The sequence below is a fragment of the Lactococcus lactis genome (assembly GCF_029023865.1).
Classification (GTDB): Bacteria; Bacillota; Bacilli; order Lactobacillales; family Streptococcaceae; genus Lactococcus; species Lactococcus lactis.
In genome coordinates this window covers 1,324,645-1,382,315 of the sequence record NZ_CP118969.1, presented here as the reverse complement: position 1 = coordinate 1,382,315, position 57,671 = coordinate 1,324,645, and the positions used below count along the sequence as shown (strand labels likewise).

Annotated in this window: 46 protein-coding genes and 2 pseudogenes (2 of these 48 only partly in view); 47 read left to right on the top strand and 1 reads right to left on the bottom strand. The window is 39.1% G+C overall.

Annotation, left to right across the window (positions count from 1 at the left end; translation table 11 throughout):
• The 27 genes and pseudogenes from PYW37_RS06880 to PYW37_RS06750 form a co-directional block, all read left to right on the top strand.
• Positions 1–191, top strand: the 3' portion of a protein-coding gene (locus PYW37_RS06880) for a hypothetical protein (protein WP_044009665.1). 37 nt of this gene lie to the left of the window's left edge; only the last 191 of its 228 coding nucleotides appear in the window; the start codon falls outside the window, past its left edge; its stop codon occupies positions 189–191.
• A 9-nt stretch (positions 192–200) separates the two neighbouring features.
• On the top strand, positions 201–983 hold the full coding sequence (locus PYW37_RS06875; RefSeq protein WP_025016802.1) for a hypothetical protein: 783 nt from the start codon (positions 201–203) through the stop codon (positions 981–983).
• Positions 983–1,363, top strand: coding sequence for a hypothetical protein (locus tag PYW37_RS06870; protein WP_044009666.1), 381 nt, complete (start codon positions 983–985; stop codon positions 1,361–1,363). Before PYW37_RS06875 ends, PYW37_RS06870 begins: the two co-directional genes overlap by 1 nt.
• Positions 1,287–3,662, top strand: a complete 2,376-nt coding sequence (locus PYW37_RS06865; RefSeq protein WP_025016801.1) for a VirB4-like conjugal transfer ATPase, CD1110 family — start codon at positions 1,287–1,289, stop codon at positions 3,660–3,662. The genes PYW37_RS06870 and PYW37_RS06865 overlap by 77 nt, the downstream gene beginning before the upstream one ends.
• A 717-nt stretch (positions 3,663–4,379) precedes the next feature.
• Entirely contained in the window at positions 4,380–6,266 is a 1,887-nt protein-coding gene (locus tag PYW37_RS06860; protein ID WP_160321462.1) for a phage tail tip lysozyme, read from the top strand.
• A gap of 17 nt (positions 6,267–6,283) precedes the next feature.
• Entirely contained in the window at positions 6,284–6,973 is a 690-nt protein-coding gene (locus PYW37_RS06855) for a hypothetical protein (RefSeq protein WP_025016799.1), read from the top strand.
• Positions 6,973–7,272 carry a hypothetical protein gene (locus PYW37_RS06850; RefSeq protein WP_025016798.1) on the top strand — a complete coding sequence of 100 codons (300 nt, stop codon included), beginning with the start codon at positions 6,973–6,975 and terminating at the stop codon, positions 7,270–7,272. Before PYW37_RS06855 ends, PYW37_RS06850 begins: the two co-directional genes overlap by 1 nt.
• Entirely contained in the window at positions 7,259–8,287 is a 1,029-nt protein-coding gene (locus PYW37_RS06845) for a hypothetical protein (protein ID WP_025016797.1), read from the top strand. The genes PYW37_RS06850 and PYW37_RS06845 overlap by 14 nt, the downstream gene beginning before the upstream one ends.
• A gap of 68 nt (positions 8,288–8,355) precedes the next feature.
• Positions 8,356–8,937, top strand: a complete 582-nt coding sequence (locus PYW37_RS06840; protein WP_025016796.1) for a type IV toxin-antitoxin system AbiEi family antitoxin domain-containing protein — start codon at positions 8,356–8,358, stop codon at positions 8,935–8,937.
• Complete coding sequence (locus tag PYW37_RS06835) at positions 8,930–9,928, top strand: nucleotidyl transferase AbiEii/AbiGii toxin family protein (protein ID WP_025016795.1); 999 nt, start codon at positions 8,930–8,932, stop codon at positions 9,926–9,928. Before PYW37_RS06840 ends, PYW37_RS06835 begins: the two co-directional genes overlap by 8 nt.
• The gene (locus PYW37_RS06830; RefSeq protein WP_025016794.1) at positions 9,918–10,736 is read left to right on the top strand and encodes a Fic family protein; all 819 of its coding nucleotides are present in this window, start codon (positions 9,918–9,920) and stop codon (positions 10,734–10,736) included. The genes PYW37_RS06835 and PYW37_RS06830 overlap by 11 nt, the downstream gene beginning before the upstream one ends.
• 53 nt (positions 10,737–10,789) lie before the next feature.
• A complete protein-coding gene (locus PYW37_RS06825; protein ID WP_025016793.1) occupies positions 10,790–12,508 on the top strand; it encodes an ATP-dependent nuclease in 1,719 nt (572 codons plus the stop codon).
• Positions 12,499–14,004 carry a UvrD-helicase domain-containing protein gene (locus PYW37_RS06820; RefSeq protein ID WP_025016792.1) on the top strand — a complete coding sequence of 502 codons (1,506 nt, stop codon included), beginning with the start codon at positions 12,499–12,501 and terminating at the stop codon, positions 14,002–14,004. Before PYW37_RS06825 ends, PYW37_RS06820 begins: the two co-directional genes overlap by 10 nt.
• A 196-nt stretch (positions 14,005–14,200) precedes the next feature.
• Positions 14,201–14,722, top strand: coding sequence for a DUF3801 domain-containing protein (locus PYW37_RS06815; RefSeq protein ID WP_025016791.1), 522 nt, complete (start codon positions 14,201–14,203; stop codon positions 14,720–14,722).
• A gap of 5 nt (positions 14,723–14,727) precedes the next feature.
• Positions 14,728–16,536: a VirD4-like conjugal transfer protein, CD1115 family gene (locus PYW37_RS06810; RefSeq protein WP_025016790.1), complete on the top strand. Its 1,809-nt coding sequence runs from the start codon at positions 14,728–14,730 to the stop codon at positions 16,534–16,536.
• A 1-nt stretch (position 16,537) separates the two neighbouring features.
• Positions 16,538–17,508, top strand: a pseudogene (locus tag PYW37_RS06805) (DNA-methyltransferase).
• Positions 17,501–19,678: a toprim domain-containing protein gene (locus PYW37_RS06800; RefSeq protein WP_025016789.1), complete on the top strand. Its 2,178-nt coding sequence runs from the start codon at positions 17,501–17,503 to the stop codon at positions 19,676–19,678. The pseudogene PYW37_RS06805 and the gene PYW37_RS06800 overlap by 8 nt, the downstream one beginning before the upstream one ends.
• 224 nt (positions 19,679–19,902) lie before the next feature.
• Positions 19,903–20,127, top strand: a complete 225-nt coding sequence (locus tag PYW37_RS06795; protein WP_025016788.1) for a hypothetical protein — start codon at positions 19,903–19,905, stop codon at positions 20,125–20,127.
• An 81-nt stretch (positions 20,128–20,208) separates the two neighbouring features.
• On the top strand, positions 20,209–22,452 hold the full coding sequence (locus PYW37_RS06790) for a hypothetical protein (protein WP_025016787.1): 2,244 nt from the start codon (positions 20,209–20,211) through the stop codon (positions 22,450–22,452).
• A 213-nt stretch (positions 22,453–22,665) separates the two neighbouring features.
• The gene (locus tag PYW37_RS06785) at positions 22,666–22,950 is read left to right on the top strand and encodes a hypothetical protein (RefSeq protein WP_074453811.1); all 285 of its coding nucleotides are present in this window, start codon (positions 22,666–22,668) and stop codon (positions 22,948–22,950) included.
• 577 nt (positions 22,951–23,527) lie between these two features.
• On the top strand, positions 23,528–24,091 hold the full coding sequence (locus PYW37_RS06780) for a PBECR4 domain-containing protein (RefSeq protein WP_025016785.1): 564 nt from the start codon (positions 23,528–23,530) through the stop codon (positions 24,089–24,091).
• 360 nt (positions 24,092–24,451) lie between these two features.
• Positions 24,452–33,958 (top strand): helicase-related protein, encoded by a 9,507-nt coding sequence (locus PYW37_RS06775; protein ID WP_025016784.1) that lies wholly within the window; start codon positions 24,452–24,454, stop codon positions 33,956–33,958.
• 21 nt (positions 33,959–33,979) lie between these two features.
• Entirely contained in the window at positions 33,980–34,999 is a 1,020-nt protein-coding gene (locus tag PYW37_RS06770; protein ID WP_025016783.1) for an ArdC-like ssDNA-binding domain-containing protein, read from the top strand.
• The gene (locus tag PYW37_RS06765) at positions 34,989–35,258 is read left to right on the top strand and encodes a hypothetical protein (protein WP_025016782.1); all 270 of its coding nucleotides are present in this window, start codon (positions 34,989–34,991) and stop codon (positions 35,256–35,258) included. The genes PYW37_RS06770 and PYW37_RS06765 overlap by 11 nt, the downstream gene beginning before the upstream one ends.
• Complete coding sequence (locus tag PYW37_RS06760) at positions 35,245–35,493, top strand: hypothetical protein (protein ID WP_025016781.1); 249 nt, start codon at positions 35,245–35,247, stop codon at positions 35,491–35,493. The genes PYW37_RS06765 and PYW37_RS06760 overlap by 14 nt, the downstream gene beginning before the upstream one ends.
• 8 nt (positions 35,494–35,501) lie before the next feature.
• Positions 35,502–35,867 (top strand): plasmid mobilization relaxosome protein MobC, encoded by a 366-nt coding sequence (mobC, locus tag PYW37_RS06755; RefSeq protein WP_025016780.1) that lies wholly within the window; start codon positions 35,502–35,504, stop codon positions 35,865–35,867.
• Positions 35,868–35,870: 3 nt separating this feature from the next.
• Positions 35,871–37,547 carry a relaxase/mobilization nuclease domain-containing protein gene (locus PYW37_RS06750; RefSeq protein ID WP_044009669.1) on the top strand — a complete coding sequence of 559 codons (1,677 nt, stop codon included), beginning with the start codon at positions 35,871–35,873 and terminating at the stop codon, positions 37,545–37,547.
• A 12-nt stretch (positions 37,548–37,559) separates the two neighbouring features.
• Here the strand turns inward: PYW37_RS06750 and PYW37_RS06745 are convergent, their stop codons facing one another.
• Positions 37,560–38,456, bottom strand: a complete 897-nt coding sequence (locus PYW37_RS06745) for a helix-turn-helix domain-containing protein (protein ID WP_025016779.1) — start codon at positions 38,454–38,456, stop codon at positions 37,560–37,562.
• Between the two features lie 513 nt (positions 38,457–38,969).
• On the opposite strand from PYW37_RS06745, the gene PYW37_RS06740 reads away from it, so the two are divergent.
• The 20 genes and pseudogenes from PYW37_RS06740 to recA form a co-directional block, all read left to right on the top strand.
• On the top strand, positions 38,970–39,431 hold the full coding sequence (locus PYW37_RS06740) for a nucleoside 2-deoxyribosyltransferase (protein ID WP_025016778.1): 462 nt from the start codon (positions 38,970–38,972) through the stop codon (positions 39,429–39,431).
• 24 nt (positions 39,432–39,455) lie between these two features.
• Positions 39,456–40,541: a hypothetical protein gene (locus tag PYW37_RS06735; protein ID WP_025016777.1), complete on the top strand. Its 1,086-nt coding sequence runs from the start codon at positions 39,456–39,458 to the stop codon at positions 40,539–40,541.
• Complete coding sequence (locus tag PYW37_RS06730; protein ID WP_025016776.1) at positions 40,538–41,503, top strand: radical SAM protein; 966 nt, start codon at positions 40,538–40,540, stop codon at positions 41,501–41,503. The genes PYW37_RS06735 and PYW37_RS06730 overlap by 4 nt, the downstream gene beginning before the upstream one ends.
• Before the next feature lie 84 nt (positions 41,504–41,587).
• Positions 41,588–43,396, top strand: coding sequence for a hypothetical protein (locus PYW37_RS06725; RefSeq protein WP_025016775.1), 1,809 nt, complete (start codon positions 41,588–41,590; stop codon positions 43,394–43,396).
• Positions 43,393–44,595 (top strand): MFS transporter, encoded by a 1,203-nt coding sequence (locus PYW37_RS06720; protein ID WP_044009670.1) that lies wholly within the window; start codon positions 43,393–43,395, stop codon positions 44,593–44,595. The genes PYW37_RS06725 and PYW37_RS06720 overlap by 4 nt, the downstream gene beginning before the upstream one ends.
• The gene (locus PYW37_RS06715; protein ID WP_044009671.1) at positions 44,567–45,769 is read left to right on the top strand and encodes a DegT/DnrJ/EryC1/StrS family aminotransferase; all 1,203 of its coding nucleotides are present in this window, start codon (positions 44,567–44,569) and stop codon (positions 45,767–45,769) included. The genes PYW37_RS06720 and PYW37_RS06715 overlap by 29 nt, the downstream gene beginning before the upstream one ends.
• A gap of 2 nt (positions 45,770–45,771) precedes the next feature.
• Positions 45,772–46,209 (top strand): hypothetical protein, encoded by a 438-nt coding sequence (locus PYW37_RS06710; protein WP_025016773.1) that lies wholly within the window; start codon positions 45,772–45,774, stop codon positions 46,207–46,209.
• Entirely contained in the window at positions 46,193–46,855 is a 663-nt protein-coding gene (locus PYW37_RS06705; protein ID WP_025016772.1) for a hypothetical protein, read from the top strand. Before PYW37_RS06710 ends, PYW37_RS06705 begins: the two co-directional genes overlap by 17 nt.
• Positions 46,839–47,762 (top strand): hypothetical protein, encoded by a 924-nt coding sequence (locus PYW37_RS06700; protein WP_025016771.1) that lies wholly within the window; start codon positions 46,839–46,841, stop codon positions 47,760–47,762. The genes PYW37_RS06705 and PYW37_RS06700 overlap by 17 nt, the downstream gene beginning before the upstream one ends.
• Positions 47,749–48,903, top strand: a complete 1,155-nt coding sequence (locus PYW37_RS06695; protein ID WP_052484074.1) for an aminotransferase class I/II-fold pyridoxal phosphate-dependent enzyme — start codon at positions 47,749–47,751, stop codon at positions 48,901–48,903. The genes PYW37_RS06700 and PYW37_RS06695 overlap by 14 nt, the downstream gene beginning before the upstream one ends.
• Positions 48,904–48,968: 65 nt before the next feature.
• Positions 48,969–49,778, top strand: coding sequence for a fructosamine kinase family protein (locus PYW37_RS06690; RefSeq protein WP_025016770.1), 810 nt, complete (start codon positions 48,969–48,971; stop codon positions 49,776–49,778).
• Between the two features lie 15 nt (positions 49,779–49,793).
• Entirely contained in the window at positions 49,794–50,471 is a 678-nt protein-coding gene (locus tag PYW37_RS06685) for a 4'-phosphopantetheinyl transferase family protein (protein ID WP_025016769.1), read from the top strand.
• 215 nt (positions 50,472–50,686) lie between these two features.
• Entirely contained in the window at positions 50,687–52,276 is a 1,590-nt protein-coding gene (abc-f, locus tag PYW37_RS06680; RefSeq protein ID WP_025016768.1) for a ribosomal protection-like ABC-F family protein, read from the top strand.
• A 70-nt stretch (positions 52,277–52,346) separates the two neighbouring features.
• Positions 52,347–53,126 (top strand): DNA-methyltransferase, encoded by a 780-nt coding sequence (locus tag PYW37_RS06675; RefSeq protein ID WP_032943383.1) that lies wholly within the window; start codon positions 52,347–52,349, stop codon positions 53,124–53,126.
• Positions 53,126–54,292, top strand: a complete 1,167-nt coding sequence (locus tag PYW37_RS06670) for a nucleotide sugar dehydrogenase (RefSeq protein ID WP_044009673.1) — start codon at positions 53,126–53,128, stop codon at positions 54,290–54,292. Before PYW37_RS06675 ends, PYW37_RS06670 begins: the two co-directional genes overlap by 1 nt.
• A 310-nt stretch (positions 54,293–54,602) precedes the next feature.
• Positions 54,603–55,379 (top strand): helix-turn-helix domain-containing protein, encoded by a 777-nt coding sequence (locus PYW37_RS06665; RefSeq protein WP_025016766.1) that lies wholly within the window; start codon positions 54,603–54,605, stop codon positions 55,377–55,379.
• A 12-nt stretch (positions 55,380–55,391) separates the two neighbouring features.
• Positions 55,392–56,841, top strand: a pseudogene (locus PYW37_RS06660) (Y-family DNA polymerase).
• On the top strand, positions 56,838–56,981 hold the full coding sequence (locus PYW37_RS06655) for a hypothetical protein (RefSeq protein WP_155384501.1): 144 nt from the start codon (positions 56,838–56,840) through the stop codon (positions 56,979–56,981). Before PYW37_RS06660 ends, PYW37_RS06655 begins: the two are co-directional and overlap by 4 nt.
• Positions 56,982–57,011: 30 nt before the next feature.
• Positions 57,012–57,239: a hypothetical protein gene (locus PYW37_RS06650; RefSeq protein ID WP_025016765.1), complete on the top strand. Its 228-nt coding sequence runs from the start codon at positions 57,012–57,014 to the stop codon at positions 57,237–57,239.
• A 16-nt stretch (positions 57,240–57,255) separates the two neighbouring features.
• Positions 57,256–57,671 carry the start of a recombinase RecA gene (gene recA / locus PYW37_RS06645; protein ID WP_096824290.1) on the top strand. 535 nt of this gene lie beyond the right edge of the window, so the window shows 416 of its 951 coding nt (coding positions 1–416); the start codon lies at positions 57,256–57,258; its stop codon lies off the right edge, out of view.

The following is a 57,671-nucleotide window of genomic DNA, read 5'->3' as shown; positions in this document are numbered from 1 at the left end:
CCATTATCACAGTAGTGGGGCTCATCTCAATCTTGATTAACTTTAACACCATGCGAAAGGGCTTGTCCTATGACCGCCCTGAAGAAGTCGATAAAGGCGTCTCAGGTATGTTAATGGGCGGCATTATCGCAGGAGGAGCCGCAGCGATTGCGGCAGCCGCTGTGGCTGCCCTTTCCCTCATTCAATTTTAAGGAGACATCATGAATGTTACAACCGATACGGTCAAGCAGATATTTAAGAACCTGCATGACTATAATCCCGTTGTGAGTGGTGTGATTGATAAAGTCACAAAAGTCTTGATTCCCATTTCTCTTGCTCTCTTGGCGATCCTGTTCATGGTCGAGTGGTTGGAGTTTAGAAAGCAACTCATCAAAGAGGGCGGAACGCCCACCATGGAGTTGCTTGCGAACCTGGCCATAAGATATCTCATGGCCTACGCTTTGATTATGCTTTCGCCCTATATTGTGGATGCGCTCATTTGGCTGGGCATTCAGATTTCCGAATGGATTAATTCGGTCATGCCCTCTCAAAATCTCAAAACCACCATTCCAACCATCAAAGGCTCGATTGCATGGTATGAGAAGCCCTTTCTTTATGTCTTGATGGCGATTGCCCAAGTGGTCGATTGGTTAGGCTCATGGATTACGAGTATTATTGTTTATCTGCGTGCCTTAACCCTCTTCTTTTATAAAGGTCTAGCGCCTCTTATGGTCGTCTTCTTTATGAATGATGAATTGAGAAGTATCTCGCTGGGTTTTCTCAAACAGCTAGGGGCGCTTGTGATTCAAGGGAGCTTGCTGATTCTCATTATCGGGATTTATCCCGCGATTGTGAGCAGTGATTTCTTGACCGTTAGTGCAAGTGGCGACTTTTTAAGTAATGTCGGGGCATTCTTTACCGTCATCGGAAAAGCCGTTATTTTCATCTTACTCATTATCGGCTCGCAACGCTTGGCTAATAAATTGATGGGGGTACTTGGCTAATGGCACAATCAGAATTTTATAAAGACTTATCGAAAATCGAAAAGAAATATCATGGGGTTTCACTCAAAAAAATCAAGATTGGGTTTCAATTCTTTGGGATTACGCTTGTCGCCCTTGCGGAATCGTTCTTGGTTCCTGATTGGGCTTTTTATTTGGTGACACTCCCCACGGCACTTCTTTTGGGAACTATTCCAGCGTTGGATTATATGGAAAAATGGAAAAAAGTAAGACGAAAGCTCGAACTCTTTTTTGTTTATGAAGACAATTTTTACACCACAGGTCAGATCAGGAGGTATGAGGCCAATGAATTTATTGAAAAAAGCACCATTCGCGAAACAGGAGACTTCCTCCTTAGCGAAGCGACGAACCGCACGTTCTAAGAAAAAAGCCAATCCAAACAGCATGCACCGTATCAAATACACCAGTCAATTTGAAAATGGACTCATGCACATTGTGGGACAAGAAAGCTCAAAGATGTATCGCTTGGGCGAATTAAATTATGAAATCTCTGATGGCGGGACGCAAGATAATACCGTGATTTCTTATGTGGAAGCTCTCAATACGCTCAATCAAAACTCTCGCTATCAGCTCTATATTACGAACCGCAGGGTCAAGGCAAGCAGCTTAGAACACGTTTTGCAGGACTATCAAGGCGATGAAAATGACAGTTTACGTTTAGAGATGAATACGGTCATTCAAAGCCAACAAAAAACAGACCCGAAGAATTTTACAGCGACAAAATATGCGATTTTTACCACCAAGGCAAGAACGCTTGCCATCGCCAACCACGAACTGGATAAATTAAACACCAATTTCATCAATCGCTTTGACGCAAAAGACGTGAAGCTCACAAGTCAGCCACTGACGGGAATTGATCGCTTAGAGGTCATGAATGACCTGTTGAGACCCAATCATCCTTTTACCGCCAGCTATCAAGACATCGCCCTCTCAAACCTCCCCAGCAAGGCTTTTATTGTCCCAAGCCATTTGAAATTCCCCAATGGCGCAGATTTCTTTCGGGTAGGTAAACGCTACGCCCGTGTCTTCTACGTCCGCGAATTTCCAAAATACTTAGAGGACAAGCTGATTAAAGAGCTTTGTGGAGCAGGCATGGAGTTAGACATTAGCCTGCATGCGCAAACCTACGATATGGTCAAAGCGAGAAAAGACATTAACACCAAAAAGACCCTCAACCGTTCCGAGATTCGCAAACAACAACGGAAAAACTTCAAACGCGGGTTCTCAGATGATGACATTTCTGGTGAAGAAAGTGAGATTCAGTATGCGGCTGAGGGACAGTTGAATGCCTTCAAAGAAGAAGGTCAAAAGCTCTTTTCAGGCATTTTTGCGGTCTATCAGGCAGCGGACACCAAAGAAGAACTGGATAAAAACACGGAAACCATTCTAGGAATTGGGCAGACTTATGATGTGGAATTTGAAGCGGTGGAGCAGTATAACGAAGAAGCCTTGAATACCATTCTTCCGATTGGTAAACCTTATCTGGATGTGGAGATGAACTACATGCGGGATATGACTTCTTTGAATGTGGCGACACAAATTCCGTGGTCAAATATCAATCTCCTAAGTCGTGATGGCCTTTTCTATGGACGTAACCAACTGACCCATAACATGATTAGTGTCAACCGCCTCAAAGATTTGATTACGCCAAGTGGTCTCTATCTTGGTTCATCAGGTTCAGGAAAAGGCATGACGGTCAAATGGGAAATGCTCAATGTCTTGTTAAAATGGCGCAAGCACCGTTTGATTATTGTGGACCCTGAAAGTGAATACCTCAAAATTGCCAAGCGTTTCGGCGCAGAGATTTTGGATATTTCTACAGGCACCCCGCACCACTTAAATATCCTAGATTTGGTGGATAAGAACCTTTTAAAAGATGAAGACCGTAATGTGGACTTGATTAAAGAGAAAACCAATCTCCTGTGTAGTCTGTTTGACAGCCTCTTAAAATCCTTTAGTGATGCGGAAGAAACCATGGTCGATCGCGTGACGCGTTTGACCTATGACCGCTATCAAGAGCCAACGCTGGTCGAGTGGCATAAAGTCCTTTTGGAACAACCCGAGGAATTGGCTCAGCACTTTGCGACAAAAATTGAACGCTTTACGATTGGCTCACAGGATATTTTTGCGCATAAAACCAATATTGACTTGAACGCCCGCTTTGTCGTCTTTAATATCAAGCAACTAGACCCACGACTCAAACCGTTTGCCATGAAAGTTATTTTAGACCAGATTTGGAAACAGGTCGTTTCAGGTCAAGGCAAAGTCACGACGCACTTGTACTTTGATGAATTGCAGCTGATGTTTAATGACGAGGCCACCGCGCAATGGTTCTCAGGCCTTTGGTCGCGTGTCCGTAAATATGGTACGGTCACAAATGGCATTACGCAAAAGATTGGGACGCTCTTAAACTCCGAAGCAGGGCGCGCCATGATTACCAACAGTGAGTTTATTGTCTTGCTCCGCCAAAAGATTGATGACATCAATCGCTTGCGGGAGGTCATGACCTTAAGTCCACAACTGGTTAAATATGTCCAAGAAACCGCGCCGCAAGGAACAGGTTTGATTTATGCGGGCGGCACGATTGTACCCTTTGAAAATCCGATTCCAAAAGATACGGCGCTCTTTGAATTGATGAACACAGACGCGAATGCCGCCTAGGTGGGAGGAATAATGGACGAGAAACAAAAGCACCAGCTAAAAAAATCCATTCAAGTCAAACAGCGAGCGAATGAACTCCTTAAAGAAACGGTCAAGCAAAAACCCCGTCAAATGCGTCTTACGGCCTCAAAAAATGTTCATCTTGCACGGAAGATGTTGCGCCTCAAACGTAAAAGCGCTCAAAAGCTGACGTTGAAGGAAAACCAGAGTGTGGTCGCGCTCCACTCTCAAAAGGGAAATGAAATCTCGCAGGCCGCCCAAGAAGAAGTGAGTGAAGCCAAGCGAGAGCTTGCGGCAAGAAAACTCTTACTCAAAAAAATGCAAAAGCAAGACCCGTCTTATCTCCCGACGCAGCTTAAACTCAATGGTCAAGCAGCGGTGAAAGAAAATCTCATGAGCTCACCTGCGAGTGTCTTAGAAAGTGATGAGACGGTTTCTGATGGGGTGGAAAAAGTCCAAAAGACCATGCGGCAGGTTAGCCTTACAAAGCAGCACATCGAGTTAACCAAATCTGGGGGACGTGTCGCCTTGGGACTGACTAAACGGACGTATGGGCTGACGAATCGAACGTTCAATTGGGTTCAAGGCAAAGGCTTTACCCGAACACCTGATGACTTAAAACTCCATAAGCAGCTAAAGCGCCGCTATCAACGCTTTATCCAACAAAAGAAATTGAGAAAAGAAGCCAAACAAGCAAAGGAATCAACGTCCCTTGTGATGAACCTGCTTCGCGGGAAGATTTCGCCTAAAGAAGCCCTCAAAGGCTTAGCGCACAATCCTGTCGTCTGGCTGGCAAGTCTGATTTTGTTTCTGGTTCTGATGATTGTAGCGGCAGCCGCAGATGTTCCCAATCCCTCAATCAAGCAAAACGACTTTGAACTCACGGACGCATGGGTGGAGATGACAAAACTAGATGCCGACCATTCCAAAGACGGCAATCAGTTTTACACGAATTTTGATGGCGTGATGTTTTATATGAATGAGAAGTTTGACGATTATGAGGTCAATGGGGTGCTGTCTAATGGACAACCCGCAAAAACCTACCTTTCAGATTTATGGACAGCCCTTAATGGGAAAGCACCGAATTATGAAGTAACGACAATGGACGACTTAGAGAAAAAGGGGACTTATGCGCTCAGTTCAGACGATAACTCCACCATGAATGAAATGATTCGAGAAATGGGTTATCAGGTGCTTGACGGTCAACTGGCTTTTCCTTATGCGACAGATAATCTCATCATCAATCGGCGCTTTGGCTATGAGGGCGCTGACCTCCACCAAAGCATTGAGGTCACAACTTCTGAAAATCAACCGATTGTCGCGCCACTCTCAGGTAAAGTAACGGTCAATTCCAACCAGCAAGTCACGATTGAAAATACCAACCAAGAAGAAAAAGTCAGCCTCCAAAAGATAGATACGAGCCGACTCACCAATGGTCAAAATATCACTTCTAGCGCTTTGATTGGAAAAAGTTTAGCCAGTACCCTTGAAATTACCCTTCAAAAATACGATGACGAAACGAAAAGTTGGAAGCGGGTCAATCCTGCTTTTTATTTTCCAAAAGTCACTTATACGCAAATGACACAGCTTGCGGCGAATGATTACAACCCTGACAGTAGTCAGTTAGCCTCTGCCCAAGCCATTTACAATTATGCCATGGCACACGGTAGAACTTTGAACGGAATTTGTGCGGTGCTTGGAAATTATCAAGTAGAGGGAAATCTTGACCCGACGGCGGTTGAAACCATTTACGACGAACCTTTTAAAATGGGACCGAAAAAACAGGCAGCACAAGCGGCAGGTTTTGCGATTGAAAAGATGGATGCGGCTTATGCTGCTAGATACCCCGCCATTAAAGAGGCAGGCATTGGCTTAGGGCAGTGGACGAACGAACGCGACATTGCGCTCCAAGCCTTTGCCAAAGCCCAAAAGAAACCGTGGTATGACGGCAGCTTACAAATCCAGTTTGCGACCACAGGGGATTCGCCCGGTGCGATTACTGCTTTGAATAATACCCTGCAAGGAAAAGTAGGTAAAGACTTGCCCACCCTAACCAATTATTTCTTGACCTATTGGGAGGGAAATCCTGGGGATAAAATTTCAGAACGTATCCAAGCCGCTCAAAATTGGCAGGCCTACTTCACACGTGCGTCAAGTGGGAGCTCAGGAAAGTCGGACGTGTCTGTTCCACCAGAATATGCAGGTAAACTGACTGAACCAGCCCCAAATGAACAGGATGTAACGGGCTATCCAGGCAATAATTATGCCCTCAATAACTGTACATGGTATGTCTATAACCGAGAATACCAGTTAGGAAATCACATTCCAGCAAATCTTGGCAATGGTGGTCAATGGGGAATTAGCGCTAAAGCAGCGGGTTATGCGACGTCTTCCACGCCAAAAGTAGGCGATATGGCCTCCTTTAGTCCAGGGACAGATGGGAGTTCGTCCATTTATGGGCACGTTGCTTTTGTGGAGGTCGTCAATCCAGACGGAAGCTTTCTCGTGAGTGAGATGAATGTGGTTGACCCTGGCTCTGGCAAGATTAGCTATCGCGTGATTTCATCAAACGCTGGGATTACATTTATTGACCCCACAAAATAAGGAAATAGAGGTAAAAATTGATTAACGAACAAAAATTACAACTGGTCAAACGGCTAGGCATTGCTGCAGCGGTGGTCTTGCTTTTGTTAACAGGTTTATTGGTGGGGCTGCGACTCGGAAAACCTGCCAAAGTGTCTCAAAAGCAGGTTCCCGCGAAGGTTATTTCCACATCTAGCCTTTCAACGAACAATGTCACGCATTTTCTGACTGAATACTACACGAAAAAAGAATTATCGGAAAATCGGAATCGTTATAAAAATCTGATGACTGATGAAATGTACCGTGAGGCCGTCGCGACAGAAAATCAGCCTGTCAATCAGGCTTATAAAGGCTATATTATCAATCAGGTCTATCAAAAAGCCACGATTTACCTAGATGAAACAGATTTGACGGCGCTTTGTGTGGTGCATTACACCAATACCCAGCGCTCCAGTCTTCAATCAAGCGTCGGCGAATTGAAAGACCAAGAAAACACGGATACGATTCTATTGAGTTACACCAAACAAGGAAAAAAGCTCCTTGTCAATAATATTCAAAATGTAGCTTTTTCAGAACCCTTAGACGCAGAAAATCAAAACGCCTATCCAGAAAGTACGACTGCTAGTTCCTCCTCCAATACGCTAGGCACTAAGCCGAATGACAAGGTAGAAATTACAGGAAGTGGTGTGACATCATCAAGTGCAACAGAAAAAGGAGGAAATCAGTAATGGTAAGACAAACCAAACTTAGTGATTTAGAAAATCGGCGACTTCGCCAAGAAAAAGAACTGGCAGACTTAGAACAAAAGCAAAAAGACCTTGAAGAAAGAATAACACGTAAAAAAGAAGAATTAGAAGCGACTAACTCCAATGTCATCGCGGAAATCTTGGTTTCTCATCAGTTGACCATGTCGGAGTTCTTAAAACAAATGCCGCAAATGGTAGAACAAGCCAAAAGTCCAAGCAAACGGGAAAAACCGCTGCTTCCAGTAGCACATCCAGAGGAGGAAAGTCATGAATCCATTTAAAAAGACTGCTTTTCGCTATGAGATGACGGAGTGTATCAATTTTAGAGTAACAGAGGTGTCAGATGCTTATGAACTCATCAACTGGGTGATTGCGGAAAATCTGCGCTTGCAGGAATTAAAAGTGAATGGCTCAGTCACTTTGACAAAATACAAAACCACAGCAAAAAGCGAGCAGGAAATTTATTCCGCCGCTCTTCAACTTCCTGTTTTGATTGCGGAGGAAGAGGACTATGACGACTGGTTAGAATTTTTCTATGCCGCACAACCCGTTAAAGAAAAAGACCGCTTAGAAAAAGAAAAAAGTTTTCCTAAAGTGATGACCTTTGACCGTCCTAAAGCAGGTGAACAAGAAGTTCCTGATGTCAAGGATTATGCGCCAGCGCCTGATTTATCCGTCATGGATGAAGAGACAGAAGAAAGCGAAGATGAAGAAAATGAACGGCTTTCCCTGCAGGTCAAGTCGCAAAAAGCTGAAATTGAGGCTTTGAAGCAACAACTCAAACAAGCTGAAAGTAAAAAAGAACCAGAAGATGAGCCAGCAATTGTTGAGTCTCCAAAGTCTGCCCCACTCCCCAAAATTTTATCTGCTTCAAAAAAGTCACTCAATACAGAGGTAGAGGAACTGTTACCAATACTGGATAGAGAACCTCTTCCTGAGTCCGTCTTAAAGTCTCTGGGCTTGCTAGACAAGACCGAGATTACCAAACAAGTTGAGGAGAGTTTTCAAGTTCTCTACCAGCAAGAACTGGAAAAAGAGAGAGCCAAAATTGAAGCGACCAAGGCGGCTGAACTAAAAATTGTCAAACAAGAATTTGACGAGAAAGAGCGGGCGGCTAAGCTAGAAGCTCAAAAAAACCGTCTTACCACAGAGCAAGAGCTGAAAGAAAAATATGAACTTCTGATTTTTGAGGAAAGTCAAAAACGCTTAGAGGAACAGCGTGAAAAAGCGCAAGCCTTATCTGAACAAGTGCTTTCCACATTGCTTAGGGTCATCGGATTAGAGGGGAAGACTTGAAAGATAAAAGTGACAATTCCGCTTTTATACGAAAATGTGGTATAATAGAGGATAAGGAGGGAAAGACCATGTTAAGTGATAAAGTCATGCAAGTTTTTGAACAATACAATGGCACTTTGCCTGTCAAAGTGGCACAAGCGCACGGCATTGATAAAGATACGCTTAGAAAAGCATTTGACCGTGGGGATATTGAACGTCCTCGGCGTGGTGTTTATGTCTTACCTGATGCCTTAGAAGATGAGTATTTTAGCTTGCAATCTATTTATACCAAGGGGATTTTTTCAAGCCTCTCTGCTTTTGAATTGCAAAATTTGAGTACCGTCCTATCCTCTTACTTCTACATCACTTTCCCTCAAGGCTACAATAAAAATTTCAATCAGACAGACATTCTGGCAAAAATTGCGCCAAAAGACGAGTATCTGTTGGGTGTTGAAACGGTTAGGACGCCAGAGGGGAATCCTGTGAAAACCTATAATAAAGAGCGTATTATCGTAGATATTTTAAGAAAAACAACTCCTCCAACTTATGAGGAAAAAGAGGCTTTGTATGATTACTTTAGTGCTCCTGAAGATTTGGAAAGGCTCTATGATTATGCAAAATTCTTCGGAATTGAAAATCAGGTCAAACAAATGGAGGTAAGGTATGCTTAGCCAACAAAAAATGAATAACCTCATTAAGCAAAAAGCGACAGAAACCAAAGCTCCGTTAAAGAACGTTTCTAAGCTGTTTGGATTAGAGCAACTTCTTAAAAAGATTAGTGCCTCAGATTACCGAGACAAATTCATTCTAAAAGGGGGATATTTACTAACCGCAACTTATGGCTTGGAACATCGGAGCACCAAAGATTTAGACGCGACCATTCAAAATCTAGCATGGACAAGAGAACAAGCGGAAAAATTCGTGGCAACTCTTGAAAGTCCTGATGAATTGGGACATCACTATTTTGAGAGGATTTCGATTAGACCCACACGTCAGGATATGGATGGCTTTAGCGGATTTAATATTAGAATCAACTTTATCAATGGCAAATCTCGCTATCCACTTGATCTGGATTTAACATCAGGCGAGATTTTATTGCCCCCTAATAAAGACACCTTGGTTCCTTTGATGTTTGAGGAAGGGGCGATTATCCTGAATACCTATTCTTTTGAGCAGATCTTGACCGATAAAATTCAAGCGACGATTTCTTTTGGTAAGGGGGAAAAAGCTGAGGGTTATGATGATACAAATTCGAGAGCCAAAGACCTCTATGATATTTATTTCTTGACCAAGCTGAACCCAAAGATTGATTATCCAACCATTCTTGCGGCGCTCCAAAAAACACTAAAACAAAGAAGTCGGGAGATTAAGCCAGAGGAATACTTGAAAATTCTCGACTTCTTAGAGCAGTCAGATTTGCAGCAATATCATTGGCGGCGTTATCAAGAGGAGCATGATTTTGCAAAAGCTATTTCCTTTTCAGAGGTTATGGCCTCAGTCAAAGCCTTTACTTCCAAACTTTTGGAAGTTCAACCTCATAAAAAGAAATTTTATGAGCGTCTTGAAAAAGCGGAAGAGGCACAAGATAATGCAGTCAAAAATTCCAAGGTTCAAAATGGAGAAAGTGAAAAAACACAAAAGGGGGTAAAAAATGGCCTTTGATGAAGAACGTCCTTATCAGGTTGAAAAGACCGAATATAGCAGCCGTTATAAGTTAGACCTTTGGGAAACAGCTTTTGGCCTTCAAAAAACAGATGGTTTAGAGCCGTCGGAGTACATGGTGCAACAAGCCCAAGCCCACATTGACGGGAAAGCCAGCTATCAGGAAGTTGAGCAAAATGTCAAAAGTTATTATGCGGAGAACCAAACAGAAGATGACAAACGCTATGAAGAAGCTGATATTTCGTCTCTTCGGATTTCCCAGATTTTAGCAGAAGAAGGTTTTAGCCTAAGTCCCGTGACTTTACTCAACTATCACAAACGCCTATTTCAAGGCATTGAGAGCTTCCGCTACCCTGTCGGACGTTATCGAACAGAAAACATTACCAAAACAGAGCCTGTCTTGAATGGCAAAAGTGTTGAATATGCCAGTGCTGCTATGATTGCGGATAATCTTGCTTACGATTTTGAAATGGAGAAAAATCGGGATTATTCTACGATGACAAGACACGAGATTGCGGATCAAGTGATGAAATTTGTTTCTGGGATTTGGCAAACGCACCCTTTTCGTGAGGGGAATACCAGAACGTCTGCCGTCTTTTTAATCAAGTATTTGCGCCACATGGGCTTTGAAGTGAATAATGAACCGTTCAAGAAAAATTCTAAGTTCTTCAGAGATGCCCTTGTCCTAGCCAATGCGGCTACAACTTCTCGCTATCGCACGGATCAATACCTCAAATGGTTCACAGATAACTTATTGTTTGGCGGTATGCATGAGCTTGTTGATTGCTCCTTTCAAAAGTTAGTTTGATTTTCAAAAACAATTCGGAATTTAAGGATAAAAATTTAAGGATAAAATAGATTATGGAATTTAAGTCGCTACAGGTTAAAAACTTCAGAAGTTTTGAAGATATAAGCATTGACCTATCAAATAAGAATGTATTTTTCGGGCTTAATGATGTCGGAAAAACAAATCTTCTGACAGCTTTACGATTTGTTTTTGATAGAGATATTCGTAGAAATGATTTTATGGACTCAGACTATTTTGAGAAGAAAACGGAAATACCAATTGAAATTTTGGTTACCGTTGATATTAGTGATAACAATGAGGACAGCTCTAAACTGCGTGCGAGGCTTAGAGGGGCAATTTTATCAGGGCAAGACTTAATATACATACGATTAATTTCGAAATATGATAACTCTGAAATGGTTGGAGTTGCTGAATTATTTTGGGGTGGAGATAAAGAAAATCTTCAGGAAATCAAACCTAGAGGGACCCGTTTTGATATTGATGACGTATTTAATGTCTTTTATATAGATTCTTATGTTGATATGGATGTTCTTTTTAAACGGAATATCAAGAAGTTTATCCAAAGTGATACAGAGGACGACAAGGTTATCAATGATTCTATAAAATCTATTGTTAGTGAACTGAACGAAAAGATTTCAAGCCTTTCAGGAGTTTCGGATTTTGAGTCGAGGATAACTCCTGCATACCAAAAATTCAATGATGAAAACATCTCAATTTCAATTAAATCTGAAATTGCAGTGAAGGGACTCTATTCTAATATTGTCCCTTACATGAAGAAAAAAGGCGATGATAACATTTATCCAACGGCAGGGGAGGGTAGAAAAAAGCTGGTTGTGTACTCTTTATTTACACTTTTAGCGGAGCAAGAAGCAGATAAAAGAATAAATTTATTTCTAGTAGAGGAGCCTGAAAACAATCTTCATAAATCTTTGCAGATAGAGCTTTCTCAGATTCTATTTGGTAATTCAGAGAGCTATCCATATTTATTTGTTTCTACCCATTCTCCTTATATTTTGTATGAAATGAACAAAGTCACTTTGGTGCGAATTTTTGCTGAGAGGAGAGTGACAAGTAAGAGCGCTTTTTATAATGTACCTTCTGACTTTCAAGATAATAAGAAAATGCTTAACCGCTTGCTTGCGGAGGCAATTTTTGCGAATAAGGTTTTGTTAGTAGAAGGACCGTCTGAGCAGCTTTTATTTGATAAAGTTCTTTCAGTGATTAAACCATATTATGAAGTTAACGGAATGTATATTCTTTCAGTTAATGGCATAGGATTCAAGAACTACCAACCTATTTTGAAAGATTTAGGAATTCATTACGTTATTAAAACGGATAATGATATTCAATGGCGGGAAAATAAAGGGTGCTATGCTCTGGGATTTTCCAGAATCAATGGGGTGACTAATGGAACACTTGTGACAGACTGGCCAATGAGAGATTTTCATGAAAGTAAGGAGGAATTTACAAAAAATTCTATCGGATATCGAAAACAGCTTTATGAACTTGAACAGAATCTTCCAACACTGAATCGGATAAGAGAATACTATCATGTTTATTTATCAAAAGTTGATTTAGAAAATGACCTAGATGAAGTTCTCCACGATAATCTTGTTGAATATTTTGAGGTAAAAGATCCAGTTACTTATCTTCAAGCAGCTAAAAATAATCACATGGTTGAGCTTATTGAGAAATTAACTGATGAAGATTGTAGAGAAGTATATGAACATTATAATTTTGCTTGTCTAAAGGATTTGGTAGAATGGAATTAACAGATACTCAGAAAAAAATTGTTGACACAGCAGGCAACTTGATTGTTAGAGCAAGTGCAGGCACTGGGAAAACGCATACAATGGTCGCAAAAATTGCGAAAGAAATAGACGAGAATAAGGATCATCGTGTTATTGCAGCAATCACTTTTACAATTAAAGCCGCGCGAGAAATAAAAGAAAGACTATCTGTAGATATTACAGGATATTTTATTGGTACTAATAATAGTTTTGCAATCGAAGAAGTTATCAAACCGTTTATGAAAGATGCCTACGGTGTACAATTTGATTGTGAGATGACGACTGACTATAGTCTAAAATTTGATAATTACGAAGAAGGGTTGAATTTCATTTCTGAAAACTGCACTTTAGGAAGCTATGAGGATAATAATAAGAATTTTATTTTCGAACTAGCTCTAAAAATACTTAGAAAGTCAGAAGTAGCACGACTGTACCTGCAAGCTAAATATTTCAAAATTTATGTTGACGAATATCAGGATTGTGATACAGCAATGAATGAATTTTTTATGTATTTGACAGATTCATTGACCATTGACTTATTTATTGTTGGTGATGACAAGCAATCCTTATATACATGGAGAGGTGCTAATCCTGAAGCATTCAAGAGTATTATTGGCAAAAGAAATTTCGAAAAATTTTTTATGGTTGATAACTTCCGTTCAAATAAACAGATTCAAAACTACTCAAATCTGCTTTTTGAAGAGACTTCCAGTCTCTATGATCAACAAACCAGCATAGAGAATATTATTTTGTTAAATTGTACGGAACAAGATTGGATTGAAAAAATCAAATGTTTTTGGGATGCAGACAAATCTTCTGCTTTGTTGAGATTTTCTAATTCAAATGCGAAAAGTGCTGCTGATATTTTGTGTGCGAATGATATGGATTTCAAATTTATTCCCAAAGCTCCAATTGAAGATATTTCAAATGATGCAGGATGGCTCTATTATGCAATAGCACAATATTTACTAGTTGATACCTATTCGGTTTTTGATTTTATCTATGATATCCCTTCAGGGACGGAGGAAGACTCGAAGATTAAAAGCAAGTTGGAGAGATTCCTACAGGGGTTAAAGACAAACGTTGTTGATGAAAATCAATTTAAGGAAAAAGTTTCAGAGCTTGCTACATTTCTAGGATATGAAGCTCAGCCTAAAGATTTATCAGCTCTTTATGAAACTATTTCTACAGACAGATATATTGAAGCGTTCAAATCAGATAACATCAACCATAGGGCGATGACATTTCATTCTTCAAAAGGGTTGCAATTTGATCAAGTTATCCTGTTTGTTGAGGATTATAATTTGCGAGATGAGGTAAGTTTCTATAACCATTATGTGGCAACTACAAGGGCAAAAAGCAAACTAATTTTTATTAGTATCAAAGAAAACTATGGAACAAGGCTGTTCTATCAAAATATTGCTAAAAGGTTAGGAGCAAGTGGATTGACATTGGATAAATTGGTTACTATCTATTAGCAGAGAAATCGAATTAATTCTTTGTTAGGACCTTTTTAAATTTTACTGTACGTGAAATCATAGAAATTAGACTAATGAGAAAAAATCTTAGGACTTTGGCTTGATATTTTGAAAGATTCAAAAGAGCATTGAAAAAATAATTAATCAGGAAATCAATCTTAAAAGAGGTTGATTTTTTTTGTAGAAAAGGAGGAACATGGATCAAGAACAAGTCATTGACAAATTTGTCGTCAATGGAACCAATACGCTACGCACCCTTCTCAAAATCCTAGAGAATTTGTCCAGTGATGGCCTTCATACGTGGCTAGAGCGACAAGACACCCCGACGACGGGACAAAATAAACTGCATCGTTTGCTGAATGCGACAGACCCTGTAACCTCACAATTTCTACGGCAAGAGGTGGATTTGAAAAAAGTCAAACATTATTTTGAAGAACAAGGTCTCCCGTTTGCATTTAAGAAAGTCGAGCAGGGCACGAATATCTTTTTCAAAGTGAAAGACGAAGCCTTAGCTAAAAAGGCTTTAGAGGGAATTTTGTCAGAATTGACAACCCGCCCTGCCGAGGTCGCAAGTCAACTAGTTAAAAACCCAAATGTACAAACTTTTGAAGAAAAACTTGAAGCGGGCAAAGCCCAAGAAATTGAGCGGCTCTCCCGTGTGGCGAGACGACAGTCCAAAGCTTCGGAAGTCGCACCCAAGATGGGAGGGCTAAGATGAGTGATATGACACGCCCCTATCAAAAGAATTTGAAGCACTACCTGATTTTATCGGGAGTGCTTTTTATTTTGGGCTTTTGGTCAGGAAATTTTTTGACAGGTTTACCAGGGCAAACGCTGGGAGACCAGTTCAATAGCCTCTTTGATCATGGCTTATTAGAACTCTTAACAGAGCAAAACTTACAATTTCTTTATGTGCCGACTTTGGTCGGCTTTTTATTTGCCCTCATTGGCGGTTTTTCGGGACTGATTGCTTATGTCCGTAATAATGACCACGGCGTTTACCGTAATAATGAAGAACATGGTTCAGCACGGCTTGCGCGTCCAGAAGAAATCAGCCATTTTGCGGACTTAAGACCTGAGAATAATATTATCTACACACAAAAAGCACGTATGGGGCTGATTAACCAAGCGATTGATTATCGCTACCAAAAAAATAAAAATATCGTGGTGTTGGGCGGCCCTGGCTCAGGGAAAACCTATACCTTTGTCAAGCCCAATCTTATGCAACTGCTGGGGAGCTATATCGTAACTGACCCGAAAGGCCTACTGATCCGAGAATGTGGCAAGATGCTAGTGGAAAATGGCTACCAAGTTAAAATCTTTGATTTAGTCACTTTCTTGAACAGCGACCGTTTTAATATTTTCCATTATTTAGAAGATGAAATGGACGTGGATCGAATCTTTGGGGCGATTTCAGAGGCCACGAAAAAAGGGGATAATCAAAGCGAAGACTTTTGGCAACGTGCCGAGGGCTTACTTGCCCGTGCCATGATTACCTTTTTGTGGATTGATGGTCAAGATAACGATTATACGCCAGACCTTGGCATGGTCTCAGAACTTTTTCGTCATATTGAGCGCAAAGAAGCAAAAGTTCCAAGTGTGGTGGAGGAGTGGATGGAAGAACAAAACGCTCGCCACCCGAATAATTATGCCTATAAGCAATGGACACTCTTTAATGACCTTTTCAAAGCAGAAACACGGTCAAGCGCTCTAGCGATTGCGGCGACCCGCTTTTCTGTCTTTGACCATGAGAAAGTCGTCAATCTGATTGCGGAAGACACGATGGATATTGATTCATGGAATGAAGAAAAGACGGCAGTCTTTTTGGCTATTCCAGAAACAGACGACAGCTATAACTTCATTGCGGCTATGTTCTTATCAACCGTCATGGAGCGCTTGCGTAAAAAGGCAGATGAAGTCATGCAGGGAATCAGAACCCTACCAGAGGGTAAATCGCTATTGCATGTGCGCTTCATCTTAGATGAGTTTGCGAACATTGGGCGGATACCAAATATTGATAAAGCTTTGGCAACCTTTAGAAGTCGAGAAATGTCGATTGTGATTATCTTACAAGCCTTAGCACAGCTCAAAGCCATGTATAAAAATGGGTGGGAAACCTTGCTCAATAGTTGTGACAGCCTGCTCTTTTTGGGTGGAGATGAGAAAGAAACTACAGCCTATCTCTCCCAACGTGCAGGGAAGCAGACCATTTCCATTCGCAATCGAACGCAAAATCATGGACGAGGTGGTGGCTCAACGAGTTATCAAAAGCAAGCGCGTGATCTCTTTACACCTGATGAAATTGGACGCTTGAATAACAATTCGGCTTTGCTTTTCATCTCAGGACAGTATGTCTTTAAGGACAAAAAATACACGGTGGGTGACCACCCGAATGCCGCATTGTTGGCTCAAAATCCCCAAGACCCAAATTGGTATTACTATAAACGCTATATGGACGAGGAGGAAGAATTTTTGGATCAGGCCACACAAATCATTGACCATGGAGTTATTACCCACGAGGAGGCCGCCTAAGATGAAACCAAAATCTCCTAAAAACAAAACGCTTGATTGGCGGCTTAAAGATATTCCTAAAGCACAACTAGTATATTATCAAAAGACGATACTTTAGAAGAACTTGAAACCATCGTCAATCATTCCATTTGTGGCGAGTCGTTTGAGCTAATGAACCGTCTTCCTAAGCAATTTGTGGATTTAGCCATTGTGGACCCGCCCTATAATTTGGATAAAACTTATGAGGACAAGCCTTTCAAGAAGATGAGCGCTGCTGATTACCAAGCCTATACAGTGGCTTGGATTGAACGGCTAAAACCATTGCTCAAAGAAAATGCGACGATCTATGTTTTTGCGGACTGGAAAACAAGCTTAGAAATTGCACCCCTCCTTGCCCAATATTTCTTGATTCAAAACCGAATCACTTGGCAACGGGAGAAGGGACGAGGAAGCTTAATTAACTGGAAAAATGGCATGGAGGATGTTTGGTTTTTAACCAATACCAAGGACTATACCTTTAATCTAGCCAAAGTCAAAATGCGCCATAAGGTGCTCGCTCCCTATAAGGAAAACGGACAGCCTAAAGATTGGCAAGAAACCCTAGAGGGGAAATTCAGAGATACCATGCCCTCTAACTTTTGGTCGGATATTTCAGTCCCGTATTGGTCAATGCCAGAAAATACGGCACACCCTACCCAAAAGCCTGAAAAATTACTGGCAAAGTTAATTCTGGCTAGTTCTAATCGGGGCGATCTTGTCTTTGATCCATTCTCTGGGTCAGGGTCAAGCCTTGTCGTTGCCAAAAAGTTAGGGCGACGCTACGTCGGGATTGAACAAAGTTTGCGTTATACGGCTTGGGGCGAAGTGAGGTTGAAGCGGGCAGAGCGAGATTCTACCATTCAAGGTTATGCGGCAGGTGTTTTCTGGGAAAGAAATACTTGGCTAGAGCAGAAAAAGAGTGCGAAAAACGAGAAAGGGGGTAAAGATGGTTGAAATTCAAACGCATGAAAAACGGAAACAACTTTTAGACCAAGCGCAATCGGCGAATATCTTTCAAGTTGCCCAGCAACTGGGCTTAAAAGCGCTTGGTTCGAATATGTATGAGTGGGAGGGGCATCAAAGTATCTGGCTCAACCCCAGAAAGAATCGCTTTAATTGGTTCGCAGAAAATTTGTGGGGCGGACCTATTGATTTAGTCAGCTTGGTTCTTTTTAATGCCCGAACTTTTGAAGAGCGTCGGGCGCACTTCAAAGAAGCAGTAGCTTACCTGACGCAGACGGGCTGGCAAACGTTTGATGCTCAAAAAGTTCCAAAAGCACAACCTTTTCATTACTACTTGAGAGACCAAGCCAAAAATCAACTTGCGGAGAAGTACCTCGGTGAAGAACGGGGACTGTCCCAAGCAACGATTCAGTTTTTTGAAGAAAAGGGCTTGATTGCTCAATCTCAGTGGCGTAATACCTTAGAAGATGGTCGTCATTTTTATGAACCGATTGTGGTCTTTAAACATTTTGATAAGCCCAACCACATGGTAGGAGCCAGCGTACAAGGCATTCAGGCGTATCCCGAATTACACAAGGATCACGCTAGTGGACATTTGAAACGGGTCTTGAAAAATTCAGGATCTTATGGAGGCATGGTGCTTGATATTGGTCAGTCTGAGCGACTGATTGTTTTTGAAGCCCCGATTGACTTAATGAGTTATTATGAACTTCATCAGTCAGAACTCAAAAACGTCAAACTGCTTTCAAGTGACGGTTATAAACCCCAAGTAATTTCCCATTATATTGCGGAGATTTATGGTCGTGAGGAGCTGACACTTGATGAAAAGGAGAAGTTTTTAGAGACCTTTGACCGCTTGGCGGGGAATATTGAGGGTTTACCTGAGCAGCTGATTACCTTTGCCTACGACCATGATGAAGCGGGGAAAACCTTTGTGAAACGGTTTAATGACCAGTACCCTAATGCTCCAAAATATGCACGGACAGATTTCCCGCCACTTCATGACGGACAAGCAAAAAATGATTGGAATGATGAACTTAAAAGACAGAAAGGATGGATAACGATGAAAAATGAATCCAGTGAAAAGTCAAAAAAAAGGGAGAGCTTTCTAAAGCTACCCGAAGCGGCACAAGCTTATCTCGTGCAGAAAGCTCGTGTGGACGAGGAGAAAAAGACACCGAATCAAACGACGGCTGCTCAGCACCTCCGTGAGTTACAATGGAATTTCAAAAAGGAGGATCAAGCTCGCTTAGATGGCCTTTATGAGCAGTTAATTGATAAGGACTTTTCTCCGCTCGACCTGCTTGCTTTAGAGCAAACGCAGGACGAAGTGGTTCAAACGCTCCTTAAAGAAACCCAGCAATTTGACGATGAAATGACAAATCTCTTTACACAAACCCCACCCGTCCCTCAACCTCAAAATGAAGCGACAACAAATCCAGTCGTTGAGCAGCCGCAACCATCACAAACCACTTCACCTGTTGAAGCAAGGAAGTCTCCAAAAAAGGTAGAAACGATTAAGGAGGTTCCTAGCGAGGTCAAAAGTCCCCTTACGAAAGAAGAGCTAGAAGCTCTACTCTCGGCGCATTTTTCAAAAATTGAGGGACTGGTCAATCAATTTAAAAAGGATGTCTTGGAAAATAAGACTATGTCCAACGAGGAAACTCAAACAGAAGTCAAAGGGCTTTTAACACAGATTCATGAGCACTTATTGGAGCTTGTGGATCAAGTAAAAGTTGCAATTCTCAATAAAAGAAATCAAATGGGAACGGCGCTCCAAGCCACAAGAATTTCTGTGACCAATACCCTGAAATCACCTTTTTTGAAATTGAGTCAAGAACTCCAAGCCATAAGTCAAAACTTAACGCAGCGTTTTGCATTGGAGGAGATGCCAAAGCCCCCTGAAAAAGTCAAAAGTAGAAAAGCATTGGCTGAGGAACTGTCAGAGAAAGCAAAAATGATTGAGGACTTGAAAGTCAAACTGGCGACGCAAGGTCAAAAACAGACAGAAGCTGAAAAGCCAAAGACGGCTAAAAAACGCTCAAAATCTAAAAAGAACTTTGACACGCGACTCCAACAGGCTAAAGAAGCGGAACAAGAAAAAATAAAAGCCGTTGCCGCTCAAGGAAATCTACCCGTCGCTAAAGGAATTTCAGTCTAAAAAAGAAAAAATCACGTTTTTAAGGAGTAAATTAGGCTCATTTATCACGTTTTCGAGGTGTATAAATAGTGATTTTTCACGTTTTCTCAAGTTTATTTTGCGAATAGTTCACGTTTTTGGAGGTTTACAAGCAAGAAAGTTCCCTTTTAAAAAATCTTTTTGTAAAAAATTGGACTTTCTGATAAAATAGATGAAGAAAATGCCTGAAAAAGAATGGATTAATCGTGCTAGAAAAAGAACAAAATGTTAAGGGCGCAAAAGCAAGAACGTGGTGGAATGAGTTGCCTTTAGAGCAACAGAAGAAAATCCTATCAAGTGCTTGGTGCCCATCGTGCTATGGGCATGTGGATATGGACTTCCGTGATGTAAAGTTAAATGAAAAAGGCTTGATGATTGAGGGAATTTGTACTCAATGCCAAAGCAAGCTGACGGTTTTCGGTCAAGAATAGTAAAGATGAAGTAAAGCAGCGAAAGCACCTGATAAAAAAATCAGGTGCTTTTGTTTTGCTCAAAAATGAAATGAGGAATGAATGGAAAATGAACAAATAAACACATTAGTTTGGAACTATTATGAGCACTATCAAAGTGTGATTGCCTTGATAGAGGGCGCTTTTGACCCGTTTGGTTATGATGAGGCAATCAGTGAAGGGCTTACGGTAGAGGAACTTTTGGAGGATGAAAACTACGAAAACTTGGACCCAGAAGTGTACATAGCTTTAACAAGGGCTTCTGAAAATATGGTTACGCAAGGTCTAAGTAGTGACTATAAGGTGTACAGCGAACAAATCAAAATTTTGTCAATGAACAACGACTTCACGTATGTTCTTGTCAATTCTGATCGCCAAGTTGTGAGAATGTCAGACTCATTGGTGAAATTGGTAGAGGCTCCCGAATTCTTAGAGGAAGTAAAAAGGACCGACTCAGAATTTGCGCAAGAACGGGTAAAGGGACTTTTAGCCATTGTAAAAGAAGCCTTGTCTGAAACGCAAACGTTTATTGAAGATGAATGGGAAGTGGGACATGAACCGTATCATTATGTTGCGTCCGCAGAAGCATTGTTATTAGAAAATAGTTTGGAGGAGGATAAAAAATATTATGCCGTATATGATATCCAATCCAATGATTTTAGGACATTGGGCATTTTTGAAGCACCTGAAAAAGCTATGGAGGCAGGGGCGGATTATTTTGTGAATGTGCTTGACCCAGAAAACTATACGGAAATGGGAGGAGAAGCTCACTTTCATCATTCCACACCCCAAGAAGATGGAGAGCTGCTTGGTTTCACAGCAGTAGAAATCAGTGCTAAAGAAGCAACGTGGCTCAATCAAGCCAGTCAAACCCAGTCTTCTATCTACTATCACGACAGCCATATTGGACGAGGCGATACTTATAAGAAATTCCCTATCTTTTCTCTCAATCGACCCGACATTTATGGTCGTGATTTAAGAACAGGGGAAAAAGTTGTCTCCGTTTCCACTCAGTATGATTCCACTTCGTCTGTCTTGGCGAGGGAATTTCTAGTTCTCGCCTTAGATTATTTACGACATAACGGGGAGTTGTCTGTCGAGGAACGTCAAGAAGCTGAACGTCTAGGGACGCCCGTTACACCACGGACGGACCAAGAACTTCATTTGATTTTACAAAATGATTGGTTTGACGACTTGTACGATGTCTTTGACGATGAATTGAGTTATTTTAATACTGTAAATGATACAGAACTGACTAAGCTGGACATTGAAAATGAGATTTCAAACTATTTAGCGGAGCACCCTTTTCATTTAGATTTACCTACCCTTTACTCATTAGCCCAAAAGGGTGGAAACATGAGTTTTGTTGCACTAGATAATAGTGCGGTAAATGGGAATATGGTTTACACCGATGAGGTAAAAGTAAAAATAATCTATGATAAATTGGTTGATGAACTCGAATTGAGGAATGAATTAGAAAAACTTGAGATATTAAACATTCCCCAATTTCAGAAAATCTTGCTTACGACTCAAAAAGAAAAGCAAGAAGCACAACAAGTAGAAACAATGCTTACCCACCTTAGCATGATTAAAGAAATAAAAAATTTGAAAACATTGGCTTCTGGAAAAAATGAAGTGTTATCAGTTGGTGGTGGGCTGCTTGATAAAGATTTGTTGCTTCAGATTGTGAGAGACTATCAAAAAAAGTATCCTGAAATCGTGGAACTTGAGGATGATACTGCAAAATCAGGCTTTTCAAAAGTCAATGCTCATCAAAGTTCAGATTTTATTCTTTCTAATTTCAACCGACCTCAATCAGTCCTCTATGTAGGCGATAGTTCTGAAGCGCTGCTTAATGTTATTCAAAAAAATATTCCTGGGGTTATTCCTGAAATCAGACAAGAATGGTCGCAACGTCTTCATGAAATCTTTGACTTTGATCAAGAACAATTAAATCAAGTGCAAGATTGGATGATGGATCACCTTAAATTTACGGAACACTTTGAGGAGTCTGTGGATGTACCGATTGAGTTTGAGGGAGGCGTAAGCAGAGGGCTATTAGAAGATGAAGCATTGCGCTCCCCGATTGAAGAAACGACGAATCACTGGGTAGAATATCAGAATAAGGAAAAAGAAATTGCTTATGACGCCTTTGAAATCATGGCTTTAGAGGATCATCAGCTCACCTTTGAAGGGATTCAAGAAATTCTGGAGGCCGTTGGTTTAACCATTGATGAGGTTGTTCAAAAAATAAGTACAGAAAAGAAAATGGCAATGTTCCAACAGGAGATTTTTAAAGGAAACTAAGAAAATGAAACGCTGAGTTATGTTCAAAAGCTTGTTGATTCAACAGTTCATGCGATAGGAATCATTGAGAGGGTTAACATCAATGATTTAGATTATTGGCAAGAGAACGTCTTCAGTCAATTTAATCTGTCAGCCCTGACAGAAAAGGAGCCTGTAGCTCTGTCGCTTAATCTCATTCATCAAATCTATAAAACAACTCAGTATATTAACGAAATGAAAAACGATGATTCTGAACGACAGGATTATATGAACGATTATGAGAATGAGCAAGGGAGCTATGATTTATTAGTTCAGGAATGGAACGTGCGTGGGGTGAATGTCCCACTAAGAGCTGCTGCTTTTGATGCCAACGAGACAGAAGTGAGCGAACCTTTAACTCACTACTTTGAGGAGCTGTTATCTGATTATTTAGTCAAAGGGGGAATCAACCTCAAAAGTAAACTTCAAGAAGAGCGCCCTGTGGCCAAAAAAGAAAGTCAGTCCTCCCCCCATTTATAGTGATCCATTTCCGAGAATAATTAACAATAAAGGGGGGATTTTGTTAATTGAAAATGGCTAGAAATGTTGCTATGACAGCAATGTTTGAGAAGCAACGTTTGCAACCGTGAAAATTGACTGAAGCAGTATAATGGGGAGGACAAGAAAGGAAAAGTAGCTATAATTCCTTTCTAGGAAATCTTATCAATCCTTACTATTTACACTTTTACGGAGAATCAACGATTGATATAAACGCTTGGAAAAGTTCTCCATTTTGTCCCCCTGTCACTCGGCGTAAAAGCTGAATTTGTCAAAGAAAGAGAGCTGTTTAGAACTCGTTAGTGGAAAAATCATCCGATTGACTTATGGAAAGTGATTTGATATAATATAAGAGAAGTAAGGGAGACCTTACAGAAGTGGTTAGGCACTGTAACCTGAAATTACTGTCCGTATTTAGACGGAACAACGTGGCGGGCACGATAACGAAACCCGAAATTACTGTCCGTATTTAGACGGAACAACGTGGCAGGCACGATAACTAAACCTAACATTGGGCTCTGCTCCTTATCGAGCAGGGCTTTTTTTGAGGAGAAAGTTGATGAGTTTTAGGAAAATGAACCGTACAGAGGAGCGATCCTTTGAGCGACAACTGAGTTTTATTTACGAGATTGCGGAGTACGTTGCCAAGCATTTTATCGGAAAGAAAATCTTTGTCGTCACTGAGCATGAAACCTTACAGCTCAATTTTAAGCGGGGAAATTTGCCACATTTGCTTGGCATTAAGTATGTCGGTAGTCAGCAACAATTTTGGCAAAATATTAAAACTCATAGTTTGAATCCGAGGTCAGTAGAAATTCAAGATTACACCTTTGAGAAACTTCAAGCCATGCACGGTTTTCAAGATTTATTTGAGGGAGAAGCAATGTTAACAGATAAGCTTGAACTATGTCATATTGTGATAGATAAGGCCTTGAAAACGAAAAAGATGGTGCTTGCGATAGGTTTAGATAAAGACGAAAGTAGGCAATTTTATTTTCCGCGGACTGCCATCAATTTGAAAAATTATCGGAATGATTTATCTAAGGGGAGAATTGTTTTAGAAGTTTATACGATTAATCGAGAAACAGGAAATAAAGCAATTCTGAAACAAAGAGAAGATTAAAGCTCTGTAGGCAGGAAATACCTGTTTTAATAAAATAAAGGCAACTAGTCCCCCTAAGAAAACTCAATACAGTACTTGCTTTGACAAGTAGGGGAAGCAGCCCAATAAAAAACATAGAAAAAGGCATCCGAGTGGTGTCTTTTTTGGTATTTACAAGTAAGCGGTTAGTGGTCGTAAAGATCACTCGCCGTTTTTTTATGCCTTCATGGTAGCTTTTTTGTTGGCGTGGAGGTTTGATAAAAGAAAATCATTGATATAAGCAGGATAAAATGGGGAAAGTCTTGCTTATTTTAGAAAGCACATCACAAATTTGTGGTGTGCTTTTTTCGTTCCCCGAAAAATAGTAGGAGGAATTACCGCATGGAAAAAGATACAATAAAAAATTATTCACCCACTCAATTCATAAAGCATTTTATGATTGCACCACCCATTGAAGTTTTAGACTTTGTTGCGTTCAATAGTCACCATTTTGAAGAACCGAGCATCCGTACCATTATTGAGAGCTATCCACAAAGATCCTTTCAAATGGAAAATCAGGATTCTGTTAACGTTAGCGATAAAGACTTGTTAAATCAAATGTGCGAGGTAGCTCATTTATCAAGTTCTACCTTTCAAGCTTCTCCTGATGATATGATTGAGGAGGGGCAAAAAGCCATGAACTCTTTTTTGAGTCCCAATTTTTCAAGCCTCCAACAATTTACAGCAACTGAAAAGGAAATTGCCACAAAGGTTGCGCTTTATAACCTTTATGCGCATTACGGACTTTACGAAGCTCATTCAGCCCTAAAGATTGAATTAGAAGATGACCTCATGCGAGAATTTATCAACATTCCAAATAGGGAAAGAATTTTTCATGTGCTCAATCTCGCCAATAGCTTTACACGAGGCTTTGAGCAACAACTTCTTAAACATCAAAGAGCTTTAGCGGCTAAAGCCCCGAAAGTTACAGCCCTTGACATTTCAAGGCAGTTTCCTGAGGAACAGATTGAGCGAGTCGAGCAGGAAAGTTTGAAAATCTATCAAGAATCAAGACTTGACCTCCCTAATCGGGCTTATTTTGAAGTGCTATATCAAGTCAAACAGGACCTGCTTCATGATGCCAAATTGTCTGCTTCCGCACGAGTAAATACCCTTGAAGATTTCCGATTTACTTTTGTGGGGGCTGTCAATGAAATACTGGTTGCGCATTACTCAGAAAATCAAGTCCTCTATGGGGCTCTGCTTGAAAAAGATGCCGCCAAGTCATGGCTTGCGGATCTCTTTTTGCAGGACATCTATCGAGAATTTTCAGAAATAAAGGAAAGGTCCAACGAAAAAGAAACTTTTCCAGAGCAAGAGAGCTCCCAACCTAACACGGCGCTCACGGATTCAACCGAAGCGGATCAGAAGGTCCTACATGAAAGCCAGTCAGAGGAAACTTTTCAAGAAAAAGAAAAGGGCTCCACTTCGTCTTTGGAAACTCAGAGTGAACCTCTAATCACCCAAAAACAACTGGTCTCTAGCTCAGAAATGTACCATCGAGAGATGATAGCGGCCTATAAAAGGCTCTATGATTCTTATATGCACCAACAAGACCTCAAAGCACAGGGACATAATGTGTCGGGGGCTTATGATACTTATGCGATTGAAACCACCCAAGGAGCGGTTCAGTTTTATTACACCTATCTAGGACGAACGCTTAGAACCAATGATGATTGTCGGGTTATTTTTGGTGTTTCTACGGAACAGGGGGATTTTCAAACGGATTCGATGAGTACCCCGATTCGCTCCCGTGTCTTTGACGTTTTTGAAAAGGGACTTACCTCACTTCAACTAGATGAAGCACCCGAAAAAGTCGAGCATTCTGATGAAACGGCGCTCCAAGAACTCCACGATGCTTTTATTCAAGACTGGACAGCTTATCGTCAAGCTGTGGCAAATTTTGAGGCTTGGAAAAGCGAATATTCCGAAGCAGAATTGACAGACTATCAAGACTTTGACAGCTTTCAAATCGCCAAAGGGAAAGCTCAATATTATGAGGAAGTGCTGAGTGACCTCATTTATCGAGATTATCCAGAGGGCGGGCGAGAGGTTGAACTCTTTCCCGCCTCAAGGGAGCTTTCCCGCACGCAAAAAGAAGCAATTGAGGCGCTTGTCGCTGCGGTCTATCCACACTTTGATTCCTCAACACTTCACGGAAATTTTCATCAATGGAAAAAGGAGTCTCAAAGCTCACTTGATTCTGTTCAAGCCCTCTTTGAGCAACTTAAAACCGATGATGTGGCCTATTTATTCTATGTGTCTAATGTCGCAACCCTTGCCCCACAGGAACAGTACCACGAAAAGAGCCCGATTGAAAAACTTTTTTTGGACCATGTTTCAGAGCTGCGGAGCTTGACTGATGAAAAACTCAAAGCCGTGTGGCAGTCAGAAAAAGACAAAACGCCCAATGCTTATTATGACCTCTGGCAGGAAGTTAGAAAAAATATTCGTCCAGCCCTAGAATGGGCAGGTTACCGCGAACTTTTAATTTCCGCACTCCAAGTGAACCAAATGCTAGAGGGCACGCGTTTTGCAAAAGAAGATCTCTCTTGGCAAAGGCAATATGCCGCAGCGCGTAATTTCTTGTTTCAATTTTTGCCTGATAAATCCAAAAGCGCTGATTCAGAAAATATCGAAGATGAAAAACCCTCCGAAAAAGCGTTAGAAGTTCTTCATGAAGAAACGCTACGCCAAGAAATAACCCAACAACACAGTCATCGTAAATTTCGGATTTATGAATTTTTTGAAGAAGCATCTCGTGCGACTGACCGCGTGAAATTTATAAAAAATGAGTATGGGTTAAGTGGACATAGTGGGTTTGGAGACAGTCCTTATTTTGTCAATTATGACGGAAAAGGAGTAGAATTTGTACAATTTAATTCTCAGGAACATTCGGACCGTTTTCGACTCACTTGGGCTCAATTTAATGCAACGCTGGCAAAACTGATAAAAGAGGAAGCTTTTTTGACTTCTTCTGAAAAATTGGAATATCAAGAGTGGTTTGCTTTAAGGCATACGCTTGATAAGACGGAGCCAATTAAAAATTCGGGAGAGAAAGAAAAAACAGGACTTCGTCCAAGAGAAGTTTTAGCACAGGTCAAAACAGCCCTCCTTCCAGAAGAAGAGTTTGTGATTTTGAAAGAAGGTGAAAATCTAACCCTTGTTAAAACCAGCTTTGATGGGCTTTTGAATGAGGTGGTAATTGAAGCTGATTCGGAGCATTACGAGGTCTCAGATTTAGCGGATCAAATCACTGGGATTGTTCATTTTAAGGAACAATTTGAAGCATTGCTCGGCCAAATCCAGTCTGTCAATCCCAAAGAATTACCAGAAGAAAAAACTGCTGGGGAAGCAGAACAAGCAGAACGTTTTTTTGCGACGCCGTTGCCTGATTTGTGGTTTCAGATTGATAGCAGTTATGCCACTTTAGAAGTTCGCTTCTTTAATAACGCTCATGAGCGCTTAGGACAAACCTTTCTCAAAGGAACAGGTGCCCTTGATTCAGAACGACAGGCTGCGATAACGCACTATAGCCACTCTAGTGAAGCCCTTTTTGAAGCTTTAGACTTAAAAAACTTGCGGACATTTATTCAAAATAGCCGTGGCGGGTCGCTCAGTGAATTTGTACTGGACAGAACAGGGATTCATTCTTGGCAAGACCTTTATGACCAGCTGATTACTTCTCAACAAGTTTCGATTGAAAATAATCCAGGCTTTTTATCTACGGCTACGCAAGAGCAGCCGAAAAGTGAAATTTCTCTCTTTGACTTCATAGACGAGCCGAAAACTAAGGAAACTGAAAAAAGTGGCCAGTCGGTTCAAGGCGATTCCTCCCCAGAAAGTCGCAGTCCATTGCCTCCGCAAAATGCCCTTGAAAGGCTGAAAACGGCTTATCTCGGAGAATTAGCTGACCTGAAAGACTTGCGAACGCGCCAAGTAGGCGGAACACTTTTTCTTATTCATAAAGAGCGCACAGATTTTTACGAGTATTATGCCACTTCTTTGTTACAACAAGACAATGAAGTCCGTCAAGAGGCTCATGTATTTGAGTGGATTAACGAAGACGATAAGCAACCGATTCGGGAAGCGGTTGAGGCAGCCTATCATGAATTTGGCGATTTGGCTTTAATCTTTGGGGCTTGGCAAGAGGAATTTGAGCAAGGCTATTTAGCCGAACTGATGCCTATGTCAAAAGAAATGGTTCTGGACGAGAACCAGCTTGAAACCGAAACTGAGCCGATACAAGTTCCACCGCTCTTAGATTATCATTTTCCTGAGACGGGGTTTGTTTATCCAAAGTCTATCCGTGAAAAGATTGAATCCAATCTTGCGGCGATTCGATTGGTCAAAGCGCTTGAATCGGAACACCGCATGGCGATGGTAGAAGAACAAGCGGTTTTAGCCAAATATGTGGGCTGGGGAAATGGCGAGATTGTCAATACGCTTTTTGATGAGGAGAATCCGCGCTATGAAGATTACCGTGAAGAACTCAAGGAACTCCTCTCAGAGGAAGAATATAAGGCCGCTCGTGCGTCTAGCTTGACGGCTTTTTATACGTCTCCTGAAATTATTCAAGCCATTTACCAAGGCCTTTCTGACTTAGGCTTTGAGAATGGACGAATTTTGGAGCCTTCCATGGGAACGGGGAATTTCTTTCACGGGATGCCTGAGTCTATGAAGTCGTCTTCTGACCTCTTTGGGGTTGAAATTGACCCGCTGACCGCAAGCATTGCTAAGCAGCTCCAACAGACCGTCAATATCCAAGCTAAAGGCTTTGAAGCCACGCACTTTGCGGAGAATGCGATGGATTTGGTGGTTACCAACGTGCCTTTTTCGGATCGAATTCATTTGACACACCCAAGCTATGATCGTCCCTATGTGATCCATGATTATTTTATCAAGCGCGCACTTGATTTAGTCCATGAGGGCGGTTTAGTGGCCGTCATTACCTCCACGGGGACAATGGATAAGCGCGATTCCCGTTTTCGCACCGAGTTATCCAAAAAGGCGCGGCTGCTCAAAGCGATTCGCTTGCCTGACCGTGCTTTTGCGCAAATTGCGGGGACGGAGACGCCTTCAGACATTTTGATTTTCCAAAAGGACAGTCATCTGGTGGATTTTGAAGCAATCCCTGAATGGATTGAAACCACTTCTAAAACAGACGATAAAGGCAACCAAATTTTCTATAATCGCTATTTTGAAGCACACCCTGAACAAGTTTTAGGAGACCTCACCATTAAAACGTTTAATGGGGGCAGACTAGCGGTCAAAGCGAATTTTTCAGATGAGAAATTGCCCGAAAAACTCCAAGCTGCTTTTAGGTTTGAAGAAGGGGAACAGTATGTCAAATCTGACACCCCTGCTGCCCTTTATGAAATCGAGGAAGCATCCGTCCTTGACCTACCAGAGGAAGTAACTTCTGAGATTGAACCGTACACGCTGATGGTTTTTAATCGAAAACCTTATTATCATAATGGTGAAGCCATTACCCTTTTTCAAAAGTCGTCGAGTGTTACCCTCAACGTTCATGAAACCCGCAAAAATCAGTTGACCCGTTATGCTAGGAATAAAGCACAAATCTACGATGAAACACCTAATTTCCAATTCAAACAGCTCAAAGTTGATGTGATTGAGGGAGAGATTTACTCTGATGATGGGGCTTTTGAGGTTTTGGGATTAAGCGATGCAGAACGAGCAACCTTAGTGCAGGAGGGGACGCTTAATCAAGGGGAGGCTCAGTATGAGTTGGGACAAACCAATGCGCAGTGGTTCTTGACCCAAAAAGTCAAAGAAAGTACAACCTATACTTATCATGTCAACTATTCCGCTAAGGAAGTGCAAGCGATGAGTGCCATGATTGAACTTAGAAAAACGCTCCAAGCACTGCTTGCGATTCAACATGAAGAAGATTATGACGTGGCTGCTTATGAGGAATTACGTCAGTCTTTGAATACGCAATATGACAGCTTTGTCAAAAAGTACGGCCATGTTAGTAGTCGAGCCAATTCGCTGCTCATGCGGCAAGATGACTACTATCAACTGCTGGCCTCAATTGAGGTGGATGTCGAGGACGAAAAAACCAAGCGCTTAATGAAAGTCAAAGGAACGGTCTTTTTTGAGCCTACCATTCAATCCCAACCAAAGAAAATCGAAGTCAAAACGGCTGAAGATGCCCTCCTTGCCTCGCTTAATCATAAAGGAAGACTTGATTTTGACTATATGGCAGCCGTCTATTCACAAAGTAAGGCAGACATCATTAAAGAGCTTGGCTACAAGCTTTTTTATGTTGGCGAGGGACGTTATGCCACACGAGAAGATTATCTCTCAGGAGATGTTAAAACGAAGCTCGCCGAGGCCAAAACGAAACAAGAGTTTGGCGTTGAAGACCGCGATTGGAGTGCGAACATTGTCGCACTTGAAGCTGTCATTCCTACAGATATTACCATTAGTGAACTCAATTATAAGTTTGGGACGCGCTTTATTCCGATGGCCTTGTATGCGGCTTTTTTGGAAAATGCATTAGGTCAAAAGCCTGACAGAGTGACGATTGAATACGACAAGCTCACAGATAGCTATGCGGTTCATGTTGCCAATCAAGGGACAGACGCCAATGAGCACCAATACGGCGTGGGAAGATATGATGGTGAGCAGCTGGCGCAAAGTTTGCTTAATCAACGCCCGCTAGAAATTAAAAAATTGGATCCCAATAATCCGCCACAAGCTAAGCCCAAGTATATTGTGGACGAAGTCGCGACAGCGGAATTACAAGCGAAAGGCGAACAGTTTGAGGCGGCTTTCAAGGAATGGGTGCTTAAAAATCCAGATAGGCAAGAAGAGATTGTCTCGATTTATAACGAAAAGATGAATCGGGTGGTCCCTAAAAAGTATGACGGCAGTCACTTAACTGTTCAAGGGCTTGCCAAACAATTTACCCTGCGTCCGCACCAGAAAAATGCCATGATGCGTATTATTCAAGAGCAACGGGCAGGCCTGTTTCATGAAGTCGGGTCAGGAAAAACCTTGACCATGCTGGCGGCCAATCTTAAACTCAAAGAGTTAGGGGTGATTCAAAAGCCGCTTTTTGTGATTCCAAAACCCTTGATTGACCAATTCGGTCGTGAAATTTATCGGTATTTTCCTGAAAGTAAGGTCTTAATTGCCCACTCGGAAGACTTTTCCAAAGATAATCGCAAGCGGTTCATTAGTCGTATTGCGACAGGTAACTATGATTTTATCGTGGTGGCCGATTCTCAGTTTGGCAAGATTGGGATGTCTATAGCCTATCAAGAACGCTATATTGAAGACGAGATTGACAAGGCAGAGCGTCAAATGCGCCTCGCTAAACTGAGCGGCCAGCGCCATACTGTCAAAAAGGTTGAACAGTATCGAAAAAGTTGCCAAGAACGGCTCGAAAAACTGCAAAAACGGGACATTGATACCTTTATTGATTTCGAGGAATTGGGAATTGATATGCTCAACGTGGACGAGGCGCAAGGATATAAAAATTTAGCCCCAGAAACGCAACTGGGACAAGTCAAAGGGATTTCGGATGCACGGAGCCAGAAAGCCATGGACATGGATCAGAAGACCCAATATCTTCACGCTCAGTACGATAATAAACGCGTACTCTTTTCAACAGGAACGCCGATTTCTAACTCTGTGGTGGAACTTTATACTATGATGAAATACCTTGCGCCTGACGTGCTCCAGCAATACGACGTCTGGAGCTTTGACAGTTGGGTTTCAACTTTTGGGATCATTGAAGATGTCTTTGAGTTGAATGTCGCAGGCAATTATAAAACCAAGCGGCGCTTTACCAAGTTTGGGAATATGCCAGAACTGCGGAATATGTTTCTGGAAGTCGCGGATATTCAGACCTCAGAAGACCTTGATTTACCCGTCCCTAAAGCTAAAACTGTGGTTCATGAGTCCCACACCACTCCTGAGCAAGTCAAGTATATTGAGGGCTTGGTGGCTAGAGCGGAAGCGATTGAAGCTCGTCTTGTCAAGCCGTTTGAGGATAACATGCTCAAAATTTTGGGTGAAAATAAAAAGCTCACGATGGATATGCGGATGCTGGATAGCCACCGCTACACGGAGGAGGATTCTGAGAAAATCACTCAGGTTGTGGACAGCATCTATGAAATTTGGGCAGCTACGAAAGAGGAACGCTCGACCCAGATGATTTTTTCGGATACGGGGGTGCCACTGAAGTACAGGAATAACGCCTCTTACAATCTTGACCGCTCTGTCAATTCCTTTTCAGCGTATGACGAAATCAAGCATCTGCTTGTCTTACGAGGCGTTCCAGAGGAAGAAATTCGCTTTATTCACGAAGCGACTGACGCGACGAAAGAGCAGATGATGCGAGATATGCGCACAGGGAAAATTCGAATCTTAATGGCCAGCACGAGTAAAGGAGGGACAGGACTTAACGTTCAAGATAAACTTCTTGCCGTCCACCACTTAGATGTGCCGTGGAAACCAAGTGACAGCACCCAGCGAAATGGTCGGATTATCCGTCAAGGCAATGAAAATGACGAAGTTCAAATTCATATCTATATTACCAAAGGGTCAATGGATTCTTTCATGTGGCAAACTCAGGAAAATAAGAAAAGAGTAGTGGATCAGTTGATGCGTGGGAAATCTAATGTTCGTGAGATTGATGAAATGGACAATGAATTTGGCCCGTCAGTCTATAAGGCGATTGCGACCGATGACCCTGTCAAAGCGGAGTATATGCAATTAGAAATGCAAGTTGAAAATTTGGAGCAGGCTCGAAATCGTTACTATGAGAGTAAAGTGTCTGAAAGTAAACGTGTTGAGCGGGAGCAAGCCAAACTTCCTGTTTTAGAGGAACGTGCGGTGCTTGTAAAGCAAGATGTGTCCGAATTAGAACAGTCGAAAGACGCTCCTTTTGAGATGACCTTATTTTATGAGGGGAAAGAAAAACGTTTCGGAAGTGACGATAAAAAAGCTGCCGCCGAACTTTTTCATCAGCTTATCACGCAACACGTAACCGAAACGCCGCAGCAAGCTAAGCTTGCGGTCTTTCGAGGGTTCGAAATTTATCACATCAGTCATGGCTTGACCCCAGAGGGGCAGCTCTTTGAAAGTGAAAATGAAACTTTTCTCTTTCGAGGACAGACCGATTATCATGTGCAGTTGAGCATCACCAGTATGTTGGGGACGCTCGTTAAAATCAATAACAAGTTAGACAAACTCTTCTGGGATTTAGACAAAACCACTCAGGAAATTGAACGGATTAAAGCCGCCATTGAGCGCCTTGAAGCCGAACGCTCGCTGCCTTTTCCACGCGAAGAAGAGTTTAACAAGAAGACCGCACGCCTGAAAGAATTGAAAGCTCAGCTTGACCATACCGAAAATGAGACGGTTGAGGCAGAGCATTTTCTTGCGCTGAACGGCATAGAACAAACGGTGACAGGAGAAATTCAAGGCATCGACTTAGAAGAATTGGACTACTTTGAATCTGGCTTTCTGGAAAACTTTGACCTGACTGCCCTCTCTGATGAGGAGCTGTCAGCTTTAACTTTTAACTTGGTACGCCAATATCAGGACAGTCTTAAAAGTCTTGATGAAGCCCTCAGTCCAGCAGAACGAGATGAATTGGTGCTTGATTTTCACGAAGAGGAAGAAGCTTACGCGCAACTATGTGAAACATGGACAGCACGCGGGATTGCTTTTCCTGCTCACTTACAAAGCTTGAAACAAGACAAACTGAGTTTGATTCAAACGCAACTCTATGCTCACTTGCAAGACCATACCGATTTAGCAAGAGAGTTGACGCAAGAGTTGCCGCCTGAAAAACAACTTTCGCTGGGCTAAAAATTGAAAATGGAGGAATCAATGGAAAACGAAAAAAAACTTTCAGGGCTATTTGAAGTGTCTGCTTTCAAGCATTATTTACGCTTTGCGGCAGAAAATCTAAGGTATTCACAGGAAAATCTTCAGCAGCTCTTGAAGCAATTTCCGACTGCGACAAAGGTTTTAACCTTTGAGGAGTGGCAGAAAATAGGAGTGCTGCCAAAGAAAAAAAGTCGTGCGCTTGAAGTGATCGTGCCACGGAAAATCGTCAAGCGTGATCTGCAGCATCAGTTATTAACCACGGAAGACGGGGAGAGAATGATCGACACTCAATTTATTCTGTCTCCCTGTCTTTTTGATGTGAGTCAAACAAACGCCTCACAAAAAGAATGGACGCCACTGTTTAATCACCCTGAATGTTTAGGGACACCTTTGCGCTATGCCAAATTATTTGTCGGCCTTCGGGCTTTTTCGGCGGGCAAGGTAGCCATTGACTTCCTAAAATCAGAAACCCTTCCCGATAAAAAACAGGTATGGGTTCCGCAAGGCTTGGGAGAAGAAACCACGATTAAAAGAATTTTACAGGGCTTGGTGGCTTTAGAAGTTGACACAATGAACGAAGAAATCAGGGACTTTGAGGTGCGCGCCATAAGTTACGCCCTTTTTGGTCATCTCAAGCTCTCGTGCGAAGAGGAGGCCTTTCCAGAGTTAGCGGAGTGGACAAAATCGGGCAAGACGCCCGCCTTTTTTGAACCCATTCTGTCTCACTTGACGGTCCTCCTTCAGCAAATCATTCGACGACTAGACCCGATTTTAGAAGCGACGTTTGATCCAACCGTGGGGAAAAATCCCTTTGAGCGTCGCTTATTGGCGGTTCAAAAAGCCAGACGACGGGGACAAGCACCGCCCGTTTCAGAGCGTTCTTTTACGCTCCCTTCTTCTGCCTCACCAGAAAATGCGGCGGTACAAGCGATGAATCGGAGAATGAAAGCAGGCAATGCGACACGCAAAGCCCGCTCACAAGTGATGCGAAAAGAGAGGAAAGTAGAAAATGACGAATGAGAATTTACAACTTGCGGTCTTAGGAATTTTGCTCAAGGATCCCAGCAGCGAGTCGCCACGGCTTGATATTCATGCGAAAACCTTCAATCAACGAAAGCTCATTCGTAAACTCCATGCCAAGATAACGTCCTATGAGCGTTTAGAAATTGAGGCGAATGTGACGGAGTTACGTAAGGCCAAATCGGCATTTCAGCAGTTATCAGAGGCAGAAGTCAATACATTGATTGAAGATATTTTGGTGGCTTATGGGAAAAAATAAAGCGGCATCTTCCTCAGAAAAAAGTGCTCTGGGGGATTGGGGGACACCCCCAAAACTTATGGAAAGCGTCGAACGAGTTTCGGCGCTTTTTATAAATTTTGTGTTTGGATATCCAAACACTATGCTTGCAAGAAGGAGAGAGAAGCTCGGGAGAAAGCTTGTTTCTCCCAAATGGGGTGCAGGGGAAAAGCTGGGTTTCCCCTGCCTGATTTTAGAACAGAAGCGGAAAGGTTAGGGTAAAAAATGAAAGGAAAGAAGGCTCAGGAAAATCGAAATCGCCGTCATCAACGGCTTATTCGATTTAATGATGAAGAAAATGACTATATCAATGCCAAGGTTGAAGCGAGTCCTTTTCATAATTTTCAAAACTTTGCTCGGATTTTGCTTATCACAGGAGAAGTCCATTTCACGGATTACTCGGAACTCAAAAGGCTCAACTTTGAGGTCAATCGGATTGGCAATAACATCAATCAGTTAGCCAAACTGGCGCATGAGTTTCAAGAAATCTCGCCTGCGGATATTCAACAGTTGCAAACCCAAATGGCAGATTTGACCACTCTTGTGAGTGAGCAACTAAAGCAAGTCAAAAAAGAAGAGAGGCGACTATAGGCTATGGTTTATACCAAACATTTTGCGATTCACACGATTGATCGTTTGCGCAATTCCAAAGATTATATTGAGAACGCCGCAAAGACCTTGGTCGAAAAATCCGAAGTAACAGTGCATTTGGATAATATCTTTCCTTACATGATGAATGATGAAAAGACTTTTGCCAAACAGTTGGTATCAGGCTACATGATCCATAATGTCTATGAAGCCTCAGAAGAGTTCATTGCCACCAAACAACTTGCGGCCAAAGAAAATGGCGAGCATTTTGTCTTTAATCCTAAAACCAAGCGACTGGAGTTTTCTCTCAAAAGTTTAGAGCGGGCAAGAAATGGCAAGCAGGCGGTGCTGGCTTATCACTTGATTCAATCCTTTTCACCTGAAGACGGCTTAAGCCCTGAAGAAGTTCATGAGTTGGGACGAAAGACGGTTATGGAATTAACAGGTGGGGAGTATGAGTTTGTCATTGCGACGCACGTTGATAAAGCGCATCTGCATAATCACATTGTCTTTAATTCCACAAACGCGATGACAGGCAAGCAGTTTGAGTGGCAGCTGCCTCGTTTGAGAAACGGTAAGGTCAAGGATATGACTTACGAGGCTTTTCAAAAAATCTCGGATCGGATTGCGTCCAAAGCTGGTGCAAAAATTATAGAAGTCTCGCCTAAAAATTCTCACGCCAAGTACACCAAATGGCAGACAGAAAATATTTTTAAGTTGCGGATTAAATCGCGTTTGGACTTTTTATTGGAGCATTCGCTAGACCTGGACGATTTCAAAACAAAAGCCAAAGCGCTCAACTTAGCCGTGGACTTTTCTGGTAAGTGGGCGACTTATCGTTTACTAGATGATGTGCAAGTAAGAAATACGCGTGGGCGGAACTTGGTCAAGTCTGACCCAGAACGCTATAATTTGGATCGGATTGAAGCCCATCTGAAAAAGAATACAGGAATTTTTTCTGTGGCCGATGTCGTCAATCAATACGAAGAAAAAATCGAAACCAGAAAAAATGATTTCGATTATCAAGTGACGATTGAGCCTTGGCAGATTGATCATGTGACGGCCAAAGGAATTTATATTAATGTGGATTTCGGGCTTGCTCAACATGGTGTGATTTTCATTGGTGCTTATAAGACAGACTTGCTAGAGGACGGTAATTATAATCTCTACCTCAAAACCAATGACTATTTTTATTTCATGGACACGGCAGGCGCAGCCAATAATCGCTTTATGAAGGGGCCAACCCTCATGTGGCAGCTCAGCCTTTATAATGGCACTGTTCCTATCGCCAAAGAAAAAGTGATTTCGACCATTAACGAATTGACCGAGGCCATTAACTTTTTAGCGAGCCACGGGGTGACCGAGGGGGGAGAGCAGTTGGTGCGATTAGAGCAGCAACTGCTTGAAGCAGTGCAAGAGGCAAAAGATAGATTAAAGGAATTAGACAATAAAATCAGAGAGTTAAATGATTCGGCTAAAGAATTGATTGTCAGCAACATTTCAGATTATCAAGACGAAACACTTGAACAGATAAAAAATCAGATTGGTTCGGTCCAGGCTAGCCGCAGACTGTTGAAAGAGATTAATGATGATGCAATAAGGGAAATTGGCGAATATCAAGTAATCCTAGTAAACAGCAATAAAGTAGATGAAAGCTGGAAAGGAAAGAGGAATCTGAAATAAGCTGAATAAAAATTATTCCTTTTCCAAATTTTTAAGCTCATCAGATACTTGAGTTGCGGTTTTTGAGCAACCGCAGAACTCCAGAACCTTCAAGCACTGTTCCATTATTTCCAGTGCATCTGAATCCCCCCGTTTGTATGAATAATTTGCACGATTATAAATAAGCGTAAGTTTATCAAACATGAAATACTCGTGAATTTCACTATTTTCTAGGTATAAAATAAGTCGCCTCGCTGGTTCAAACATTTTTTGCTCTACAAATATATTGATTATATTCAAGACACATTGTACGACTGCATGTTTCACATGATAGAGCTCAATATTTATTTGCGAAGGATCAATCATCCGATTTGTTAATTCAGCCAGTTTTATGAGATCAATGAATTGAGCGCATGTACCTAGAAGACGAATGTCGTACATTCCCCATTCCTTCAAATTAAATAGATAACTTATTAAAAAGCTTTGTTCATTCTTGGTAATGACACATGTTTTATCGACAAAAGAAAGTACTGATTTTATCCTAATGCTATCCAATTTTAGTGTTTTATTATGAGGATCGCTTTCTAGCAATTTTTCAAGATTTTTAGAAAAAAGCTTGAGTTTGCTAATATCTCTTTCCATTACTGCATCAGAAAGCTTAACGCTAAATAAAAGAATATCCTTATTTCTAAGGTATTGGTTATACGCATTTTGAAACTCGAACATATCAACATTGATATTTCGTAGTAGAGCAATGAAGTGATTAGTTACTAGTATAGTTTTTCCATTTTCAAAATTTGAGAGTTGTGGAGAGGAGATTTCATCACCAGCTGCCTCTTCTTGAGAAAATCCCTTTGACTCACGAAGAAACTTGAAAGTAGCACCAATGGCCTTTTCTGCTTCAGAGTAATTTGGATAAATTTTATTCATTTTACCTTCTTCCTTTACATTGCTTAAACACAAAAAGAGCAAATAATACTGCCTCGAACACTATTATACCACTATTGAGAGCAATTTTCATAAGGAAACTTGAGTTTATATTGCTTAAAAATTTGTTTATTTTGTTCGGTAGAATAATGATTGTTCTGCTGTAAAATTAGCATGAGTAGAAGGTGGTGATACGGATATAATTGTTTGAATATTCCAAACAAACGTAAATGTAATTACTACTCTTAGGGGAATTAATTGTCAAGGAGGAAAAGAGTTAATGAAGAAATATAAATTTATTTATTTCTTAACTGTGATAACAGTCGCAATTTTGTCTTATCCAATTATTATTTGGTAAATTTTTTTGAATCAGTTAGCCTTATTTATTTGGAAAAACTACCTGCCCCCTTTTATCTAGACAAAAGGCAAGACAGAGAGCAAAGCTCCCTGTCTGTTATAACTGATTGTTTGACGACTATTAAGATTAAGGAAACCAGAAAATAAAGGAAATCAAATATGAAAATACTGCTAGGAACACCAATAACTGGAATATTGAATGATAAGTCAAAAAAGCGTTGTTTGGAAAGGGAAAAATTTATCTGTGAATTTATCAATGTTTTAAGAAGTCAGGGACATGAAGTGTTTTGTGCAATTGAGATTGAAAAATTTGGTGAAAAGATTGCACCAGGGGAAATCTGTACTCAACGAGACTTCGAAGCTATGAAAAAATGTGATGTTTATGTTGCCTTTCCAAATGATAGCTATGGGTGTGCAGTAGAATTAGGATGGGCTTCTGCATTTGGCAAACCAATATTTTTAGCCATAAATAATGCTTTTGGAGTAAAAACTCCGTTATACGAGGGCTTGGGAATGATTGATACAGCACAAATTAAAAATTACTCATCTCAACTGGATTTCCCGCAGCTAGATGATAAAGAATTAATGGAATCTCTAAATGAATTTTTGAATAATATTTAACGAAAAATAAGAGGGAGAAACGGCATGAAAATATTAGCTGTAACTACCAATTTCGGACTAGGTCCGTCATCAAAAATGGTAACAATACTAAATGAAATTGCTAAACGAAGAGATGCTCTAATTGACTTTATGGGTGATGGAAATTGCCTAGATTATGTGAAAACAAATGCAAAAGCAGTTAAGACATTTATTGAAAGAGATACTGAAAATATTGATAAGACTACGTGGAATTGTATTTCGAATGAATATGATTTGGTAATCAATGTTATGAACTGTCATATTCAAGAGATTATTGATGAAAAAACAATCGAAGTTTTTATTGATAGTCTTAGTTGGATGTGGGATTGTCCCATATCAGGAATAGAAAAGGCAAATTACTATTTTGTTCAAAATATATTTATAGATGATTTAAAGATAAAAAATCTAAAAAATGTAGAAGTTATTAATCCTATTTTGGAGATTGAAAAGTCTAACATGGAAAAGGAAAAGACAAATGATATCTTAGTTAATGTATCTGGGGTTTTTACACCGTATGAGGGAGACGATTTTGGAAAAGAATATCTCAAGTTTTATCTTCAGGTTTTTGAGAGAATTAACCTTAAAAATTTCGATAGAGTTTTCTTCGCTTGTAACGAGGAACAAATTAGTGAATTTAGAGAATTCGAAAATGGTAAATTTGTATTAAAACACTTCTCTCACGCCGACTTCTTAGCTAAAGCAAGAACATCAAAGAAGGTATTTACTACGCCAGGATTAACTTTCTATCTCGAAGCAAAATCAGTAAATATTGCTCCTTTCTACCTACTTCCCTCAAATTATTCTCAGGCATTATTACTTGAGAAGTATGTCAATCTCGGTGAAAAGGGAATTTCTCTCGCAATGCTAGAAAATGAGTATGTTATATCGAAAGAGATAGAAGAATGCTTGGCAGTTCAAATTGTTAGAAATATTTTAAGAAAGGCTTGGGTATATCATCATTTTCAAATCGTCCAAGGGATTATCGAATATTTGGAAGCGTCTGTTGCAGACGTGCAAAGGAAGGATGGAAGTATCATAGGAAATGGAGCCAATCAATTGGTAACTGTATTAGAAAGGGAGGGACTATTATGAAGTATTTGTTCATCAGGTTACATGAAGCATGCAATGCAGGATGTTGGTTCTGTAATTTTGCAAAATCTAACGATCGTTTTCGGCTTTCTCCAGAAAAGTATCAAGAAATATTAGAAGAATGTTTACGACAAAAGGTTAATTATATTAGGTTCACAGGTGGAGAACCATTACTAGACTTAAATCTTCCTACATACATCAGACAAGCTACTGATTTAGGAATTAAGTGCTCAATTATCACTAATGGTTCATTATTAAGTAGAAATGTAGCTAAATTGAAAGCAGCAGGTCTCAGCCAGATTATAGTTAGTATTGATGATATAGGGGAAAATCATAACAATAATCGACAAATAAAGGATTTATATAATAAGGCTATAGATGGTTTAAAACGGTGTAAAGAGTTAGGAATACTAACTAGAGTAAATACGGTTTGTGGTCCTCATAATTATAAGAGGATGCCACAACTGAAAGAGGAATTTTCCAAAATAGGAGTTGACTACTGGGAATTGTCTGCTTTAAAATTAGAGGAAAAAATAGAATATGATGCCACTTATGACGAAATTCATGAAGTAATTGAAAAAGTATATTTTTCAGACGATGGTATAATTCCTTTTGGAAAGATGTGGTGTGGAGATACCCTTCAAGAGCAGAACATGTACTTTAAGGAATCTATACCACCAAGAGTTCGGACGGAGTGTAGTATGACATCTAGGGTAAGATATTATGATGCAAAAAACAATAACATTTATGTTTGCTCATTGCTTCCTCATAGAGGACTTCCAAAAGAAGACTATTATCATTTTTCTGAAAATGAAAAATTTGCATATACGAATGATGCAATTGATAGGATTGCACAAAAATATAGAATTCATGGTAAAGAAATTTGTAACGGTTGCTCTTCTACTGCTGCATTTTATGGAGAAAGGGATTATTCATACAGTGAAAAAAGTGATTGGGAGTATTAATTCTATATCTCTTATGAATAGTTGATTTTTAGCGGTTAAACATGTGTATAACACCATAATTAATAGAAATTAGAGGAAAAAATGATGGAACTTTTTAAAACATTTTCGGAAAAAAGCAACTTCTTTGAAGCATTAAAAAGTCACGACTTTAGCGAGAATAATCAATTACCCGTATTAGTTGAAAATCGTGAAAATTTAAAAAAGGTAATTGAAGACTCAAATGGTTTTTATACAAATTTTTCCACGCCCAAAAAAGTAATTTATGGTGTAGACTTGAGCGGTTTAAGTAACTTTGAGGGATATAAGTCTGCTTTAGCCGAAAAATGGTTGACAATTGAAGAAATGAAGAATTATGAATTTCACAATACTTCTATTGTATTTTTTGGAATTTATGAAGATTTTCGCTACAATGATTTAAAATCTTTATTTCTCAACGCTGAAAAATTAAAAGTTAACATTTGTGCCATAATCGGGAGGGACATTTGCTCTTTATCATGGCAATGTGCAAAACAATTTGTTGAAGTAAATCACGATAATGTAGCTGTGCAAAATGGGATTTTATCTTGTAAAAAAATAAATCTTAAAAGGAAAGAAAAATGGTTGGAGCAATCTCCCAATCTTGTAATATTTGATAAGCCTGAACTGCATAAAATGGACATTCAAAAAATCCTGTTAAGCACAAATTGGGATTCACTGTTGTTATACGGCCATGGAAAGGAAGATAATTTAAATCTTGAAGAATACACAGTTTGTGGAAGAAATATTGAAGTTTCTAGAAAAGTTACTTTTTCTCCTCAATGTGGGTACTGCAATCAGGGGTGTTTTAAAGATGAGCATAAATTGATTCCTGCATGCGATATTATTGCTCAAAACTTAACGCTAGGCTCATGTAATAATGCACCTTTTTCTGATCTTGCATTATACGATGAAAAGTATAGCTTACTGCTTAACGCAATTGATGGTGTGGCTAAAACAATCAATGTGGCTGTTACAGCTCAAAATTCGGACTATATTGAACTAGATAGGGTTGTAGCCAATAGCTTTCAAAATATTCCCAACATTATTAATTCCTCACTAAAAGGTGCTCAGTCCCAACTCAGTATGCTGCAAATAGGAATTGAACCTCAAGAGTCTGTTGAATTTGAGAAAGCTTATCCATCTGAAGCATTAATTGAGTCAATTAATAGGGCTAGGCAATATCAAATTAGTGGATTTTTAGATGAAAATGGGAAGATTAGCAAGTTGATACGTAATTTTTTGATAAAGTCTGCAGATTCTATTTCAAGAAATAGTCTTTACAATAATATGGGAAATTCAGAGAAACAATGGAAGCAAAAGATAAATGTATTAAATGAATTTATTGGTGAAGAGATTCTTAAAGATCAATTCAATTCAATAATGAGTTTTGACGATTATGAGACTTCACGTTCGTATATAGATGAAAATAGCGTAGAAGTTGTGAAGTGTGAGTGTGGTAATGATGCATTGCATTTTAAATTTAAGCCTTTTTCAATGTATGATTTTTCAATTGAAATGCTATTTTGCTATAGATGTGGGGATAAGGCTATTAAAATGGAGAAGACTCCAGATATGCGCGTTTATGCACCTGATCACGTAGAGCGAGGAGTGAGGATACCAGTAAAGGTGGAGATTGATTCTAAAGAATCAGATGATATTTATTTTGGTTGGTTTGTTCCAAGTTATATTGAGGATAATGTCTTAAACGCACCCAAAAAGATGAAAAAAATTAAAGGTGGGGATCAAATTGAATTTGAAATTGAATTTGATGATAAAATTGCTGGGCAAGGCTACTATTTCACAGTTTTTACAATTCAAAATTTAGGGATTTCGCTTAGGAGACATTTTATCTCGGTTGAAGGAGAAACAAAATGAAAAATACTATAAGACGATACTTAGGATATTACTTTTTCTCAAATTTAGTTTTTCAAAAAAGTATATTCATGATTTTTTTGGGTACTCAGCGAGGAGTCAGTGTAGCAGAACTTTCCATCCTTGAGGTAGCTTTGCTGTTGGGTGAATTTTTTATAGAGATTCCAGCTGGATTCTTTGGAGATAAATTTGGTCGAAAATTTTGTGTATGTATAGGTTTATTGGCATTAGCGATTTCTTCCATTGGTTATTTAATCTTTTCATCTTTTCCAGTTTTTGTTGGTCTGTTCATTTTAGAGGGAGCGGGAATGGCCTTCATTTCAGGTGCAGATGAGTCCTTATTGTATGACAATTTAAAAAGTAGAAATCAAGAAAAGGAATTCTTACCAACATTAAGTAAAGCAATGTCTCTTTCTTATGTTTCTCTTTCCATAGCTGCAGTTATTGGAGGAGTTCTTCAAAAATATTCATGGAATCTGGTTTATGGTCTTACATCCGTAATGATAGTAGTTGCTATGATTTTCATCTTGGGAATTCAAGAGGAGACTACAGAGGAAAATGGAGAAGAAAAGAAGGTAAATTTAAAGGAAACATTGGCACTATTCGCTAGAGATGATAATGGAAAAATCGTTTTTAAAATATTTTTGATATTATCTTTTTTTGAAGGTACGGCATTATCTTTCATAATGTTTTCTCAGCAGTTTTTTCATATTATAGGAATCCAAACAACTATTATTGCAATTTTGATAATGGCAGGGCGTTTTTCATCTGGTGGGGCCATTTACATTACTCCAAAGATAAACAAGTTTATTAGCACGAAAAAGCTAATTTGGATACTAATGGGACTTTCTAGTGCAAGCTTCATTATTAATATTTTTCATATTAACGGATTGTATTTTGTAACATATTTTGCACTAACGAGTTTACCCTATATGTGCAGCATATTAAACGTAAACTACATTCACGGATTATTGCCATCGGAAGTACGAGCAAGTATGTTATCAATTGGAAATGCTATTTCCAGTATTTCTCTGGGGATATGTTACCTAATAATAGGATTTGTCTTAGGTACGTTTGGTTTATGGGTTACCGTGTTAGTCTTGGCCTTTATTAACGGAGTTTCTGTACTCACATATTTTATTATATCAAGAAAATTTGAGATGGGAGAAAAGGATGAAAAACAACAACTTGAGAACAATTGAAGAAATTTTGAGATTAGAAAATCTTAGATATAACTTAAGAGAGGAGGCTCTGCCACTTCCTGATGAAGATACAGGTGTTTGCGTTGAAGCAGCTGAATCTGTTGCAAAAGTGGTAAAAAGTGGAAAATTATGTTATTGGCGTGGGGGACCTGAAGCAAAGAAGCTTGAAAAAGAATTTGCTAATTTGATTGGAAAGAAAAATGGATTCTTTCACAGCTCGGGAAGTTCTGCATTAGTTACAGCAGTTAGGGCTTTTGAGCTACCTGAAGGTACTAATGTGACGATTACCTCGTCAGGATTTATTTCTTCCCTAAATGCTATTTATCATGCAGGATTAAGACCTAGATTTGTTCCCACAGATCCAATCACTTTACTTGGAAAATTTCCAAAAGAATTTAAAGTAAATTACGAGGCCCCATTATCGTTAGTTACACACTTTTTTGGTAATGTGGTGGATATTGATAACATTGTAAATAAGGTTTCATCTAAATATCTTATTGAGGATACTAGTCAGGCATTAGGAAGCAAAATAGGGAATGATTTTGCGGGAAAACGTGGTGATATCTCGACATTTGCTGGCTCAAATAGGAAATTATTTGGTGCAGGGCAAGGGGGAATGAATCTTTACGATGATGAAGAGCTTGGCGAAAGGATGAGAATAATCGGTCACCACGGGAAAAGTGACAGTATTCAGGCAATTACACCTGGGTTTAATTTTAGAGGTGGCGAGATGGAAGCAGTTTTAGGAAGATTTTCACTGCGAAAGTTAGAAGAGAAGTCAGATTTACGAATGGAATCGGCGAGAGTTTTTACAGATATTCTAAAAGATAGTGGTGTAACCCTTGCAAAAAAGGATGTCGCTTTAGATTCTAAAATAGTTTGGTTTGATAATGTGATTGTTCTTCCAACTAATTGGAACAAAAAAGGAAGAGATTTACTAGTTGAAGTTCTAAATAGAGAAGGAGTACCTGCTTGGATTTATCCTTCATTAATTGAAACTCCTTGGCTAAAGCCCTGGATGAATTCCAAAGGATGGTGGTCTGATGAAGAGGAAAATCTTCTAGAGTATGAGAAGTCTATTTGGGATAGAGTTTTTGTTGTTGGAACGCAAATGTCAAGTGAAGATTCAAAAAAATGTGCTCGTATTATCAAAGAAATTTTGGCAGGTAAATAACAGTGACTAATAAAGAAATCCTTGAAGAAATGCTAAAGTGGTTTTCGAAGAGAAAAAAGTATGTAGATACAAGAACAAGGATTAACGAACAGGATATTGAATCTTTGGAGCTTCTGGAACTATTTTCTTACCTTGAAACGCGATTCAATGTACAGTTTAATTTAAAAGAATTAAATAAAAAATCATACGAGTCATTAGAAAACTTGTCAATTGGGCTTTCAAAAAATTTTAATAACATTGCTTGGACGGATTGGTATGCGGTAGTAGTAAATATAGAACTACCAATCTTTAGAAGATGGCTTGAATTTCAATTTGATAGATTGGTTCTATTTAAAATAGTGGACGGAAAAGTACTAGTTGGTATCCAGCAGGGCAAGAATAGTAAAGATTCTTTAAGAAAAATAAAGGAGGTAGTAGAAAAAATTGAACCATATAAATAATGACATAGGAGCCTTGTATCTTCGGGGGAAGAGTGCAGAGAAAATAGATAAAATTCAGACTGATTTAAAAAATAGGTTTTCAACTCTTGACTTCGAATATCTGTGGCTTCCTTCTTTATCTAGTAAACAGTACTTCCATCCGCAGAATATCGAATCTTCTCATAGAAACGGTTATTTGGTTCATGCTGCATGTCTATCATTTTTTGATCAGGAGCAAAGCTTTAGCGATGGGAGATTTTTCGGAATTAACAGGGTGCACCGCCTTGAACCTCTAAGAACTCCTTATTCAGAAACACGACTTGAGTGTTTCAATGTTTTTGAGATTATACTTACTGGAGACGATAAATTTCTTAGTAAAGAGTATGATTTTGTAAAGGAGGCTGTAAAAGGATTTATTGAGGACTATTTAAAAATAAAATGCGAATGGAGAATTGCTGACGACAGTTTTATTGATTCAGACCAAAAGAAAGAAGAATTAATATTTAACAAAGAGGGAAAGAAGTTTTCCATTGCTTCTGGAAATGTACATGGTGACTTTTTCACAAAAAGAAAAGATATTTTTTCATGTTGTTTTGGAATTGGTATCGAAAGATTATTTTTGGCAGGAGAAATTCTGGAGAAAGAAAGACATGGACGGAAGAAATAAAGCACTAAAATTGGGAGAGGGGAATCCGTATTTATGGGAAAAGATGGGAATAACTTCTCTTGATAAAGAGTGGAGTAGTAGTTTAGATGACCTATCAGAGCTGATAGTGGGAGGATATAATTTAAATCAAAATCAAAATAAAATAAGATGTGTTGTTGGAGGCGTCTGTATATATAAATCACAGGGAAAGATTGAAAAACTTCCTTTGTCTTTTCTTCTCGAGACATTAAATGTGTTCATTTTTTCTTCAAAATTTGGTGTAACAGGAAAAATTCTACTTCCAATTGCAGAAGAATGTCATAATTATCCATTTTTAAATGTAGAGTTTAAGAATATTGGTATTCAACTAGCTAGCTTGATTTCTGAGCTGTCTAATCTCTTAAATATAAAAGTTGAGACATCGTTATCAAAAAAGATAAGATATGGATTCTTACCTATTGAAAAACTGTACGGACTCTTTAATCCATTTACACTAGATCCATTAAAGAGTGCTTACCCCTTGGGAGAAATAAATGAAGAAGATTTATTGAAAGGATATGAAAGCTATGCATTACGATATAGATATCTTGATAATTCTGAAATTGATAATAGCTACTTAATCATAGATGGACTTCATTTGTCTAAATCAGTAATAATAGGAATGGAGGAGAGAGGGCAGTATCTTGTAACTTCCCCGTTCCCCTCGTTATTTGGTTATGAACACTGTTTATTGGTTGATAGTCCTAGTAATGTCCCAATTCTTGATTTGACTACAGAAACAATATTGAGGTTAGAGTATTTTAATAAAATCTTGAAAGAAAAATTGATGATAGATTTAAATGATTTGATTACGTACGTTCAGAATTTTATAAAAAATCAGCTTGTTGAAAGAAAGGATAAGATGAGTGAAGAAGATGAGATTAGCTAAGAGGTGGGAGGGAACAGCAGATGGAATGTTATCAGAGCTTTCAAGCAAATCAGACGACTCAAATGGACTAATAGATCTCGCTATTGGTGAACCAGATTTAGGTACAAATCATGAAATAGTTAAATTTGCATTTTCCGATGCTTTAAAGGGGAATACTGGGTACACAAAACCTGACGGAGATGATGATTTCATTTCATCCGTTAAGCAGTATTATAGGAAAGTATATCAGTTGGATTTTGCTACTGAGCAGATACGAGCTACGGTGGGGGCTATGCACGGAATGTATTTGGCAATGAGAGCTGTTCTTGATTTTGGAGATGAAGTTATAATAATTGAGCCCTATTATTCTCCGTATGTGCAACAGGTTTTAGCCTGTGATGGAATTCCTGTTTTTTTTAATGGGTTTTACCAAAAAAACTCAAAAAATTTTTTGGAAGAAATGGAGCGAACAATTACTGATAAAACTAAAGTGATAATTCTAAATTCACCGAATAATCCGTCTGGAGAGGTATATAGTGTGGAGATAATGAAAGGATTGGCAAGATTGGCAGAGAATCATGGAATATATATTTTTTCCGATGAAGTATATAATCTTCTCTGTTTTTTGCCCAAATATACTTCAATTGCCAAATATGCTCCAAACAATACAGTCATTTTTGGGAGCTTTTCAAAAGCATTTGCCATGACTGGTTGGAGAATTGGGTACATGATTGGGCCGGTATTTATAAATGATGCTGCTAGAAAAATTAGTGATTTTTTAACATATACTGCCCCAACAATTTCGCAAAAAGCTGGAATTTATGCACTTGAAAATCTAGAAATAGCGGACAAATATAAAAAATGTTTGGAAAATAGGCTGAACTATATTTTCTTTAGAGTATCAAAAAACAAATATCTTTCGATGAAAAGATGCCAAGGAGGAATGTTTGCCTTTATCAATATAGAAAATACTGGAATGAGTTCAATTGAATTTTCTAAGAGGTTACTGAAAGAATATAAAATTTTAGTTGCCCCAGGGAATCTATTTAGTAAATCTTTTGGCGAAAAATATATCAGAATATCTGCTACTAAAGATATGGAAGTCTTAAAGGAAACGTTTGACAGAATTGATAATTGCTGTTTATCGTTTGAATACCATTAAAAGACGGAGTTCTGTACAAGTAGATCATGCGGTCGCGCGGCTATGATGAAGAGAGAGGAAGCATTTTGAAAAATAACTTAAAAGTAAAAAAATTATCGGGAGGTACATTAAGCAGTTGTTTCCATATTTCTTTACCACTTTATGGTGGCATAGTTATAAAATTGAACAATTCTCAGGTGTTACGGGATGAATCTATGTTTTTGAATTACTATGAAAAGGTAGAGTGGTATCCTAAACTACTGGCAATTTCTTCTGATGATTCCTTTATCATATATAAATACATTGAGGGGAGAACAAAAAATAATCTCAATAAAGAATATCTTTTGAAGTTTTTAGTGAATAATATTGTAAATAAATATCAAGTCGTTGAAAAAAAGATTTGGGGCAGAGCCAATTTTCCTGTAGGAAGTTGGGAAAGCTTTCTACACGAAAGAGGAAAAGAGGCAAAAATGTTTATCAATGGTAACCCAGATATAAATTTTGAAATTGATATTGATAATATCATAGAAAAAATTGCTTTAAGCAATATTAAATCTGAAAAACCTTATTTGCTTCACGGTGACTTAGGAATTTATAACGTTATTTTTTACGAGGATAAAATCAACGGGATAATTGATCCCATGCCAATCTATGGTGTACCAATTTATGATTTAATATTTGCGTATCTTTCCACACCAGAAGAGATAAAGGATTTATACATTTTAGATATAATTGACTTACTTAATTATAAAAAAGTATTTTCGTGTGAGTATAAAATTCACGAAATTTTGTTCGGGATAATTGTCAGGATTGGAAGATGTCTAAAACATCATTCTAACGATGTACAAGCGTATATTTCTGCATTTTATTTTTGGCAAGATAAATTAAAAAAATAATGGTGGAAGAAGTTAGTGATTAGTATAGCTTTAAAATTTATGAAAAAAATAATTGATTTATTTGGATGTGAAAATAAATTTGTAAACACATTTAAAATTTTGGGTAGAAGAAAATATAAGTTAGAAAAGTACGATTATATTTTTATGGATAGACTTGGGGCAAATGCAAGCAGAAATAGTAAAGATTATTTTGATGCCGTGATGAGTGAGATAGGTCTTAACTTAAATCATACAATGTTTAGCTATAATCAGTGGGGGAAACCATATATTTGTGGTCAGAGATTGAACTTTTCTATTAGTCATAGTCAAAAAATAATTTGTTTGGCAATCACAACAAGTAGTAGTATCGGTATTGATTGTGAGAGTATGATTGAAAGAGAAAAATTCTTAGAATTTGCTCGACGTTTTTTCACTAGAAATGAATATCAATTAATTCATAAATCAAAGAAACCTCTTGAAAAATTTTATTACATTTGGTGTTCTAAGGAAGCTCTATTAAAATATTATGGTGTTGGATTAATGTTTCCTTTAAATTCTTTCGATGTTACTAGAGAGAAAAAAATTGAGTCTGACCAGTTTGAAGTAGATTGTCCAATTTTTAGATATATAGGAACTCATTTAAAATGTAAAGTTGTATCCTTTAGTCAGAAACCTCTTCAAGTTGTAAAAGGGAAGTTGAATAAAAGTATGTAGATTTGCTGCTTTGGTGTTCAAAAAGCATTTAATCTATAAAATACATAAATTATTATTACAAGCTAATTCATTCTATACTATCTTAGAAATACGTACATTAGGAATAAAGATAAGGATATAGAGTATCCACAGTAAGTAAAAAGACGATTTAATATGTTTACCTATTGAATACTGCTGCGGATACTCCATTTTTAATAATATTGATTGGAAGAAATATGTTAATTCAGTTGACTAAGATTACAAAAAATTATGATGGGCTACCCATTTTTGATGGGCTTGATTTTGCTGTAAATGAAGGTGATAAAATGGGCCTTATTGGAAACAATGGCACTGGAAAGACTAGCCTTTTTAAAATTATGATTGGTCAGATATCACCAGAATTGGGGAGTATCAATAAAAAGAAAAAATTAAAAATCGGGTATGTTCAGCAAGAACTATCGATAGGAGAGCAATCACCTTTTCAGTATATTCTTGAAAGTTTTGAGGAAATTGGTTATTTAAAAAAACAGTTGCAAGAATTAGAAGAACAGCTTTCTAATGAATCCTCTCCTTCTGACGAAATGTTAAATCATTATGGAAATGTCCAAGAGAAGTTTGAATCGCTTGGGGGGTTCTCTATTGAAGATAGAATTGTGAATATACTTAAAAGTTTTGGATTAGAAGAGCAAATGTACCTTCCGATGTCTTTTATCAGTGGTGGCGAAAGGGTACGGGTAGAGTTAGCAAGAATTCTTTTGTCTGATGCAGAACTGTTACTTTTAGATGAACCAACGAATCATTTAGATATGACAGGAATTATTTGGCTTGAAAACTACCTTAAAACAACTCATAAAGCTTTCATAGTGATTTCTCATGACCGAGAATTTTTAAATAATACTGTCAAGAAAGTTGTTCAGCTTGAAGATGGGAAAGCTAACAGCTATAAGGGAAATTATTCGGAATATGTTAAGCAAAAAAAGGAAGAGATTGAAAGACTAAAAAAAAGCTATGAACTTCAGCAAAGAGAAATTCTGCGTCTAAAAAAACTTATTAGGCAATTTCGGCAATGGGCAAACGAGGGAGATAATCAAGATTTTTATAAAAAAGCAAAGGAAATTGAACATCGGTTAGAGAGAATGATTCTTATTAAGGAACCTCCTCGCAATGAAAACAGGTTAAGAGTTGAAGTAAAGAGTACAGAAAAAGCTGGAAAAGAGCAAATCGTCGTAGAAGGGCTAGTAAAGACTATAGGGAATCGGATCCTTTTCGAGAATGCAAATTTTACAGTTTTAAGAAATGATAGGATAGCTATATTAGGTGATAATGGTTCTGGGAAAACTTGTCTATTGAAAATTCTAATGGGACAGATTAAAGCAGATAGCGGTACTTTTAAGATTGCAAGTAGTGCTAAAATTGGTTATGTGCCACAGATTATAACCTTTTCAGACGTAAATCTTAGATTGATTGATGTTGCAAAAACACTGATTGGGAATGAACAAGAAGCACGTAGAGAATTAGCAAAATTTGCTTTTTATGCAAGTGATGTAACTAAGCGAATTAAAGATTTATCTGGTGGGGAAAAGGTTCGTCTTTACTTGATGACGATATTTCAGAAGAAAATTAATCTTTTAATTTTAGATGAACCAACAAATCATTTAGATATTTTAGCCAGAGAAGAAATTGAACAGGTTCTTTCAAAATACCAGGGGACACTAATCGCTGTTTCTCATGATCGTTATTTTTTGAAAAAAATTTTTAATCAAAGCTTGATTTTTCAAAATGGAACTATTGATAGATATGATAGCCTCCCTATAGATTTGGTCTAGGAATTAGATTTTCTACTGCCATTACATAGAAAATAGGAAAATGAATTTTTTAGAGAAGAAGGATTTTATTATGACAAACAAAACTAATTTTATCTATAATGAAGATGCAAGAGAAATGGAGGAACTGAAACAATCCATCGTGGATTTAGTTATCACATCTCCACCTTATTTTAACTTAGTTGATTATAAAAGCAGTAAACAAATTGGATTTGCAGAAACATATCAAAGATATTTGCAAAGTTTGAATCAGGTTTGGAAGAGGTGTATAGACTCTTTGAAAGATGACGGAACAATTTGTATCAATGTTTGTAGTACTGTTGAGATTACTAGGAAAAATCAAAATTGTTATTATGATATAAAGCATGATATAGAGAAATATTTTGTTAATCATGGATTTTATATTGAAGGGACAATTATATGGGATATAATTAATTCTAAGTATATTGAAAACCAAGTGTACAAATTTAACGATATATACTCTAATGAAAATACGCTTATTTTGAATAACTATGAGTATGTAATGATATTTAAGAAAAGAAAAGGCTTCATAAAGCATAGTAAAGTTTTTTCTGAGACGAGATTATTGGATTATATTTGGCACATCCCGTGGGATTACTCAACTAGACCACCTGCTTTTCCCAAAGAGTTAGTAAACAAATTGATTGAAATTTATTCCATTGGTAAAGATGTGATTTTAGATCCATTTATGGGGCAAGCTACTACAGCTATCTGTTCCTTTGAAAACAATAGAAATTTCATTACATATGAAACAAATCGGAAAACCTATGTACAGGGGAAAAAACTATTACAGAAGATAGGAGCTTTAGATAATTATAAGGAGGATTGTTGATGAAGATAGCTGTCATAGGTGCTGGATATGTAGGGCTGACGGTAGGAGTGCTTTTATCGCAATTTAATGAAGTGACTTTAGTAGATATAGACAATAAAAAAATTGACATGATTAACAGAAAAATTTCTCCAATTCTCGACGTAGAGGTGTCGATATTTTTAAAATGTAAAAAGTTAAATTTGAAAGCAACTACAAATAAAGAGGAAGCTATCCGATTTTCAGAATATGTTGTCATAGCGACACCGACATGCTACGATGTAGAAAAGAAAAAATTTGATACATCATCAGTAGATGAAATCGTGGAATATGTACAACAAAGCAAGCCTGAAGCAGTTATTATTATTAAATCAACTGTTCCTGTCGGTTATACTAGTTTATTGTGTGAGAAATTCGATACTGATAAGATACTATTTTCTCCTGAGTTTTTAAGGGAGGGAAAAGGATTAATTGATAATCTTTATCCAACTAGAGTGGTCGTTGGAGGAACATCACTATATGCTGAAAAATTTGCGAAACTCATGTGCAATGGGGCCATTAGGGAAGATATTCCAGTGTTCCTTACAAACCAAAATGAGGCTGAGTCAATAAAGCTTTTCGCTAATGCATATTTAGCGTTAAGGGTTGCTTTCTTCAATGAACTTGACACATTTACAGAAATTAAGGAAATGGATACTAAAAAAATAATTGAAGGAATTTGTTCAGATCCCCGTATTGGTAAGAACTATAATAATCCTTCTTTTGGATATGGAGGGTACTGTTTGCCAAAAGATACAAAGCAATTACTTGCTGACTATGATTATATACCAGAAAATATTATTCAATCTATCGTTTCTTCTAATACAACTCGAAAGCACCATATTGTAAGTATGATTATGAAAAAACGCCCCAAAGTGGTTGGTGTTTATCGATTAGTCATGAAGAAAAGCTCCGATAATTTCCGCGAATCATCCATTCAGGATGTTATGTTTGAGCTAGCTTCATTGGGAGTTAGGGTCATTATTTTTGAACCAATATTGAAAGAGAAAACATTCCAAGATATACAAGTTTATAGTGACTTTGATCAATTTAAAGACAAGGCGGACGTTATTATTGCTAACAGATTTTCTAGACAACTACTAAGTGTCCAAGAAAAAGTTTATACTCGTGACGTATATGGGGAGGATTAGAATTCAGGAGGAAGTAGTCGGATTATTTATGAAATATAATGATAAGCACCAATTAAAAGCTAAGGTATCCAGCCTTAGCTTTTAATTGTGTGATTTTGGAAGGAGAAAATCAGAGGATTTCTTACTATATCTGGCTCATTATTGGGGATGATTGCTAGGTAATTAGCAAAAATAATGGAGAAAATATTGCTTTAGAAAATTTGGAGGAAAAATGATAAATATTAATTATCGATTTCTTGGATAATATCTCTTGATTTTAGAAATATTCAGTATTATAATATTGATAAATTCAATAATTGGGAGGAGCGTTATGAACATCGGTAAAAAATTGAAAGCCCTGCGGGAAGAAAAGCATTTGACGCAGCAAGAAGTCGCGAAAAGGCTTGGAATGACACAAGGAACCTATGCAATTTGGGAACAAAAAGAGACTAACCCGACATTAGAAATACTCAAAAAAATCACTAAAATCTATGATGTCTCCCTACAAAATCTCCTAGGGGAGAAGCAAGAGGCACAAGATGTTATTGATTTAGTCGATAATTATAAAAATCTATATCAAGAACAAAAAGAGACACTTGGCGACTTAGCAAAAGTCATGGTCGAACGAAACACCAGTCGCTTAGAGGTTCATGATTCATCAGTGGTCTATGAGATTAAGACTTATCATCGCAAAGAGCTCTACGAAGTTGAAGTCCAAGATGAGGAACTTTCTGCAGGATTTGGGACAGGTGTCAAAGACAACTATGAAACTTATACTATCTACACCGATACGCCAGTCAGACGCTATGATAGTGCTGCACGAATCAAAGGTGAATCCATGGAACCTGATATTCCGAATGGTTCAGTCGTGACTTTTGTCAATAACGGCTTTGATGTGAATGGAGACATTTACGTCATCTCCGAGGGAGGCTATGGCGAGGAAACGCTCTACTGTAAACAAGTTTTTCTGGAGAAAGACGTTTTCCGCTGCCATTCGCTTAATTCTGATCCACAGTATAAGGACTTTTTTTTAGAGGAAGACGCGCGTATTTTAGGGGCGGTTGTGGATTGTGTGCGAGAGATTGACCCCGACTTGATTGAGGATTAAGAGGTGTATATCATGGGCTATTTTGATTATTCGTTAGAGCCACGCCGTGCCATACTCTTTGAAGATGTCAAGTCTAACTACGCGTCAATTGAGTGCCGAGAAAGAGGCTTAGACCCGTTGACAACTTTCCTTTGCGTGATGAGCCGCAGCGACAACTCGATGGGGCTGATTCTGGCCTCTAGCCCAACTTTCAAAAAAGTTTTTGGCAAGTCAAACGTCGGAAGAAGTCATGAATTGCCCTTTTACCCGCAAACCCGTAAATTTAATTATAGCCGCTGGAATAAAACACATCGTGATTTTTATGGGAATGTAGAGCCGCCGAGTGAGGAATACGTCAAATTTATCGAGGATTGGGCGCGTGACACCTATATTGTTCCACCTCGTATGGGGCTCTATATTCAGTCTAATATCCAAGTCTTGAAAATCTTGGCGACCTTTACCTCAAGGGCAGAAATCCACCCTTATTCCATTGATGAGTCCTTTTTGGATGTGACCGAATCACTGGATTATTATTTTCCTGATGAGACAGATTACTACAAGAAAATGGATTTAATGGCACAGAAAATTCAACGGACACTCTATTATCAAACAGGACTTTATGTGACGATTGGCATGGGCGATAATCCGCTTTTAGCCAAATTGGCGACGGATAACTACGCCAAACATAGCCAGAATATGCGAGCCTTGATTCGTTATGAAGATGTGGAAGAAAAAGTCTGGACGATAGAAGAAATGACGGATTTTTGGGGGATTAGTAAGCGGACTAAGCGAAACTTTGAAAAAATCGGCATTTACTCCATTCGGGAATTAGCCAATGCGGACCCAGACATGATTAAACGAGAGATGAAGACGATTGGCTTGCAACAATTCTTCCACGCCAATGGCATTGATGAGACGAGTATTCATGACCACTATCAAAAGGCTTCTACCAGTTTTGGCAATTCACCAATCTTACCGCGAGATTATACCAGACAGGGAGAAGTCGAAATCGTCTTAAAAGAGATGTGTGAGCAGGTGGCGGTGCGGCTGAGAAAAGAAAAAAAGGAAGCTACCTCTATTAGTTTCTTTGTTGGTTTTTCTGCAAAAGAACCGCGCAAAACGGTTCACGCTGCACGAGGGATTGAGCCGACGAACTCAACTGTAGAAATTCAGAGAATCGTGCTTCAACTGTTCAGGGAACGTTTTGAGGGCGGAGCGGTACGTCAAGTAGGGATTTCTGCCAATGGCCTGATTGATACACCTTTTCGGCTGATTTCCCTCTTTGATGAAGCCGAGGATGATAAGGTAATGGCGCGCCAGCACCAAGAGGAAAAAATTCAAGAAGCGATGGATAGGATTCGTAAAAAAGCAAGGCTTTACAGCCATACAAAAGGCCTCAATTTTGAAAAGAGGGTCGCGGGCGATTGAACGTAGTAAGCTGATTGGGGTACATTCGGCTGGTGGATTGGAGGGACTGAATTGAGTATTATTGAAGGAACAAAACGTGTGGATCGTTCTTATAGCCCATTTGAAGCAATCCGCAACTATCAAGACCTACGTGTCATGAAGTGGAACCCATTCGCAACGGCCGAACTTGCGGCAGCACACAGAGAATACTATTAATCAACGCAAATAGAGCAACCTGAGACTACCTTGGAACCAGATGAAATTAGTTTTCGGCTATTATTTGCTTTAAGCTCTGGGAAAGTGATTCGGGTTTTTCTTAAAGACGGTTTTGGCTCAAAACAGGTTAAAGGTCGTATTTATGGGCTAGGAGAGAACCATCAAATCATTATAAAAACCTTAGACGGACACTATCAAGATCTATCTGGGAATCATATTTTGAATATTATCCTAGAGGAAGATTCAGAAATTCAATGAAAGGAAGAAATCTCAAATGGAAAATCCAGAAAGTGAAAGGAGAGGCGAGACAACTGTCCTTTCAAAACGTCGGACGATTAAGCAGATTACTGACCCGTTGGAAAAGCAGAAAGCTCTACAAGCCACCATGCAACGCTTAAATGATAAATATGGAGATGATTTAATCATGAACGAGTCAGCCAAGAAAGAAATGCGCGTCCAAGCTCTCCCGTCTGGTATTTTGTCCCTCGATCTTGCCATGGGAATTGGCGGTTATCCGCGTGGGCGCTTGATTGAAGTGTTTGGGGCAGAATCCAGTGGCAAGACAACGGTTGCCTTACACGCCGTTGCCCAAGCACAAAAATTGGGTGGCATTGCGGCTTATATTGATGTCGAAAACTCACTAGACCCTGACTATGCAGAGAGTATTGGAGTGAATCTTGATGATTTGAT

Excerpts from the sequence above, each read along its gene's own strand:
- PYW37_RS06875 (WP_025016802.1), top strand. The coding sequence starts at position 201 with ATGAATGTTACAACCGATACGGTCAAGCAGATATTTAAGAACCTGCAT.
- PYW37_RS06870 (WP_044009666.1), top strand. The coding sequence starts at position 983 with ATGGCACAATCAGAATTTTATAAAGACTTATCGAAAATCGAAAAGAAA.
- PYW37_RS06865 (WP_025016801.1), top strand. The coding sequence starts at position 1,287 with ATGAATTTATTGAAAAAAGCACCATTCGCGAAACAGGAGACTTCCTCC.
- PYW37_RS06860 (WP_160321462.1), top strand. The coding sequence starts at position 4,380 with ATGAACCTGCTTCGCGGGAAGATTTCGCCTAAAGAAGCCCTCAAAGGC.
- PYW37_RS06850 (WP_025016798.1), top strand. The coding sequence starts at position 6,973 with ATGGTAAGACAAACCAAACTTAGTGATTTAGAAAATCGGCGACTTCGC.
- PYW37_RS06845 (WP_025016797.1), top strand. The coding sequence starts at position 7,259 with ATGAATCCATTTAAAAAGACTGCTTTTCGCTATGAGATGACGGAGTGT.
- PYW37_RS06840 (WP_025016796.1), top strand. The coding sequence starts at position 8,356 with ATGTTAAGTGATAAAGTCATGCAAGTTTTTGAACAATACAATGGCACT.
- PYW37_RS06835 (WP_025016795.1), top strand. The coding sequence starts at position 8,930 with ATGCTTAGCCAACAAAAAATGAATAACCTCATTAAGCAAAAAGCGACA.
- PYW37_RS06830 (WP_025016794.1), top strand. The coding sequence starts at position 9,918 with ATGGCCTTTGATGAAGAACGTCCTTATCAGGTTGAAAAGACCGAATAT.
- PYW37_RS06825 (WP_025016793.1), top strand. The coding sequence starts at position 10,790 with ATGGAATTTAAGTCGCTACAGGTTAAAAACTTCAGAAGTTTTGAAGAT.
- PYW37_RS06820 (WP_025016792.1), top strand. The coding sequence starts at position 12,499 with ATGGAATTAACAGATACTCAGAAAAAAATTGTTGACACAGCAGGCAAC.
- PYW37_RS06815 (WP_025016791.1), top strand. The coding sequence starts at position 14,201 with ATGGATCAAGAACAAGTCATTGACAAATTTGTCGTCAATGGAACCAAT.
- PYW37_RS06810 (WP_025016790.1), top strand. The coding sequence starts at position 14,728 with ATGACACGCCCCTATCAAAAGAATTTGAAGCACTACCTGATTTTATCG.
- PYW37_RS06800 (WP_025016789.1), top strand. The coding sequence starts at position 17,501 with ATGGTTGAAATTCAAACGCATGAAAAACGGAAACAACTTTTAGACCAA.
- PYW37_RS06790 (WP_025016787.1), top strand. The coding sequence starts at position 20,209 with ATGGAAAATGAACAAATAAACACATTAGTTTGGAACTATTATGAGCAC.
- PYW37_RS06785 (WP_074453811.1), top strand. The coding sequence starts at position 22,666 with ATGAAAAACGATGATTCTGAACGACAGGATTATATGAACGATTATGAG.
- PYW37_RS06780 (WP_025016785.1), top strand. The coding sequence starts at position 23,528 with ATGAGTTTTAGGAAAATGAACCGTACAGAGGAGCGATCCTTTGAGCGA.
- PYW37_RS06775 (WP_025016784.1), top strand. The coding sequence starts at position 24,452 with ATGGAAAAAGATACAATAAAAAATTATTCACCCACTCAATTCATAAAG.
- PYW37_RS06770 (WP_025016783.1), top strand. The coding sequence starts at position 33,980 with ATGGAAAACGAAAAAAAACTTTCAGGGCTATTTGAAGTGTCTGCTTTC.
- PYW37_RS06765 (WP_025016782.1), top strand. The coding sequence starts at position 34,989 with ATGACGAATGAGAATTTACAACTTGCGGTCTTAGGAATTTTGCTCAAG.
- PYW37_RS06760 (WP_025016781.1), top strand. The coding sequence starts at position 35,245 with ATGGGAAAAAATAAAGCGGCATCTTCCTCAGAAAAAAGTGCTCTGGGG.
- mobC (WP_025016780.1), top strand. The coding sequence starts at position 35,502 with ATGAAAGGAAAGAAGGCTCAGGAAAATCGAAATCGCCGTCATCAACGG.
- PYW37_RS06750 (WP_044009669.1), top strand. The coding sequence starts at position 35,871 with ATGGTTTATACCAAACATTTTGCGATTCACACGATTGATCGTTTGCGC.
- PYW37_RS06745 (WP_025016779.1), bottom strand. The coding sequence starts at position 38,456 with ATGAATAAAATTTATCCAAATTACTCTGAAGCAGAAAAGGCCATTGGT.
- PYW37_RS06740 (WP_025016778.1), top strand. The coding sequence starts at position 38,970 with ATGAAAATACTGCTAGGAACACCAATAACTGGAATATTGAATGATAAG.
- PYW37_RS06735 (WP_025016777.1), top strand. The coding sequence starts at position 39,456 with ATGAAAATATTAGCTGTAACTACCAATTTCGGACTAGGTCCGTCATCA.
- PYW37_RS06730 (WP_025016776.1), top strand. The coding sequence starts at position 40,538 with ATGAAGTATTTGTTCATCAGGTTACATGAAGCATGCAATGCAGGATGT.
- PYW37_RS06725 (WP_025016775.1), top strand. The coding sequence starts at position 41,588 with ATGGAACTTTTTAAAACATTTTCGGAAAAAAGCAACTTCTTTGAAGCA.
- PYW37_RS06720 (WP_044009670.1), top strand. The coding sequence starts at position 43,393 with ATGAAAAATACTATAAGACGATACTTAGGATATTACTTTTTCTCAAAT.
- PYW37_RS06715 (WP_044009671.1), top strand. The coding sequence starts at position 44,567 with ATGAAAAACAACAACTTGAGAACAATTGAAGAAATTTTGAGATTAGAA.
- PYW37_RS06700 (WP_025016771.1), top strand. The coding sequence starts at position 46,839 with ATGGACGGAAGAAATAAAGCACTAAAATTGGGAGAGGGGAATCCGTAT.
- PYW37_RS06695 (WP_052484074.1), top strand. The coding sequence starts at position 47,749 with ATGAGATTAGCTAAGAGGTGGGAGGGAACAGCAGATGGAATGTTATCA.
- abc-f (WP_025016768.1), top strand. The coding sequence starts at position 50,687 with ATGTTAATTCAGTTGACTAAGATTACAAAAAATTATGATGGGCTACCC.
- PYW37_RS06675 (WP_032943383.1), top strand. The coding sequence starts at position 52,347 with ATGACAAACAAAACTAATTTTATCTATAATGAAGATGCAAGAGAAATG.
- PYW37_RS06670 (WP_044009673.1), top strand. The coding sequence starts at position 53,126 with ATGAAGATAGCTGTCATAGGTGCTGGATATGTAGGGCTGACGGTAGGA.
- PYW37_RS06665 (WP_025016766.1), top strand. The coding sequence starts at position 54,603 with ATGAACATCGGTAAAAAATTGAAAGCCCTGCGGGAAGAAAAGCATTTG.